The 57,671-nt window shown below is 48.4% G+C and carries 55 protein-coding genes, 1 tRNA gene, 1 other RNA gene and 1 pseudogene (2 of these 58 cut by a window edge); 52 read left to right on the top strand and 6 right to left on the bottom strand.

Annotation, left to right across the window (positions count from 1 at the left end):
* Positions 1-22, bottom strand: the start of a protein-coding gene (locus B3M90_RS08495) for a hypothetical protein (protein ID WP_290783354.1). It extends 1,829 nt beyond the left edge of the window; the window shows 22 of its 1,851 coding nt (coding positions 1-22); its start codon is at positions 20-22; its stop codon lies off the left edge, out of view.
* A gap of 108 nt (positions 23-130) precedes the next feature.
* A complete protein-coding gene (locus tag B3M90_RS08490; RefSeq protein WP_029342501.1) occupies positions 131-637 on the bottom strand; it encodes a competence protein ComK in 507 nt (168 codons plus the stop codon).
* A gap of 251 nt (positions 638-888) precedes the next feature.
* Between B3M90_RS08490 and B3M90_RS08485 the strand changes: the two genes are divergently transcribed.
* The 16 genes from B3M90_RS08485 to B3M90_RS08410 all read left to right on the top strand — a co-directional run bounded on the left by B3M90_RS08485 (position 889) and on the right by B3M90_RS08410 (position 20,760).
* Complete coding sequence (locus B3M90_RS08485; RefSeq protein ID WP_023469248.1) at positions 889-1,089, top strand: cold shock domain-containing protein; 201 nt, start codon at positions 889-891, stop codon at positions 1,087-1,089.
* A gap of 280 nt (positions 1,090-1,369) precedes the next feature.
* Positions 1,370-1,933 (top strand): ribosome hibernation-promoting factor, HPF/YfiA family, encoded by a 564-nt coding sequence (gene hpf / locus B3M90_RS08480; RefSeq protein WP_290783352.1) that lies wholly within the window; start codon positions 1,370-1,372, stop codon positions 1,931-1,933.
* A gap of 216 nt (positions 1,934-2,149) precedes the next feature.
* Positions 2,150-4,669 (top strand): preprotein translocase subunit SecA, encoded by a 2,520-nt coding sequence (gene secA / locus B3M90_RS08475; protein WP_035410032.1) that lies wholly within the window; start codon positions 2,150-2,152, stop codon positions 4,667-4,669.
* 68 nt (positions 4,670-4,737) lie between these two features.
* Positions 4,738-5,838: a peptide chain release factor 2 gene (gene prfB / locus B3M90_RS08470; protein WP_023469245.1), complete on the top strand. Its 1,101-nt coding sequence runs from the start codon at positions 4,738-4,740 to the stop codon at positions 5,836-5,838.
* A 62-nt stretch (positions 5,839-5,900) separates the two neighbouring features.
* Positions 5,901-6,668 (top strand): class I SAM-dependent methyltransferase, encoded by a 768-nt coding sequence (locus tag B3M90_RS08465; RefSeq protein ID WP_290783350.1) that lies wholly within the window; start codon positions 5,901-5,903, stop codon positions 6,666-6,668.
* A complete protein-coding gene (locus tag B3M90_RS08460) occupies positions 6,668-7,171 on the top strand; it encodes a GNAT family N-acetyltransferase (RefSeq protein WP_290783348.1) in 504 nt (167 codons plus the stop codon). Before B3M90_RS08465 ends, B3M90_RS08460 begins: the two co-directional genes overlap by 1 nt.
* 97 nt (positions 7,172-7,268) lie before the next feature.
* Positions 7,269-8,138 carry a YitT family protein gene (locus tag B3M90_RS08455; protein ID WP_023469242.1) on the top strand — a complete coding sequence of 290 codons (870 nt, stop codon included), beginning with the start codon at positions 7,269-7,271 and terminating at the stop codon, positions 8,136-8,138.
* Between the two features lie 115 nt (positions 8,139-8,253).
* Positions 8,254-8,628 carry a cytochrome c551 gene (gene cccB / locus B3M90_RS08450; protein ID WP_290757463.1) on the top strand — a complete coding sequence of 125 codons (375 nt, stop codon included), beginning with the start codon at positions 8,254-8,256 and terminating at the stop codon, positions 8,626-8,628.
* Between the two features lie 194 nt (positions 8,629-8,822).
* Positions 8,823-9,509, top strand: coding sequence for a cell division ATP-binding protein FtsE (gene ftsE / locus B3M90_RS08445; RefSeq protein WP_035410018.1), 687 nt, complete (start codon positions 8,823-8,825; stop codon positions 9,507-9,509).
* The gene (gene ftsX, locus B3M90_RS08440) at positions 9,499-10,398 is read left to right on the top strand and encodes a permease-like cell division protein FtsX (RefSeq protein ID WP_035410014.1); all 900 of its coding nucleotides are present in this window, start codon (positions 9,499-9,501) and stop codon (positions 10,396-10,398) included. Before ftsE ends, ftsX begins: the two co-directional genes overlap by 11 nt.
* A gap of 40 nt (positions 10,399-10,438) precedes the next feature.
* A complete protein-coding gene (locus B3M90_RS08435) occupies positions 10,439-11,815 on the top strand; it encodes a murein hydrolase activator EnvC family protein (protein ID WP_290783346.1) in 1,377 nt (458 codons plus the stop codon).
* 93 nt (positions 11,816-11,908) lie between these two features.
* Positions 11,909-13,333 (top strand): S41 family peptidase, encoded by a 1,425-nt coding sequence (locus B3M90_RS08430; protein WP_290783344.1) that lies wholly within the window; start codon positions 11,909-11,911, stop codon positions 13,331-13,333.
* 22 nt (positions 13,334-13,355) lie between these two features.
* On the top strand, positions 13,356-14,519 hold the full coding sequence (locus tag B3M90_RS08425) for a PDZ domain-containing protein (protein ID WP_290783342.1): 1,164 nt from the start codon (positions 13,356-13,358) through the stop codon (positions 14,517-14,519).
* Between the two features lie 206 nt (positions 14,520-14,725).
* Positions 14,726-16,693: an excinuclease ABC subunit UvrB gene (uvrB, locus tag B3M90_RS08420; protein WP_290757511.1), complete on the top strand. Its 1,968-nt coding sequence runs from the start codon at positions 14,726-14,728 to the stop codon at positions 16,691-16,693.
* Position 16,694: 1 nt separating this feature from the next.
* A complete protein-coding gene (gene uvrA, locus B3M90_RS08415) occupies positions 16,695-19,550 on the top strand; it encodes an excinuclease ABC subunit UvrA (RefSeq protein ID WP_290783340.1) in 2,856 nt (951 codons plus the stop codon).
* A 100-nt stretch (positions 19,551-19,650) separates the two neighbouring features.
* Positions 19,651-20,760 (top strand): DUF4097 family beta strand repeat-containing protein, encoded by a 1,110-nt coding sequence (locus B3M90_RS08410; RefSeq protein WP_149427770.1) that lies wholly within the window; start codon positions 19,651-19,653, stop codon positions 20,758-20,760.
* A gap of 248 nt (positions 20,761-21,008) precedes the next feature.
* Here the strand turns inward: B3M90_RS08410 and B3M90_RS08405 are convergent, their stop codons facing one another.
* Entirely contained in the window at positions 21,009-21,392 is a 384-nt protein-coding gene (locus B3M90_RS08405; RefSeq protein WP_290783337.1) for a hypothetical protein, read from the bottom strand.
* 126 nt (positions 21,393-21,518) lie between these two features.
* Here B3M90_RS08405 and hprK point away from each other — a divergent pair, with 126 nt between their 5' ends.
* The 11 genes from hprK to B3M90_RS08350 all read left to right on the top strand — a co-directional run bounded on the left by hprK (position 21,519) and on the right by B3M90_RS08350 (position 30,677).
* Positions 21,519-22,454, top strand: a complete 936-nt coding sequence (hprK, locus tag B3M90_RS08400) for an HPr(Ser) kinase/phosphatase (protein ID WP_035396292.1) — start codon at positions 21,519-21,521, stop codon at positions 22,452-22,454.
* Positions 22,454-23,284 carry a prolipoprotein diacylglyceryl transferase gene (gene lgt / locus B3M90_RS08395; RefSeq protein ID WP_290757515.1) on the top strand — a complete coding sequence of 277 codons (831 nt, stop codon included), beginning with the start codon at positions 22,454-22,456 and terminating at the stop codon, positions 23,282-23,284. Before hprK ends, lgt begins: the two co-directional genes overlap by 1 nt.
* 3 nt (positions 23,285-23,287) lie before the next feature.
* Positions 23,288-23,944, top strand: a complete 657-nt coding sequence (gene ppaX / locus B3M90_RS08390) for a pyrophosphatase PpaX (protein WP_056062970.1) — start codon at positions 23,288-23,290, stop codon at positions 23,942-23,944.
* Positions 23,928-24,410 (top strand): acyltransferase, encoded by a 483-nt coding sequence (locus B3M90_RS08385; RefSeq protein ID WP_035409993.1) that lies wholly within the window; start codon positions 23,928-23,930, stop codon positions 24,408-24,410. Before ppaX ends, B3M90_RS08385 begins: the two co-directional genes overlap by 17 nt.
* A gap of 30 nt (positions 24,411-24,440) precedes the next feature.
* Positions 24,441-24,821, top strand: a complete 381-nt coding sequence (gene kapB, locus B3M90_RS08380; RefSeq protein ID WP_023469227.1) for a sporulation phosphorelay system protein KapB — start codon at positions 24,441-24,443, stop codon at positions 24,819-24,821.
* 96 nt (positions 24,822-24,917) lie between these two features.
* Complete coding sequence (locus B3M90_RS08375; RefSeq protein WP_290783333.1) at positions 24,918-26,402, top strand: tetratricopeptide repeat protein; 1,485 nt, start codon at positions 24,918-24,920, stop codon at positions 26,400-26,402.
* A 61-nt stretch (positions 26,403-26,463) separates the two neighbouring features.
* Positions 26,464-27,426: a thioredoxin-disulfide reductase gene (trxB, locus tag B3M90_RS08370; RefSeq protein WP_023469225.1), complete on the top strand. Its 963-nt coding sequence runs from the start codon at positions 26,464-26,466 to the stop codon at positions 27,424-27,426.
* Between the two features lie 111 nt (positions 27,427-27,537).
* A complete protein-coding gene (rapZ, locus tag B3M90_RS08365; RefSeq protein ID WP_035409987.1) occupies positions 27,538-28,407 on the top strand; it encodes an RNase adapter RapZ in 870 nt (289 codons plus the stop codon).
* The gene (locus tag B3M90_RS08360; protein WP_290783331.1) at positions 28,407-29,405 is read left to right on the top strand and encodes a gluconeogenesis factor YvcK family protein; all 999 of its coding nucleotides are present in this window, start codon (positions 28,407-28,409) and stop codon (positions 29,403-29,405) included. The genes rapZ and B3M90_RS08360 overlap by 1 nt, the downstream gene beginning before the upstream one ends.
* Positions 29,402-30,358: a DNA-binding protein WhiA gene (gene whiA / locus B3M90_RS08355; RefSeq protein WP_023469222.1), complete on the top strand. Its 957-nt coding sequence runs from the start codon at positions 29,402-29,404 to the stop codon at positions 30,356-30,358. Before B3M90_RS08360 ends, whiA begins: the two co-directional genes overlap by 4 nt.
* A gap of 82 nt (positions 30,359-30,440) precedes the next feature.
* Positions 30,441-30,677, top strand: coding sequence for a hypothetical protein (locus B3M90_RS08350; RefSeq protein WP_035409978.1), 237 nt, complete (start codon positions 30,441-30,443; stop codon positions 30,675-30,677).
* A 119-nt stretch (positions 30,678-30,796) separates the two neighbouring features.
* On the opposite strand, the pseudogene clpP reads toward B3M90_RS08350, so the two are convergent.
* Positions 30,797-31,381 (bottom strand): annotated as a pseudogene (clpP, locus tag B3M90_RS08345) (ATP-dependent Clp endopeptidase proteolytic subunit ClpP); the annotation flags it as partial.
* A gap of 182 nt (positions 31,382-31,563) precedes the next feature.
* A tRNA-Arg gene (locus B3M90_RS08340) sits at positions 31,564-31,639 on the bottom strand.
* Positions 31,640-31,792: 153 nt separating this feature from the next.
* Here B3M90_RS08340 and B3M90_RS08335 point away from each other — a divergent pair.
* The 10 genes from B3M90_RS08335 to B3M90_RS08290 all read left to right on the top strand — a co-directional run bounded on the left by B3M90_RS08335 (position 31,793) and on the right by B3M90_RS08290 (position 41,821).
* The gene (locus B3M90_RS08335) at positions 31,793-32,935 is read left to right on the top strand and encodes an RNA polymerase subunit sigma-54 (RefSeq protein ID WP_290783329.1); all 1,143 of its coding nucleotides are present in this window, start codon (positions 31,793-31,795) and stop codon (positions 32,933-32,935) included.
* The gene (locus tag B3M90_RS08330) at positions 32,926-33,186 is read left to right on the top strand and encodes a glutaredoxin family protein (RefSeq protein ID WP_050678696.1); all 261 of its coding nucleotides are present in this window, start codon (positions 32,926-32,928) and stop codon (positions 33,184-33,186) included. The genes B3M90_RS08335 and B3M90_RS08330 overlap by 10 nt, the downstream gene beginning before the upstream one ends.
* Before the next feature lie 115 nt (positions 33,187-33,301).
* Positions 33,302-34,330: a sugar-binding transcriptional regulator gene (locus B3M90_RS08325; RefSeq protein WP_290783326.1), complete on the top strand. Its 1,029-nt coding sequence runs from the start codon at positions 33,302-33,304 to the stop codon at positions 34,328-34,330.
* A 53-nt stretch (positions 34,331-34,383) separates the two neighbouring features.
* Entirely contained in the window at positions 34,384-35,391 is a 1,008-nt protein-coding gene (gap, locus tag B3M90_RS08320) for a type I glyceraldehyde-3-phosphate dehydrogenase (protein ID WP_023469217.1), read from the top strand.
* A 121-nt stretch (positions 35,392-35,512) separates the two neighbouring features.
* Positions 35,513-36,697: a phosphoglycerate kinase gene (locus tag B3M90_RS08315; protein ID WP_023469216.1), complete on the top strand. Its 1,185-nt coding sequence runs from the start codon at positions 35,513-35,515 to the stop codon at positions 36,695-36,697.
* A gap of 27 nt (positions 36,698-36,724) precedes the next feature.
* Positions 36,725-37,477, top strand: a complete 753-nt coding sequence (tpiA, locus tag B3M90_RS08310) for a triose-phosphate isomerase (protein WP_023469215.1) — start codon at positions 36,725-36,727, stop codon at positions 37,475-37,477.
* Positions 37,478-39,025 (top strand): 2,3-bisphosphoglycerate-independent phosphoglycerate mutase, encoded by a 1,548-nt coding sequence (gpmI, locus tag B3M90_RS08305; RefSeq protein ID WP_214852546.1) that lies wholly within the window; start codon positions 37,478-37,480, stop codon positions 39,023-39,025.
* 59 nt (positions 39,026-39,084) lie between these two features.
* Positions 39,085-40,377: a phosphopyruvate hydratase gene (gene eno / locus B3M90_RS08300; RefSeq protein WP_087681330.1), complete on the top strand. Its 1,293-nt coding sequence runs from the start codon at positions 39,085-39,087 to the stop codon at positions 40,375-40,377.
* A 269-nt stretch (positions 40,378-40,646) separates the two neighbouring features.
* On the top strand, positions 40,647-41,570 hold the full coding sequence (locus B3M90_RS08295) for an acyl-ACP desaturase (protein ID WP_035409958.1): 924 nt from the start codon (positions 40,647-40,649) through the stop codon (positions 41,568-41,570).
* Between the two features lie 2 nt (positions 41,571-41,572).
* Positions 41,573-41,821 carry a hypothetical protein gene (locus B3M90_RS08290; protein WP_230088506.1) on the top strand — a complete coding sequence of 83 codons (249 nt, stop codon included), beginning with the start codon at positions 41,573-41,575 and terminating at the stop codon, positions 41,819-41,821.
* A 137-nt stretch (positions 41,822-41,958) separates the two neighbouring features.
* Here the strand turns inward: B3M90_RS08290 and B3M90_RS08285 are convergent, their stop codons facing one another.
* Positions 41,959-42,279 (bottom strand): hypothetical protein, encoded by a 321-nt coding sequence (locus tag B3M90_RS08285; RefSeq protein WP_290783323.1) that lies wholly within the window; start codon positions 42,277-42,279, stop codon positions 41,959-41,961.
* Between the two features lie 135 nt (positions 42,280-42,414).
* Here B3M90_RS08285 and B3M90_RS08280 point away from each other — a divergent pair, with 135 nt between their 5' ends.
* From B3M90_RS08280 to drmB, 15 genes are all read left to right on the top strand, one after another.
* Positions 42,415-42,759: a hypothetical protein gene (locus tag B3M90_RS08280; RefSeq protein WP_290783321.1), complete on the top strand. Its 345-nt coding sequence runs from the start codon at positions 42,415-42,417 to the stop codon at positions 42,757-42,759.
* 357 nt (positions 42,760-43,116) lie between these two features.
* Positions 43,117-43,356 (top strand): hypothetical protein, encoded by a 240-nt coding sequence (locus tag B3M90_RS08270; RefSeq protein WP_214852552.1) that lies wholly within the window; start codon positions 43,117-43,119, stop codon positions 43,354-43,356.
* A gap of 199 nt (positions 43,357-43,555) precedes the next feature.
* Positions 43,556-44,536 carry a LacI family DNA-binding transcriptional regulator gene (locus B3M90_RS08265; protein WP_050678689.1) on the top strand — a complete coding sequence of 327 codons (981 nt, stop codon included), beginning with the start codon at positions 43,556-43,558 and terminating at the stop codon, positions 44,534-44,536.
* Complete coding sequence (gene rbsK / locus B3M90_RS08260) at positions 44,533-45,411, top strand: ribokinase (RefSeq protein ID WP_290783319.1); 879 nt, start codon at positions 44,533-44,535, stop codon at positions 45,409-45,411. The genes B3M90_RS08265 and rbsK overlap by 4 nt, the downstream gene beginning before the upstream one ends.
* Positions 45,408-45,797: a D-ribose pyranase gene (gene rbsD, locus B3M90_RS08255; protein WP_214807627.1), complete on the top strand. Its 390-nt coding sequence runs from the start codon at positions 45,408-45,410 to the stop codon at positions 45,795-45,797. The genes rbsK and rbsD overlap by 4 nt, the downstream gene beginning before the upstream one ends.
* A gap of 12 nt (positions 45,798-45,809) precedes the next feature.
* Complete coding sequence (locus B3M90_RS08250; protein WP_195864541.1) at positions 45,810-47,288, top strand: sugar ABC transporter ATP-binding protein; 1,479 nt, start codon at positions 45,810-45,812, stop codon at positions 47,286-47,288.
* A 1-nt stretch (position 47,289) separates the two neighbouring features.
* Positions 47,290-48,258 (top strand): ribose ABC transporter permease, encoded by a 969-nt coding sequence (gene rbsC, locus B3M90_RS08245; protein ID WP_050678685.1) that lies wholly within the window; start codon positions 47,290-47,292, stop codon positions 48,256-48,258.
* A 27-nt stretch (positions 48,259-48,285) separates the two neighbouring features.
* The gene (gene rbsB, locus B3M90_RS08240; RefSeq protein WP_290783315.1) at positions 48,286-49,203 is read left to right on the top strand and encodes a ribose ABC transporter substrate-binding protein RbsB; all 918 of its coding nucleotides are present in this window, start codon (positions 48,286-48,288) and stop codon (positions 49,201-49,203) included.
* Positions 49,204-49,349: 146 nt separating this feature from the next.
* A complete protein-coding gene (gene secG, locus B3M90_RS08235) occupies positions 49,350-49,583 on the top strand; it encodes a preprotein translocase subunit SecG (protein ID WP_023469201.1) in 234 nt (77 codons plus the stop codon).
* A gap of 101 nt (positions 49,584-49,684) precedes the next feature.
* Positions 49,685-50,425 (top strand): alpha/beta hydrolase, encoded by a 741-nt coding sequence (locus tag B3M90_RS08230; protein WP_023469200.1) that lies wholly within the window; start codon positions 49,685-49,687, stop codon positions 50,423-50,425.
* Between the two features lie 14 nt (positions 50,426-50,439).
* Entirely contained in the window at positions 50,440-52,794 is a 2,355-nt protein-coding gene (gene rnr / locus B3M90_RS08225; RefSeq protein WP_290757551.1) for a ribonuclease R, read from the top strand.
* A gap of 32 nt (positions 52,795-52,826) precedes the next feature.
* A complete protein-coding gene (gene smpB, locus B3M90_RS08220; protein WP_023469198.1) occupies positions 52,827-53,297 on the top strand; it encodes an SsrA-binding protein SmpB in 471 nt (156 codons plus the stop codon).
* A 58-nt stretch (positions 53,298-53,355) separates the two neighbouring features.
* Positions 53,356-53,714: a transfer-messenger RNA gene (gene ssrA / locus B3M90_RS08215) on the top strand.
* A gap of 145 nt (positions 53,715-53,859) precedes the next feature.
* Positions 53,860-56,970, top strand: a complete 3,111-nt coding sequence (gene drmA, locus B3M90_RS08210; protein WP_290783312.1) for a DISARM system helicase DrmA — start codon at positions 53,860-53,862, stop codon at positions 56,968-56,970.
* Positions 56,967-57,671, top strand: the beginning of a protein-coding gene (gene drmB / locus B3M90_RS08205; protein WP_290783311.1) for a DUF1998 domain-containing protein. The gene runs 1,026 nt beyond the window's last position; only the first 705 of its 1,731 coding nucleotides appear in the window; it begins with the start codon at positions 56,967-56,969; its stop codon lies off the right edge, out of view. The genes drmA and drmB overlap by 4 nt, the downstream gene beginning before the upstream one ends.

The following is a 57,671-nucleotide window of genomic DNA, read 5'->3' as shown; positions in this document are numbered from 1 at the left end:
CCGGATTCAATTGGATGTTCATCGAGAAGCCTCCTTGTTTTTTAAAACTGTCATCTCATTATATATCGGCAGAAACCAAAAAGGATTGAGCGAATTCATCGCCCAACCCTGATTTTTTTACGGTTACTCTTTAAGATTTGATTGCATTAAAGCGTTCCTCTAATGTCATCGCGTTCAATTGTTGATAACGAGCCATCAGCTCGCCAGTTGCTTTCATTTGGTTGCGGACGATGTAAGGAGAGGCGTTTACGGGAAGGATCATGCCATTACGAGTCTTGAGCTTCGTCTGTCCGTCTTCCTCGATGACTTCAGACATGTGGCTCCAAGCATACCACTCGCAATCATCACGTTTCGGTGATTTTGTTGGGAAAAACACGAGGCCGAGTGTCGGTTCAATGACGACTGGTACTTTTCCTTTTACAGATGCGACACGTTTTGCGGTCACGATGCGTTCCTCAATGGAACTGTTGTATTGCCTGCAGGAAAGCTGCAGTAGTTGATACGGTCGAAGCGGGGTCATGATGGTCGAGCCATCCTCGAGTACGATGATGGATTGCTTCATCATGTCGTAGCACGGGAGAATCGCCACCGTCCGTTTCGTGATTCGATACTTTTCGTCATTATGGAATGGTCGCATTCGACTACATCCTCCTTAAGATAGGACAATGGATAAAATAGGTAATTACTAACGATATAATACAATAATACAACTGTAATGACAATGTAATTTTTTTAAATATAGAGCAATAAGTAGGGAATATTATTCATTTTTTAGAATGAATTCAAAGTAATCAGAATTTTTAATTGTCAATAATTCCTTCTTTTGATAGACTAAGCCGTAGAGAGCTTGCTCTCGAACTCTGGTTTGCGAAGGGAACGTGAATTTGAATGGAACAAGGTAAAGTAAAATGGTTTAATGCTGAAAAAGGTTATGGATTCATCGAAACGTCTGACGCGAAAGACGTATTCGTACACTTCTCAGCGATTCAAGTCGATGGTTATAAATCACTTGAAGAAGGCGAAGAAGTGGAATTTGAAATCGTTGAAGGCGATCGTGGTCCACAAGCTGCGAACGTTTCAAAGATCTAATCCAATAGCAGCCGCCACCGTTTTTAGGCTATTCGCCTAAAAGCGGTTTTTTGTTTTGAGTTCGATCAAAACGGGTATATACGTTAACATCAACATGCTTCAATATTATCGTACGCTAAGAACAGTAGTGAACGTTCATGAGAATGTCATTGTTCTCATGGTCTTTCTTCACTTATCGTGCTATAATAAAAACGAACCAAAGAATTTCGAATATTCAGAAGGAAACGACTGGAGCATCTCGAATTCATAGGTTCAACCGGTTACTTAAGGAGGAGTTTACATGATCTACAACATTCGCGGTGAAAACTTGGACGTCACAGATGCTCTCAAGGATTACGTCGAGAAAAAGCTTGAAAAGTTAACTCGTTATTTTACAACTCCTACGGAAGCGCAAACGGCTTATGTCAATCTCAAAGTCAATAATGAGAAACAAAAAGTCGAAGTGACGATTCCAATGCCAAACCTCTTGCTCCGTGCTGAGGATGTCAATGGCGATATGTATGCAGCAATCGACCTCGTCGTCGATAAGCTCGAACGTCAGATCCGGAAACACAAAACGAAATTGAACCGGAGAGGGCGCGCTAAAGAAGGCGGCATCGGAGAGTACTTCAAAACGCTCGAAGGACCGGAAGCGGAAGCGCCAGTCTATGAAGAGGACGAGGCAGAACTCGAACTCGTTCGGACGAAGCGTTTCACACTCAAACCAATGGACACGGAAGAAGCGATTCTTCAGATGGACATGCTCGGACACGCATTCTTCGTCTTCTCAGACGCAGAAACGGGCAACACGAACATCGTCTACCGTCGTAAGGATGGTCGTTACGGTTTGATTGAACCAGAATAATGAATGCAACAGGGACTCGCTCTTACGGGCGAGTTCCTTTTTGATATGATGGAAAACTATTTCTAAACAAGGTACGTTTGCTCTACGACAAAAGAGCGAGACCGCTGCTTGGTCCGCTTGTTGAAATTTGACGTCGTATTCGGTACACTGAATAAAGGAAAAATCTCGGAATTCTGTTCGTTCAAAGAATCGTTCGAAGTAAGGGGACTGTAAGGCATGGCTAATTTTCTAAAAGAATTATTTGCACCAACGAAACGTGTCCTGAAGAAAGCCGAAAAAGCAGCAGACGCTGTGGAAGCGCTCGAGACACAAATCGGTGCGTTATCGGATCAAGAACTGGAAGGGAAAGTCGTTGAATTCCGTGAGCGTCTCGCTAACGGAGAAGACTTAGATGATATTTTACCAGAAGCCTTCGCGGTCTGTCGCGAAGTGTCAACACGCGTTCTCGGCATGCGCCACTACCGCGTTCAGTTGATTGGTGGATATGTCCTGCACAATGGGGATATCGCCGAAATGAAGACCGGGGAAGGTAAGACGCTCGTCGCAACACTCCCTGTCTATTTGAATGCCCTCGCTGGCAACGGCGTCCACGTCGTTACCGTCAACGAATATCTCGCAAAACGTGACCGTGACATCATGGAGCCGCTTTATGCGGCACTTGGTCTCTCGGTCGGCTTGAATCTCTCAAGCATGTCGCGTCAAGAAAAACAAGCAGCATACAGCTGTGACATCACGTACGGAACGAACAACGAGTTCGGTTTCGATTACTTGCGTGACAACATGGTCCTCTATAAAGAAGACCGCGTTCAACGTCCACTCAGTTATGCCGTCGTCGATGAAGTCGACTCGATTCTCGTCGATGAAGCGCGGACTCCGCTCATCATCTCAGGATCGGCCGAAAAATCGACAGCGCTCTATTCGCAAGCCGATGCGTTCGCGAAAATCATGAAGGCAGATGAAGACTACACGGTCGACATCAAGACGAAGAGTGTTCTGTTGACGGAGCAAGGAATCGACCGTGCTGAAAAATACTTCGGTATTGATAACTTGTTTGGTCTCGAACACGTCGCGCTCAACCATCACTTAAGCCTCGCACTGCGGGCGAACGCTGTCATGCATCGCGACGTCGACTATATGGTTCGTGAAGACGAAGTCATGATCATCGACCAATTCACAGGTCGTGTCATGGAAGGTCGTCGTTATTCGGAAGGTCTGCACCAAGCAATCGAAGCGAAGGAAGGCGTCGAGATTCAACGCGAATCCATGACCCTTGCGACGATCACGTACCAAAACTTCTTCCGGATGTATACGAAGCTTGCCGGAATGACCGGTACAGCGAAGACGGAGGAAGAAGAGTTCCGTAACATCTACAACATGCACGTCGTACCGGTTCCGACGAACAAGCCGGTCGTCCGAAACGATATGCCGGACTTGATCTTCAAAACGATGAACGGGAAGTTTGCTGCTGTCGCAGACGAAATCGAACGTGCCCACCGTGAAGGACAACCAGTCCTCGTCGGTACGGTTGCCGTCGAGACGTCGGAGTTGCTGAGTAACATCCTCAAAAAACGTGGCATCCGTCACGAAGTCTTGAACGCGAAGAACCACGCACGTGAAGCGGAAATCATCGAGAACGCGGGTCAAGCGAACTCGGTCACGATCGCAACGAACATGGCCGGTCGTGGTACCGACATCAAGCTCGGTCAAGGTGTCTTAGAAAAAGGTGGTCTCTATATCCTCGGGACAGAACGTCACGAATCACGCCGTATCGATAACCAGCTCCGTGGTCGTGCCGGTCGTCAAGGGGATCCAGGTGCATCACAATTCTATCTCTCACTTGAAGATGAATTGATGCGTCGCTTTGGTTCTGATTCGCTGCAGTCGATGATGGACCGTCTCGGAATGGATGATTCGCAACCGATCGAGAGTCGGATGGTGTCTCGTGCCGTTGAATCAGCTCAAAAACGCGTCGAAGGCAATAACTTTGATGCGCGGAAACAAGTCCTCGGCTACGATAACGTCATGGCGGATCAACGGAAAGTCATGTACGCGGACCGGGCAGCGATTCTCGATGCCGGTTCCGTGTCAGATATCGTCCGTCCGATGATCGAGCAGACAATCGAAGCAGGCGTCCATCAGTACACGCCGGTCGAGTTCGTACCGGAAGAATGGAGCATCGGTGCGCTTGCGGAATGGGCAAACCAGACGCTCGCAATTGAAGAGAAGGTCACGGAAAGCGACCTCTTTGGAAAAGAACGCGAAGAGATCATCGAGTTGCTCAAAGAGCGGACATTCGCACACTACGAGCATAAACGGTCAGAAGTACCAGCCGAAGCATTTGATGAGTTCGAAAAAGTCATCGTTCTTCGTGCCGTTGACCAACACTGGATGAACCACATCGATCAAATGGATCAACTCCGTGAAGGGATTCACCTCCGGGCATACGGTCAAAACGACCCGCTCCGTGAATACCAATCAGAAGGTTCGATGATGTTTGATGCGATGAACGCTGCGATCGCTGAAGAAGTGACGCAATTCGTCCTTCGTGCAGATCTCGACCCGAACCTCAAACGCGAAAAAGTCGTTCAAGACGAAGTCGCGGTTTCTGGTAAGGAAGATAAAGCGGTCAAGAAAAAACCGGTCCGGAAAAATCCAAACGACCAAATCGGACGCAATGATCCGTGCTGGTGTGGATCCGGTAAGAAATATAAGAACTGTCACGGCCGTCAGGCATAAGTGATGAATCGACTGAAAGAGAGGCAGGAGATTCCTGCCTCTTTTCACGGAAAGAGAAGGTGGAACACATGGAATTAGCAGAAATTCGCAACACCGCCGAGTGGATGGAAAAGAAACTCGACGAATATAAGGCATCACTCGACCTCGAGTCGAAGATTGCCCGGATCGAAGAACTTGAAAACGAGATGACGTACCCAGACTTCTGGAACAACCAGGAATCGGCACAAAAAGTCATCGATGAGTCGAACGGCTTAAAAGCGATGGTCGACAAATACAAAGAACTCGAAGCAGGTCACGAAAACGTTGCTTTGACGTACGAATTGATCAAGGAAGAGCCGGATGCGGATCTTCAAGAAGAGCTCGAGTCAGAACTCGGCGACCTTAAGAAGAAGTTCGAAGACTTCGAACTACAAATCCTCTTGAACGGCGAATATGACGCGAACAACGCGATCCTCGAGCTACACCCAGGTGCAGGTGGTACCGAGTCGCAAGACTGGGCATCGATGCTGTTGCGGATGTACCAACGTTTCTGCGACAAGCAAGGCTGGAAAGTCGAAACGATGGACTACCAACCGGGTGATGAAGCAGGTGTCAAATCGGTCACACTCCGTATTCAAGGGCACAATGCTTATGGATACTTAAAAGCCGAAAAAGGGATCCATCGTTTAGTCCGGATCTCACCGTTTGACTCGTCAGGTCGCCGTCATACATCGTTCGTCTCGTGTGACGTCATGCCGGAATTCAACGATGACATCGATATCGAAGTCCGTACAGAAGACTTACGGATCGATACGTACCGTGCTTCTGGTGCCGGTGGTCAGCACATCAATACGACGGACTCCGCTGTCCGGATCACCCACGTTCCGACAGGCGTCGTCGTCTCTTGTCAACAAGAACGGTCGCAGATCAAAAACCGTGAAGCGGCGATGAAGATGTTGAAAGCGAAACTTTACCAACGCGAAATCGAAGAGCAACAAAAGAAACTCGACGAAATCCGTGGTGAAAAATCGGATATCGCGTGGGGTAGCCAAATCCGTTCGTACGTCTTCCACCCATACAGCATGGTCAAGGATCACCGGACGAACTATGAAGTCGGGAACACGCAAGGGGCAATGGATGGTGACATCATGGGCTTCATCGATGCGTACCTCCGTCTCATGAATATGTAAGAGACAACCAACCAGTCGGACGATGTTCGACTGGTTTTTTGATCGTCAAAGGGGGAAAGGTGATGCAGGAGCAAAGTCGGATCAACAAACAGGCATGGGAGTACCGGGCGTATGAATTTTGGGAGAAACGTGACGGAACACCGGCGGAATATGCAGCGATCATCAAACAAGATCCAGCCGCATGTTTGAAGAAACATCGTCGTCATTTCGAAGACGTCGCCGGGAAGACAATCGCGAACATCTGTGGTTCGAACGGACGCAAGGCGGTGCCGTTAGCGTTACTCGGGGCAGACGTCACGGTGTTTGATATCTCGGAGGAGAATGCGCGGTACGCGCTAGAACTGGCGCATGCTTCTGGAACATCGATTGAGTATGTCGTTGGGGATCTCTATACGATCGACCTTGAACGATATTGCGATACGTTTGATCTTCTCTACTTAGAAGGCGGGATTTTGCATTACTTTGCGGACCTCGAGCGTTTCTTACGAATTCTCTTTACGATCTTAAAACCAGGTGGACAGCTGATCCTCAGTGACTTTCATCCGGTCGGTCGCTGGATCAACGCGGATTTGACGTATCGACCGCGTTACTTCGATCAAGCCTTGCAAGCGGGTGACTTGGCGTATAAAACGCACTTTACGAATGAGGAACAAGTCGATTTTCCAGACGTTTCTGTTCGCTATTTTACATTGAGTGAGATCTTAAACGGGATTCTTCAAACACGTTTCATATTAGACCGATTCGACGAGCATCGTGGCTGGAACGGTGAAAACATCCCGACCGAGTTCACGCTTCTCGCAACCAAACCACTTGAAGGGAGCAATAACTAATGATCATCCGTAAAGAAGGCTTCAAGGACGCAACGGGAATCCGGCTCGTCCATGAAGCGGCATTCGAACAACCAAACGAAGCGAATCTCGTTGTTGCGTTACGCGAGGAAGAAGCCGCGCAACCAGTCTTCGGTCGCGTCGCCGTGACTGATAAAGGAGAAATCGTTGGTCATGTCCTGTTGAGCCGGATCCATATCGATGACATCCCGTCGCTTGCCTTAGCGCCGGTCGGTGTCCTGCCCGCTTGGCAGCGAAAGGGTATCGGCTCTGAATTGATCCGTCAAGTGATCGAGGATGCGCGGGACGCCGGGGAATCCCACATCGTCGTCCTCGGTCACGACAGCTATTATCCACAGTTCGGCTTTGAACGGGCGATTGACTACGGTATCAAGCCGCCGTTCCCCGTTCCGCCGGAGGTCTTTCTCGTTCTTGCACTCGAACGGAATGGATTACGTGGCGTTAGCGGTATCGTTCGCTACAGTCCACCCTTTAGTACGGTATAAAGGGAACACTGTGAGTTGTTCCCCCTGTCTAGTCGTTGTCTGACTTTTCCGCTAAAATGAAACACGAGAATCAATTGATAAGGGGAAATGAAATGTCATGACATCGACACGTCAGGAAGTCGTGCGCGATTATGCGTATTTGTTAATCGGGTCCTTGTTCGTCGCAAGTGCCTTTAGTTTATTTTTAGCACCGAACCAACTCGCCTCAGGGGGCGTCAGTGGCTTATCGATCGTCTTGAACGATTTGTTCGGAATTTCGCCAGGATTGTTCCAACTCGTCGCGAACGTCGTCTTGCTTGCGATCGGTTGGATGATCCTCGGGATGGGCTTTGGTGTCAAATCACTCGTCGGGTCGATCTTCTTACCGGTCGTCATTCTCGTATATGAGCGGTTCGATGTTCCGGCTGCGACAATGAATCCGATGCTTGCTGCAATCTTCGGTGGTGCCGGGGTCGGGATTGGACTCGGTCTGATCTTCCGGGGGCGAGCGTCGACCGGAGGAATGGATTTGATTGCGCAAATCCTGCATCGTTTCACGAAATTGCCACTTCATCTGTGTATCGCCTTGCTTGACGGAACAATCGTCATCAGTGCGGCGACGATCTTCTCGCTTGAGATTGGGCTGTATGCACTCGTCGCTTTGTTCATTACGATCAAGATGATCGACGTCGTCCAGCTTGGGATCACGAACGACAAACTCGCTTATATCATCTCTGATCAACGGGAAGCGTTAGTGAAGGAAATCTTCGAGACGCTCGATCGCGGGGCGACGGAAATCGAGGCGGCAGGTGCGTTCACACGGACACGGAAACCGATGCTAATGGTCGTCGTTCGTCAAGGGGAAATCACGACGCTCAAAGAAATCGTCAAACACATCGATCCATCGGCATTCCTCGTCGTCAGTGAAGCCCATGAGGTGCTCGGACTCGGGTTTACAGACGATAAACGCTACCGTAATGTGCCATAATCGTTCTTGAAACGTGAAGTTTTTGTGAAATCACGCTTAACTCCTCCGGATAACGGTTATACTCTAACTAGGTCAGTAGCGTTTATGTAGATACTTACAAGAGGGGGATATCCGGATGAAGCTGAAAAACTTGTTACTCGCGTTAGGCTTAGGAACGACACTTGCGCTCGCGGCATGTGGTGGTAGTGACGATTCGAGTTCTGATGATTCATCGTCAGGCACGAAGGAAGAGTCAACGATGAACGATGATTCGTCGAAGACACAATCAGGTGTAGATGCTGAGAAAATCTTCGCAACAAACTGTGCGACGTGTCATGGTAAAAACCTTGAAGGAAACGTCGGACCGAATTTGACGAAGGTTGGCTCGAAATATTCTTCAGAAGAGATTCAAAAAATCATCAAGAACGGGAAAGGGCAAATGCCTGCAGGTATCCTGAAAGATGATAAAGAAATCATGGCTGTTTCCGACTGGCTCGCTGCTAAAAAATGATTATGGGATATGATGGGGTACGAGATGACACACACGACATGTGTTCGTCATTCGTGCCTCTTTTTTATGGTATAATCGTCTGAAATGACATTTGATTGTAATGTGCGTTCAATTTTGTCCCTGTTATAATGGTGGTCGGTAGGTTTTTGGACCTATTCATTCAGCATCAGTAAATAAGTAAGGATGTGAAGTACGTGATCAAGATGCAACGAATCAGTAAGATTTATCCGAACGGCGTCACGGCACTCCGTGAGGTCGATTTGACGATCAATCAAGGCGAATTCGTCTATATCGTCGGTCCGTCGGGTGCGGGTAAATCAACATTCATGAAAATGATGTACCGCGAAGAGAAACCAACGAGCGGTTCATTTTTGTTTAAAGGAATCGAAGTCGGTAAGTTGAAGAACCGTCAAATCCCCGAACTTCGTCGCCAAATCGGCGTCATCTTCCAAGATTTTAAATTACTCCCGTCACTGACGGTTTATGAAAATGTCGCCTTTGCGCTAGAAGTCGTAGGGGAAGACAAAGCACAAATCCGGAAGAAAGTACTCGAAGTACTCGATCTCGTTAAGCTCAAGCATAAAGAGCGCAACTATCCGGACGAATTATCTGGGGGCGAACAACAACGGATCTCGATCGCGAGAGCCATCGTCAACCGTCCGTCACTCGTCATCGCCGATGAGCCGACTGGAAACCTGGACCCGGATACAGCCTGGGAGATCATGGAAGTATTCGAAGAAATCTATCGCCGTGGGACAACGGTCGTAATGGCGACACACAACCGGGACATCGTGAACAAGATGCGTCATCGTGTCTTAGCGATTGATGGAGGAAAAATCGTCCGAGACGAAGAGAAAGGAATGTACGGCTATGAAGTTTAATGGATTCCGTCATTTACGGGAAGGGGCAAAAGGTCTCGTCCGGAACGGCTGGATGACATTCGCTTCTGTCAGTGCCGTTACCGTCACGTTACTTCTCGTAGGAATATTCGCGATGCTCATGTTCAACGTCAACAAGATTTCCGATAACGTCGAAAAAGACGTCGAAATCCAAGTGTTCGTCGAACGAGAAGCTGACCAGTCGAAGATCGATGCAGTCGGTGAAGCACTCAAGCAGATGCCGGGTGTCGACTCCGTTCGTTACAGTTCGAAAGAAGAAGAACTGGACCGCTTCAAGGAGCAACTTGGCGAAGGTTCCCAAGCCTACCAGTCGGTTGAAAAGGATAATCCGCTTCATGACCGGTACATCGTCAAAGCTACCTCACCAAAAGAGACAGAAACACTTGCAAATTCCGTCAAAAAAATGGAAAATGTAGATAGTGTCGAATACGGTAAGGACTATGTTAAAAAGATGTTTAGCTTCCTTGAAGGAGTTCGGATCGGTGGAATCATCCTGATCGTCGGATTGACGTTCATGGCGATGTTCCTCATTTCGAACACGATTAAAGTCACGATCTTCTCCCGTCGCCGGGAAATCGAGATCATGCGCCTCGTCGGAGCGAAAAACGGATTCATCCGTGCACCGTTCTTCGTCGAAGGATTATTGATGGGCATATTAGGTGCCATCATCCCGATCGTCGTCGTCTACTTCGGTTACGAAGTCTCCTACAATGCGATCCAACCCCAACTTTCTACCGTGAATGCGGGAATATTCTCGTTGATTCCACCAGGTGAATTGTCGGCACAAGTCGTCTTAATCCTGCTCGGACTCGGTGCATTCATCGGTGTATGGGGATCAACGACATCACTCGGTCGTTTCTTGAAGATTTAAATCAGTTACTCAAAAATAAAATAGAGGAGAGATGCTTCTCATGAAAGTCCGATTCTATTCTGCCGTCCTGAGCTTAGCTTTGATTGGAACTAGTGTGTCCGTTGATGCCACGTCTAAAGAAGATTTGCTGAAGGAACAACAGGAGGTCGAAAGCCGTCTGAAAGAGACGGAACGATTACAGAATCAGACATCAGAGAAGTTGATCTTGACGAAACAGGAGCGTAAGGAAGCCCGTGCGCAACTGAATGAAGTCAACAGCCGTTTGGATGATTTAGCGCTTAAGATAGCCGATCAACAAGCGGCTGTTGCTGCATCTAAAGAACAATTGCGTCTGACGGAAGCAGCGATTTCCGAGACGCTCAAGGAACTGCATCAGCAAGAAGAGTTGCTTGGAAGCCGATTGCGTGCCGTCCAGCAAAAAGGAGACGTCAAATACATCGAGGTCTTGCTCGACGCAAAAGACTTTGGTGATTTGATTTCGCGCTTCAGTACGGTCAGTGAGATCATCAAACAAGATGATCATGTCTTACAAGCTTACAAGGGGAACGTCAAACAACTGAGCGAACAACGGTCGGAACAAGCACTATTGCTTGAAAGCATGAAACGGGAACAACGCAAGCTCCTTGTGCTCCAGACGCGGATCATCGCGGAGTCCGAACTGAAGCGTAAGCTCGTCGTCCAGTTGAACACGAAGGTCAAGGAACTGCAACAAGAGCAGTTCTCTAAAGCCGAGGAGGCAGAAATTCTCGCGGATCAGCGCCGTCTGATTCAAAATGAATTGATTGCCCTGCAAGAAGCCGAACGGAAAGCTAAAGAAGAAGCGAAACGGAAAGCGGAAGAAGCGGCGCGGGCAGCAGAAGCAAAACGTCAAGCGGAAGCGGCAGAAGCGGCACGTGCGGCAGAGGCGAAAAAGAAAAGATCCGATGCTCCAAGTGAGGAACCGATCATTCCTGAAGTCGAGTCACCGACTGCGACACCGGAGCAACCGGCAGATGCCGTGACGAGTCGTCCGTTCCATTTACCGGTTCAAGGATATGTCTCGTCGCCGTTCGGTCCCCGGAACAATCCGTTGACAGGAAAGCCGGAGATTCATAAAGGGATTGATCTCGTAAATGCAAAAGGAACACCGATCCATGCGGCGGCAGGTGGTATCGTTCTACGAGCCGGTAGTGCAACAGGTTACGGGAACGTCGTCATGGTGACGCATTTGATCGATGGACAGGTCTACACGACCGTCTATGCACATCTCGATTCGATCAGCGTCTCCGCCGGTCAAACAGTCATGCCGGGTAAGACGGTCGGTACATTAGGTACAACGGGCTGGTCGACAGGTCCGCATTTGCATTTCGAATTGCATAAGGGAGAGTGGGCAGTCGGACAACCGAATGCAGTTGACCCAGCACCGTACATCTTTTGACATCCCACAGAATACTGAAAAGATAGGGTAACCTATCTTTTTTTGCTATACTGAAAAAAATAATGCGTTTTTAATGGAAGTGGGGAATCAAGCGTGAAAAAATCTACAACAGCAGTGATTGCGGTCAGTACCTTCGGGCTTGGTTTAGGGGCAGGTGCCGTCGGTATGTTAGCGGCTGGCGGAACAGATTCCGTTGCAACGCAGTCATCATCTTCGAATGCGACTGGTGATTGGAAAAAAATCGACCAGGTCCGGCAGATGATCGAACAAAATTATCTAAAAGACGTGACAGATAAAGAGTTACTCGATGGTGCGTTATCTGGCATGACAGAAGTGCTTAACGATCCATATTCCGTTTATATGGATGAGTCGGAAACGACCTCGTTCAACACGAATCTGTCGTCTTCGTTCGAAGGGATCGGTGCGACGCTTGAACAAAAAGGTGAGTCGATCGTCATCGTCTCGCCGATCAAAGGATCACCTGCTGAAAAAGCTGGTATCAAACCAGGCGACGTCATCCTAGAAATCGATGGTAAGTCGACAAAAGGTCAAAAGACGGATCAAGCCGTTAAAAAAATCCGTGGTGAAAAAGGAACGAATGTCGTCCTGACGATTCAGCGTAGCGGACAAGACGCGATGGAGATCACGATTAAACGCGATACGATTCCAATCGAGACGGTCTATACGTCAACGGAGAATGTCAACGGCAAGAAGATTGGTGTCTTACAAGTAACACAGTTCTCGGAACCGACAGCAGAAGAGTTCGAGAAGGGGTTGACGAAACTCGAGAGTCAGAACATTGATGGACTCGTCATCGATGTACGCGGAAATCCGGGTGGTCTTTTGACGGCTGTCTCGAAAATGATCGCTCCGTTCATTCCGAAAGACGTGCCGATTTATCAGGTCGAGAACAATAAAGGCGAGCGCCAGCAGGAATTCGGGAAGGCAGACGAGAAGAAACCATATAACATCGTCGTCTTAGAAGACGGCGGATCGGCCTCAGCGTCCGAGATCCTTGCAGCCGGACTGAAGGAAGGAGCTGGCGCCGAAGTCGTCGGTACGAAGTCGTTCGGGAAAGGGATCGTCCAAAGTGCGTATGATTTGAAGGACGGTAGCGACCTGAAGTTAACGACGAACAAATGGCTGACACCAGACGGGAACTGGATCCACAAAAAAGGGGTCAAGCCGACGGTCGAAGTCAAACAACCGGCGTACTTCAACGTCACGAAGATTCTGACTGATCAAAAGTCACTCGCTGTCGGCGATTACGGAAAATCAGTCGAGAATGCCCACCTTGTCCTCGAAGCGATCGGTTATAAGCCAAAAGGACAGGACGGCTATTTCGGTGACACGATGAAACAAGCTGTCGAGGCTTTGCAAAAGGACGCGAAACTTGACGTCACTGGAAAAATCGATCAGCAGACAGCGGGTGAGATGGAGACGCGTCTCCTGAAGAAACTCCAGGACGATAAGAATGACGTCCAGCGGAAAAAAGCACTCGAGGTCGCTGCACAATAATAAGGAATGGAAAGAGGTCTGAATGCGCGTGGAATTACTCGATGAAATTGGTTGGACCGCGATTAGTCTCATCGCCAGTCCGACCTTGTGGTTAGCACTCCTTGTCAGTTGGGTCATCGGCATCCGGCGTGTCAAACGGGAACGCGGATTGTTTCGCTCCCGGACACACGGCAAACGAAGCGATGTCCTCGAAACACTTTTACCAGGTCTACTCGTCGGTCTCGTCTTGTCCATCGTCAGCAGATGGCTCGGATTGACGCTGACGCCGCAATACGCTCTATTGTTACTCGGACTTTCGAGCGTCCTGCTGTTGATTGGTATCGTACGTTTGAACGTACCGCTCTGGCCGATCGTCTTGCTTGGACTGACCGGCTGGTTCGTGATGGATTCACGTCTTGACTCGATCCGAGCGGTCGAGCCGAAGATGGTTTTATTGCTTGCGGCGTTGACGCTCGTCGCGGAATGTCTCCTCGTCTGGTGGCGCGGGCAGCGGCGTCTGTCACCGTCACTCGTCGTCTCGAAGCGCGGTCGCTTCATCGGTGGGCTGTCGGCAAATAAGCTTTGGCTATTGCCTTTGCTCGTCTTTGTTCCGGGTGACGTGCTTGAAGCCTGGTGGCCACGTTACAGCTTCCCAGAGCTTGTTCCGATCGTGCTTTGGTTACCGATCGGTTTCAGCTTCCTCTTTACGGGTAAGTTGCCGAAAGAATTGATGCGTCCGCTCGTTCAAGGACGTTTGATCACGAGCCTCGTCGCGATTCTATTGACGGTTCTTGCGTACGTGACTGGTCAAGCTGAATGGCTCTACGGAATCGTCTTGTTGCTCGTCCTGCACATTTTGTTGCACCAGCGGGTCAAACGCTTGAACCGGGCACAGACACCGTTGTTCCTCAATGGAACGCGTGGTGCCGTCATTCTTGGAACGCTACCTGATAAACCGGCTGCTGAGATGGGCTTGATTCCAGGTGAAGCGATCTATAAGGTCAATGGTGAGAAGGTCGATTCGGAAGCATCGTTCTACGAAGCCATCCAAAAACACAAACCGTATCTGCGTCTTGAAGTCATGAACCATAACGGTGACATCCGGTTTGCGCAACGTGCCTTTTATGAACAAGATCATCATGAACTTGGTATCCTGTTCGTCAACGAGCCGGTCCATGGTCGCACTAAAGTGCGGTCCTTACATTAACGAGTACATCCCTGTCACGGAACAGCCGTGACGGGGATTTTTTTGTTGGCAGAAAAATCGAGGATCAACACTCGAAGCAAAAAGAAACTTTTGCATTTTCGAAAAAAAGGGTAACTTCCTAAAAGGAGCACTTCATAATCGAATGTTTGTTCGTAAAGTGGTACAATAAAAATAGATTTTTTAACGTGATGAGGGGGAAGCAAACGATGGATTTTGAACTCGTTTCACCATTTGAACCAGGCGGTGATCAACCGACGGCAATCGAAAAATTGGTGACTGGGCTAAAACAAGGCGAACGACATCAGACGTTGCTTGGGGCGACCGGTACCGGGAAGACGTTCACGGTCTCGAACGTCATCAAGGAAATCAAGAAACCGACGCTCGTCCTTGCCCACAACAAAACACTAGCGGGACAACTCTACTCGGAGTTCAAGGAATTCTTCCCGAACAATGCGGTCGAATACTTCGTTAGTTTTTATGATTATTACCAACCGGAAGCGTACGTCCCATCGACGGATACGTTCATTGAGAAGGACTCTTCGATCAACGACGAGATTGATAAACTACGTCACTCGGCAACGTCCGCCTTGTTCGAACGGGAGGACGTCTTGATCGTCGCGTCCGTTTCGTGTATCTATGGTCTCGGTAACCCGGAAGAGTACAACAACCACGTTTTGTCACTGCGTGTCGGCAATGAGATGGGGCGAAACGAGATGCTCCGTCGTCTAATCGACATTCAGTATGAGCGTAACGACATCGACTTCCAGCGTGGACGGTTCCGCGTCCGCGGAGACGTCGTCGAAATCTTCCCGGCGTCACGCGACGAACAGTGTGTCCGGGTCGAGTTCTTCGGTGACGAGATTGAACGGATCCGTGACATGGATCCGCTGACAGGTGAGATCGTCGCGGACCGCGAGCACATCTCGATCTTCCCGGCGTCCCACTTCGTGACGGGGGATACCCGTCTACAGAAAGCGATCGCGAACATCGAGAAGGAACTTGAAGTGCAGCTTGCGAAGTTACGCGAAGACAATCAGTTGCTTGAAGCGCAACGGCTCGAACAACGGACGAACTACGATCTTGAGATGATGCGTGAGATGGGCTATTGTTCCGGAATCGAGAACTACTCGCGTCACTTGAACTTGATGCCGGAAGGGGCAACACCGTATACGTTGCTTGATTACTTCCCGAAGGACTTCTTACTCGTTGCCGATGAGTCACACGTCACACTGCCGCAAATTCGCGGGATGTATAACGGAGATCAGGCGCGGAAACAAGTCCTCGTCGATCACGGTTTCCGTCTTCCGTCGGCAAAAGATAACCGTCCGTTACGGTTCGAGGAGTTCGAGGAAAAAATCAGTCAGGCGATCTATATCTCGGCGACACCAGGACCGTATGAACTCGAACATTCGAAAGAGATGGTCGAGCAAATCATCCGTCCGACCGGTCTCGTCGATCCGACGATCGAGATTCATCCGATCACGGGACAAATCGATTACTTGATGGATAACATCCGTGACCGGGTCGCGAAGAACGAACGTGTTCTCGTGACGACACTGACGAAGAAGATGGCAGAAGACTTGACCGATTACTTGAAAGAGAATGGTGTCAAGGTCAACTATATGCACTCGGAGATCAAGACACTCGAACGGATTGAAATCATCCGTGACTTACGACTCGGAAAATATGATGTCCTCGTCGGGATCAACTTATTACGAGAAGGACTCGATATTCCGGAAGTCTCACTCGTGACGATTCTTGATGCCGATAAGGAAGGCTTCCTCCGGTCGGACCGTTCGCTGATTCAAACGATTGGTCGGGCGGCGCGGAACGCGGAAGGACACGTCATCTTGTTTGCCGATAAAGTCACCGATTCGATGCAACGGGCGATCGATGAGACGGAACGCCGTCGCGCGATCCAGATGGCGTTCAACGAAGAACATGGCATTACGCCGCAGACGATCAAAAAAGACGTGCGTGGTGTCATTAGTACGACAATCGAGAACGACGATACCGTCGAAAAACTCGAGAAGTTCAACAAACTCAAAAAACCGGAGCGTGAAACGTTGCTTGAACAGCTTGACCAAGAGATGCGTCAAGCGGCGAAAGACATGCAGTTCGAGCGAGCTGCTGAGCTCCGCGACCTCATATTAGAATTGAAAGCAGGTGCCTAAGTTGGGAGAAAAGAAGAATCAGATTATCATCAAAGGCGCTCGCGTCAATAATCTACAAAACATCGATGTCGAAATCCCCCGCGATCAGCTCGTCGTCTTGACGGGCTTGTCCGGGTCAGGGAAATCGTCGCTTGCCTTCGACACGATTTACGCTGAAGGACAACGGCGTTATGTCGAAAGTCTGTCTGCCTATGCCCGTCAGTTCCTCGGACAGATGGATAAACCGGATGTCGACACGATCGAAGGACTGAGTCCAGCAATTTCAATCGACCAGAAGACGACGAGTAAAAACCCACGTTCGACGGTCGGAACGGTCACAGAAATCTATGATTATTTGCGTCTATTGTATGCACGAATTGGTAAACCGATTTGTCCGAATCACGGAATCGAGATTTCGAGCCAGACGATCAGCCAGATGGTCGACCAAGTGATGGAGTTACCGGAGCGGACGCGTCTGCAAATCCTCGCGCCAATCGTTTCCGGACGAAAAGGAACGCACGTCAAGGTGCTCGACGATTTGAAGAAGGAAGGCTTCGTCCGCGTCCGTGTCAACGGAGAGACGATGGATCTCGCTGAAGAGATCACGCTTGAGAAAAACAAGAAACACTCGATCGAAGTCGTCGTCGACCGTGTCGTCGTGCGACCAGACGTCGAAGCACGTCTTGCGGACTCACTTGAGACTGCACTTCGCCTCGCGGATGGTCGGGTCATCGTCGATACAATGGACGGCAACGAATTGTTGTTCAGTGAACATCACGCTTGTCCGATCTGTGGTTTCTCGATCGGCGAACTCGAACCACGAATGTTCTCGTTCAACTCACCGTTCGGTGCTTGTACGTCATGTGACGGACTCGGAACGAAGCTTGAGGTCGATGTTGATCTCGTCGTACCGCATCCCGATAAGTCTTTGAACGAAGGAGCGATCGTGGCGTGGGAACCGACGAGCTCGCAGTATTATCCACAATTGCTCAAAGCGGTCTGTGACCACTTCAAAATCGATATGGATACACCATTCGAACAGTTACCGGAAGAGCAGCGCGAGATAATTTTAAACGGAAACACGAAGGAAGAGATTCATTTCCGTTATGAGAATGACTTCGGGATGGTCCGAAATACAAACCTCTACTTCGAAGGGGTCCTCAATAACTTACAGCGTCGCTTCAAGGAGACATCGTCTGATTATATCCGGGAACAGATGGAAGGCTACATGGCGAAGAAAGCCTGTCCGACGTGTAAAGGACACCGCTTGAAACGGGAATCACTCGCCGTCAAAGTATCCGATCACCATATCGGTGAAGTGACGAAGATGTCTGTTAAACAAGCAGTCATGTTCTTCGACGAACTACCGGAGAAGTTGAGTGAGAAGGATCAGACGATTTCGCGGATGATCGTTCGTGAGATTCACGAACGGGCGTCGTTCCTTGAGAACGTCGGTCTCGATTACCTGACGATCTCACGCGCAGCGGGGACATTATCCGGTGGGGAAGCGCAACGGATTCGTCTTGCGACACAAATCGGTTCGCGTCTGACGGGCGTCCTCTACGTTCTGGATGAACCATCGATCGGCTTACACCAACGCGATAATGATCGCTTGATCAATACGCTGAAGGCGATGCGTGATCTCGGCAATACGCTGATCGTCGTCGAACACGATGAAGATACGATGATGGCAGCCGACTACTTGATCGATATCGGACCTGGTGCCGGCGATCACGGTGGATTCGTTACGGCAGCCGGAAAACCGGAAGAGTTGATGCAGGATGCGAACTCGTTGACTGGTCAATACTTGTCCGGGAAGAAGTTCATTCCTGTTCCGTCGACACGAAAAGAGCCGGACGGTCGGATGCTCCATATCCACAAAGCATCGGAAAACAACTTGAAGAACGTCGATGTCGATATTCCACTTGGTCTGTTCGTCGCTGTCACCGGTGTCTCGGGATCCGGAAAATCGACGTTGATCAATGAAATTCTCTATAAGACGATCGCGCACGAGATGAACCGGGCGAAAGAAAAGCCGGGTGCTCATAAAGGAATCACCGGTCTGGATCAAATCGATAAGGTCATCGATATCGATCAGTCACCAATCGGTCGGACACCGCGTTCGAACCCTGCAACGTATACGGGTGTCTTCGATGATATTCGGGACGTCTTTGCTTCGACGAACGAAGCGAAACTCCGTGGTTACAAAAAAGGACGTTTCAGTTTCAACATCAAGGGTGGACGCTGTGAAGCGTGTCGTGGCGACGGGATCATCAAGATCGAGATGCACTTCTTACCGGACGTCTATGTCCCGTGTGAAGTCTGTCACGGTAAACGTTATAACCGCGAAACACTGGAAGTGAAATATAAAGGCAAAACGATTGCCGACGTGCTTGAGATGACGGTTGAAGATGCACTCGCCTTCTTCGAGAACATTCCGAAAATCACGCGGAAACTGCAGACGATCGCTGACGTCGGTCTGACGTACATGCGTCTCGGTCAACCCGCGACAGAACTGTCCGGTGGGGAAGCGCAGCGTGTTAAACTGGCGTCCGAGTTGCATAAACGCTCGACTGGGAAGACGATCTATATTCTCGATGAGCCGACGACGGGACTCCACGTCCATGATATCGCGCGTCTGTTGAAAGTCTTACAACGTCTCGTCGACAATGGTGATACGGTGCTCGTCATCGAACACAACTTGGATGTCATCAAGACGGCCGACTACTTGATTGATCTCGGACCTGAAGGGGGCGACGGTGGCGGAACGATCGTTGCTGCCGGGACACCGGAACAGATTGCTGAAGTTGAAGCATCTTATACGGGACGATACCTCGCACCTGTCCTTGAACGCGATGCGGCACGAATTGAATCGTGAAACTTTTGTGGATGAGGATTCGTAGGAAGGAACTAAGGGAACTTAAACGAAAGTATCATGTAACACACGTTTGAGGTTCAAGAATAGGAGGGAACGGTTCATGAAGCAAGATATGCGTCAATTGATATTGGAGCAAGTCAAAGAAGGAAAGTTAACGATTGATGAGGCACTCGATAAACTCGAGCGGCTCGAAGCGATCGACGAACGTGCAACTTCTGCCAGTGAACATAAGTACGTCGATGAACCAGAACAATATGATCGGGTCGACCAGTATTCTGTCGATTCACTGACAACGAAAGTCATGTCAGCGTTCGATAATCTCGTCAGCCGGATCAAGGACAGTGATCTTTCGCTTAATCAGGCGTCCGGTCCGAACGTCACCTACGTCAAACAATTCCCGTTCAGCGGTGAGACGGTTCACGTCGATCTGTTCAATGCGAACTTGGTCGTCGAACCGAGTGATCTTGAAGAATGCGAATTGACGGTGACAGGACGTCCGCTCCGCCGCCAACAGGTGACGGAAGAACAGGCGCTTGAGCAACTTCAAGCCGCTGTGCAACACGCGGTATCGGCGAACACACTCTCGATCCGTTTGAAGGATAAGAGTGTCCGTGCGACAGTCCATCTGAAAGTACCACGCCGTCATTACGAATCATTCGTCTTACAGACGTTGAACGGGGAAATTTCGTTGACGTCACTTGATACGACATCCGCTCAACTGATGACAGCGAACGGTCGAGTCAATGTCCGTGACCTCTTCAGTGAAGATGTCAAAGTATCGACAGCGAACGGCTCGATCGAAATCGAAGAGTCGGAGTTGAAAGTCTTAAAAGCGAAGACAGCCAACGGTCAAATCATCACGACGGGTGTCTTCGAACGTTCAGAATTGAAAACAGCGAACGGAAACGTCCGTTGCGAGCTGAAGACAGCGCAAAATGCGAAAGTCAAAGCCTCGTCACTTGCTGGAAGCATCGCCTTGATGTTGCCGCATGGCGCTGAAGTCTACGGGGAACTTGAGACGAACTTCGGTGGTCTCAACTGCAACTTGGACGACATGGAATTGATTCGGGATCAAAAAGAAATCGTCAACCGGAAACTCCATTTCGTATCAGGACGCGGCCGTTCACCAAAAATCGAAGTCGAAGCGGATACGAAGACAGGTACGATTTCGGTCACACACGGCGTTCACCTCAGTCCACAAGCGTTATAAGTATACTCGGCGCAACTTCTTGAAAAAGAGGTTGCGCTTTTCTTATGACGTCGTATCCGCTGTGCATGCTTTCCTCAGGCGAGACACAAGCCGCGGCTACGTCGTTCTAGGAACGAGTAGCCGGGTCTCGTTTGTCTCTGACAGCGCGGATGTCCGCGCTTTTTCCTGTAGAAGTCGCGCGAGCGGGGCTTCGTCAGCTACATAAAAAAACCACCCATCCTCACTGAAAAGGATGGGTGTAGCCTACATCAATAATCGTAATCCTGATCCATCATCGGCTCGTCGAAGTTCATGTTCTCGATATTATTCATATCGTAACCGAACGAGAGTAAGGCAATGACACCGATGATTGCAAGGACGATCGAAACGAGAATCAGACCGATTCCGAGCCAACTCTTTCCGCGTGCGCGATTCCAATAGAAGATGATCGCGAGAACGTAGGAAATGAACGAACCACTGATGAAGATTCCGATGATCGAGATGATGAAGAATAAGAGGGCAGTTTGATCCTGATTACGCGAATACGCTTTCCACATATCAATCAGTGAGATGATGAGATAGACGAAACCAGCAATTGCTAGAACCGCAAATATGATAATGACTAAAATCAATCCGATACCACCGCCTGACATCACGGCAAAACCTCCTTCAAAATATTAACTCTTTATTCCATTCCCAAGAAATCATGCTTCTAATCCAATTCCATGAACCGAATAAAAATATGGTACAATACTTCAAGTGAAAGGGGCTGACGAAGCGTGCAACCAAAAGTGCGAACAGCTGAAATCGTAAAACAATTCAATCTCCACATCGTCACGGGAGAAGAAGGCTTACATCGCCCGATTCTAACGGCTGATTTGTGCCGACCTGGCCTTGTGCTTGCCGGTTATTATGCCTATTACCCGGCAGAACGTCTTCAAATTCTCGGAAAAACAGAATTGACGTTCTTCAATAATTTAACGTACGAGGAACAACGTGAACGAGCGAACGTCCTTTGTACAGATGAAACACCTGGTATTTTGATCACACGTGGATTTGAAGTGCCGGAAGCGATCATCCAAGCTGCGGACGAGACGAACGTGCCACTTTTGACGACAAAAGGGCATACGACATCGGTCGAGTCACAGATCACGAACTTCCTCGAAGCGGAACTCGCGCCAACGACGGCGATGCATGGTGTCCTTGTCGATATCTATGGTGTCGGCGTCTTCATTAAAGGAGCAAGTGGCGTCGGTAAATCGGAAACAGCACTCGAACTCGTCAAGCGGGGTCATCGTCTGGTCGCAGATGACTCGGTCGAGATTCGTCAAACGGGTGACGGGATTCTCGTCGGAACGGCACCGAAGTTGATTCAACATCTGCTTGAGATTCGTGGAATCGGGATCATCGACGTGATGACGTTGTTCGGTGCAGGTGCTGTTCGCTCGCACAAGAAGATCAGCCTCGTCTGTAACCTCGAGATTTGGGATCAATCGAAAGTCTATGACCGCGTTGGTCTGGATCAAGAGACGCTTCAAATCATCGATACGGAAATCCCGTTCTTGACGATTCCGGTTCGTCCCGGACGAAACCTCGCCGTCATTATTGAGGTGGCAGCGATGAACTATCGCCTGAAAAACATGGGCATTAATACAGCAGAAGAATTCGCGGGACGTCTCGCACAAGCAATTGAAGATGGGAATGGTGGTCTTTGATGGGAACTCTAGCCTCTGTACAACCAACGTTTGATCGCGTCGCAATCAATCTCGGACCGGTACCGATTTACTGGTACGGGATCGTCATCGCACTCGGTGCGGTCGTCGGTCTGTTGATCGCGATCTTCGAATCGAAGCGGATCGGCTTCAATGAAGAGTATGCGGTCGATGTCGTCATCTGGTCAATTCCGATTAGTATCATCTGTGCCCGGATTTACTACGTCGCGTTCGAGTGGGACTACTACAGTCAGCATCTCGATCAGATCATCAACATCCGCCAAGGTGGAATCGCAATCCACGGCGCAATCATCGGCGCGATTTTGACGGTCATCATCTATACACGTAAGAAAAAGATCTCGTTCTGGCAGATCGCTGATATCCTGGCACCGTCGCTCTTGTTCGGTCAAGCCGTCGGACGCTGGGGCAACTTCTTCAACCAAGAAGCACACGGCGGCGAGACGACGTGGTCGTACTTACAAGATACGTTGCACTTACCACACTGGATCGTCAATCAGATGTACATCGACGGGACGTACTACTTACCGACATTCCTCTATGAAAGCATCTGGAACATCATTGGTGTCATTCTATTAATCGTCTGGCGGATGAAGTTCAACCCACGTCGTGGATATGTCTTCCTCGGTTATTTGATTTGGTATTCGATCGGACGCTACTTTATCGAAGGACTCCGGACGGATAGTCTGATGGCTGACGGACTGCGGACGGCGCAAGTCGTCTCGATCTGTTTAGTCATCTTCGGTGTGATCATGCTCGTCATTCGTCGCAATGCCGTTCGTTACTTGGACGGTTCAAAAAAGGAGGCGAAGTAATCGATGATTCGCACACTTTTGTTTGACTTAGATGGAACGTTGATTGATACGAATCCATTGATCTTAAAAAGCTTTGAGCATACGCTCAGTTACTATTACCCCGACCGGACGTTCACGGAAGCGGAACTGCTTCCGTTCATCGGTCCGACGCTTGAAAAGTCATTCTCAGCGATGAATACGGAACAGTGGAAAGAGATGGTTGCTTTTTATCGGAGCTACAACATCGCCATGCATGACGCGCTTGTACTCGAGTATCCAGGTGTGCTTGACGGATTACGTCGTCTGCATGAAGCAGGCTACAAGATGGCGGTCGTCACGTCGAAAAGTCGTCGTGTCGCTCTCCGCGGCATCGAGTTATTCGGATTGACATCACTCTTTGACGCTGTCATCGCAGCGGACGACGTAACGGAAGAAAAACCAGCCGTCGAGCCGTTTGAGAAAGCGATGCAGTTACTTGGATCAACACCAGACGAGACGATCATGGTCGGTGACAACGATACGGACATCCTTGGGGGCAAGAACGCAGGAGTGAAGACAGTCGCAGTCGGTTGGGCGATCAAAGGACGCGCGTACTTAGAAGCTCTCGAGCCGGACATCATCATTGATTCGATGGACCATCTTGCTGCTTGGCTGGAGGAACAAAATGGCACGGCGAACTGATCGGTTTCAGGTCGGAACGACGAATCCACTCTGGCATATGTACCGGACGGTGTCGTTCTTTAAAGTGATGTGGTGCTTTACGATCGTCACGATTGGCCGGTTTGCCCCGTCGTTACGCTTTAAGAACGCGCTCTACCGGACGTGCCTCCGAATGAAGATCGGGGAGAAGACGGCACTTGCCTTGATGGTGATGCCAGACACGATGTTCCCGGAGCGAATCACGATTGGTGACAATACGATCATCGGCTTCAATACGACAATCCTCTGTCATGAATATTTGACGACGGAGTATCGTTTAGGTGACGTCGTCATCGGAAGCAACGTCTTGATCGGTGCGAACGTGACGATCCTACCGGGTGTGACGATCGGAGATGGTGCCGTTGTCGGTGCCGGATCAGTCGTTCACCGAGACATCGCTCCGAACGAACGCGTCTCGAGTCAGCCGCTTCGCCGGCACGAAATGTGACAAAACTGTGAGAAGGAAGAAGGAAAAAAGATGACGCACATCCGCTTTACGTATAAGACAGGAAAGTATTTCGGAAGATTATTCGCCGAACGTCCACAAGGTCTCGTCGTGGAGGTGCTGGCTGTCGAGAAGCATCCGGTTCAAGGAGATCTTCATCAACCGAACCAAGTCGATGTCCCGCTCTTTCATATCCGGACCGCCTTGCATAAGCACGAAAAGATCACGGTTTCGCCCGCAGTCGTTTATGCATATGACGGAGAGATTCCCGATTATGCGACGAGCTTACGGCAGGCATATGACAAGGACGTGGCACGTCTTGAAGGACTGAATCCAGAGACGGATGCTTTTGTACGAAAATGCTTAGAGAATTACAAAGAACTGGAATCGATTTATGCGAAACGCTGGGGATGAACTCCGGCGTTTTTTTCTGTTGCATGCCTTCTAGAGATAGGGTATTCTTGTGTCTGCAACTACGAAACCAGTTTACTATTTATGGGGGCTTGAATCATGATGGAATTAACCAAATACAAAGCAGACCCCTTTGCGATAACAGCGCGCCAAGCGGAACTTTTTTATTTCCGCGGACGGAAGGCGCACCGGGAAGGGCGACTGGATGAAGCCGTCTATCATTTAGATGAGGCGACGACACTTCAGCCAGCGGACATCCGTTATTTGCTCCGTTATGCCCGTGTCTTATTCGAGACAGGAGAAATCAATCATGCGAATGATGTCTTGAAACAAGTACGCGCACTCGACGCATCAAATACGGAAGCACTCTTTTATTTAGCGAATAACTACGCACACGTCTCACTTTATGAAGAAGCGCGACAGCATGCGATGGAATATTTAGAGCAAGCACCAAACGGTAAACACGCGGAGGCATCGGCCGCACTCGTGGAACTGATTGATCTCGAACAAGAGATGGAAGACGATGAAGAGGACGAATTGATTCGTCTGCACGGTCAAGCACAACGCCAGATCGATAAAGGGATGCTGTTCGCGGCACAGGAGACGTTGACTGGACTGATTGCCCAGTACCCGACGTTCTGGCCTGCCTACAACAACCTCGCGATCGTCGAGTTCTATTTAGGAGAGAATGATCAGGCATTCGCTTCCCTCGAACGGGTCCTTGAAGGAAACCCGGGGAATTTGCATGCCCTCTGTAACACGCTCGTCTTACTACACGAGATGGGACAGGACGAAGAGGCGCATCGTCTCTCTCGTCAGCTCGAACACGTCCGTTCCGTGCATCTTGAGACACGTTATAAGGTCGCATCAACACTTGCGATCATCGGACGATACGATATCGCCTATGAAGAGTTGAAGTTGCTCGAGCGTCGCGGGTACCGAGGAGATCCCCTCTTTGGGCACTGGTTATCGATCTCTGCTTATAAGACAGGACATGTCGAAGAGGCAGCCGCTTTCTTAAAGTCAGACGAAGCACAAGCGTTAAAGGAAGAAACGGATACGTATGACATCCGCCACAACCTACAGTTTCGCTCGGCACTCATCCAAGCGTTGAAGACGGAAGATGACGTCTCGCGAATCTTCACGGCACTTCTTCTTGGCAAGCTGAACGATGCCGAAGCACGGCTTGCATTGTCGATGATGCCAGAAGTGACGGACCGAGAAGACGTCCTGTTACTGACGGAACAGATTGTCATCGAGATGGAAGGACGGACCGATGTCGTGGATGAACGCATTCACCGGGCATTGCAGACGATCCGTCTTGCAGAACGATTCGTTTCAGACGAAGAACGGATGAGTCTTGAAGGGGACTTTTATGAGCGCTTCGCACAGCTCGTCTTAAGTGGAGAATCGTTCGATTCAATTGAAGCATCCGCGGCATCACTGCTTTACCTGTTCCATGATTTACGAGACGGAATATTGATCGAGGAATGCGCATCGCTCGTCGATTGTTCGTTCGATCATGTCGCGTCAATGATCCGGACACATGAACGGATGCTCGCACCGCTGCAAGCAAAGTGTTAGACGTTTAGGGGATTCTCACCTATACTCAAACTACAACGATTACGATAAATGGGGTGGAATCATGGCGGAAACAGAACAAAAAATTTATGACGTCATCATCATCGGGGCAGGTCCTGCTGGGATGACAGCCGCACTTTATGCATCACGTGCGAACCTTTCGACATTGATGATCGAACGCGGGATTCCGGGCGGTCAGATGGCGAACACAGAAGATATCGAGAACTACCCAGGATACGATAGCATCCTCGGACCAGATCTCTCACAAAAAATGTTCGACCACTCGAAAGCATTCGGCGCAGAATATGCGTACGGAGATGTTCGAAGCATCGAAGACGGTAAAGCATACAAAACGATTCATGCACACAACAAAGATTACTACGCACGGGCAATCATCATCGCGTCTGGTGCACAATATAAAAAAATCGGTGTACCGGGAGAAGAAGAGCTCGGCGGTCGCGGTGTCTCGTATTGTGCGGTCTGTGATGGGGCGTTCTTCAAAGAAAAAGAACTCTTCGTCATCGGTGGCGGGGATTCTGCGGTAGAAGAAGGTGTCTACTTGACACGTTTCGCGAAAAAAGTCACGATCGTTCACCGCCGTGATGAGCTCCGCGCTCAAAAAATCCTTCAAAAACGTGCGTTCGACAACCCGAAAATCGACTTCATCTGGAACCATACGGTTAAACAGATCAACGAACAAGACGGGAAAGTCGGCGGTATCGAGCTGATTAATACAAAAACAGCTGACGTGACGACGCATCCGATCGATGGGGTCTTCATCTACATCGGAATGAACCCAATCACAGGTTACGTCCAAGATCTCGGTATTTTGAACGACCAAGGTTACGTCGTGACGAACGAAGCGATGGAAACGAACATCAAAGGTATCTTTGCTGCTGGTGACGTTCGTGAAAAAACATTGCGCCAAGTCGTTACAGCAACGAACGATGGTTCGATTGCAGCGCAAAATGCACAGCATTTCATCGAAGCGTTGCTTGAAGAATTACAAGAATCCTCACACGCATAATATCGAACCAGTTTCATTGAAGGAGACTTCAGTGAAGCTGGCTCTTTTTTTATGATATACTGAGAAAGAAGTGAAAAATACACACGGAACTGTTGTCTGGAGGGCGAAAAGATGGAACAGAATCAACCGCAACTTGTCATCATCACGGGTATGAGTGGGGCTGGGAAGACTGTCGCAATGAACAGCTTTGAGGACTTAGGCTATTTTTGTGTCGACAATCTACCCCCGACGTTACTGCCGCATCTCATCGAAGTCATTGGACAAGTGCGTCCTAAAATCGCCGTTGCCATCGATACCCGCGCGCGTGATTTCATCGACAGCTTTTTTGTCGTCTATGAGGATTTAAAGAAAACGGACTTACAAATCCGGATGTTGTACCTTGATGCACGAAACGATGTCCTCGTACGTCGTTACAAAGAATCGCGCCGTTCGCATCCGCTCGCACCGACGGATTCCCCATTGATCGGGATCGAACGGGAGCGGACGTTGCTCGAAGGATTCCGTGATAAGGCACAGATGCTGATTGATACGAGTGACATCAAGCCGCTTGCACTGAAAGAACGTCTCTTAAAGGAGTTCACGGAAGGCACACGGATTCCGTTCACGGTCAACGTCATGTCGTTCGGCTTTAAACATGGCTTACCGCTTGATGCGGATCTTGTCTTTGACCTGCGCTTCTTACCGAACCCGTTCTACATTCCAGAGTTGCGTCCAAAAACTGGACTTGACGAGGAAGTGGCATCGTACGTCATGCAATGGCCGGAAGCAAAGCTGTTCTATAAAAAACTCGTCGACCTGCTCGAATTCCTGATTCCGCAATACGAGCGGGAAGGGAAGTCGCAACTCGTCATCGCCCTCGGTTGTACAGGTGGGAAACATCGCTCAATCACGTTTGCAGAAGCGATCAGTAAAGAATTTGCGACGCAGTATCATATTGAGACGAATCACCGGGATTATGTGTATGCGAAGGGGGAGAAGTGATGAAATGGGAACGTAAAGTCGTCGCTGTCGGTGGTGGAACAGGACTCTCGACGCTTCTTCGTGGACTGAAACATTACCCGCTTGACATCACAGCCATCGTCACCGTTGCTGATGACGGGGGCAGTTCTGGTCGTTTGCGGACGGAATTCAATATGTTGCCGCCGGGCGATATCCGAAACGTCATCGTCTCCTTATCGAAGTCAGAGACATTGATGGACCGGATCATGCAGTACCGGTTTGAGACCGGGGAAGGACTACATGGTCATTCACTCGGAAATCTGATGTTGACGGCAGCAACCCAACTTTGTAACGGTTCGTTCGTCGAAGCGATCGGTGTCATGGGGCAACTGTTGAATGCGGAAGGAAAAGTCTATCCGGCGACGGAACGGACGATCACGCTCTGTGCCGAGTTCGAGGACGGAACGATCGTTAAAGGCGAGTCGTTGATTCCGAAGGTCGGTAAGAAGATTGAACGGATATTCCTTGAAGAACAAGACGTCCGTCCGGTACCGGAAGCGATTCAGGCGATTCTTGATGCCGATGTCATCGTCCTTGGTCCGGGCAGCCTCTATACGAGTGTCATCCCGAACGTTCTGATCGACGAAATCCGGGAAGCAATCCAGCAATCGCTAGCTCCAGTCGTCTACATCTGTAATGTCATGACGCAGCCCGGTGAGACGACGGCGTTCACAGCCAATGAACATTTAGCGGCACTCGAACGCTTCCTCGGACAAGGCGTCGTCGATACGATCATCGTCAATAATGAATCGATTGATGCGAGTTACCTGAAGAAATACCAAAAGGATCACGCTGACATCGTCACCTATAATGAAAAACAATTCGAGTTAGCAGGCGTTGAAGTGCTTGCGGACGACATCGTCGATTACAATCATCACTTCATCCGTCATGACTCAGATGCCGTCGCAAGCCTCGTCATGCGAAAAGTGTTGTCGATTCGACGGATGCGTCAACTCGAAGGAAAGGAGGAGCTGACATGAGCTTTGCCTCAGAAGTCAAAAAAGAATTAACGCAGATTCCGATCACCGATCACGAGATGAAGGCGGAACTCGCGGCGCTTGCCCGGATGAATGGTGCGATCTCGTTCGGTCTCGGACGTGGTCTGACACTCGATATCTCGACCGAGAATGCCTCGATTGCCCGTCGGATCTACTCGCTTTTGAAAAAAGCATACGGGGTTCATCTCGATCTGCTCGTGCGGAAGAAAATGCGTCTGAAAAAGAATAATGTCTACATCGTCCGCGTCAAACAACAGGCGGATAAGATTTTGCAAGACCTCGGGATTTTAGGGGAAGGGTTCACGATGATTCGCTCCATCAGTGACACGATTCTAAACGATGAACGAAAAGCACGCGCATATTTACGAGGGGCGTTCCTCGCCGGGGGTTCGCTCAACAATCCGGCGACATCGTCGTATCACTTGGAGATCTTTAGCTTATATGAAGAACACAATGCGGCGCTCCGCGGTCTATCGAACGTCTTTGATTTGAACGCGAAGGCGATCGAACGGAAAAAGGGACATATCCTCTACATTAAAGAGAGCGAGAAGATTTCCGATTTCCTCAAGCTCGTTGATGCGACACAATCGATGCTGCGGTTCGAGGATGTCCGGATCTTAAAAGATATGCGTAACTCGGTCAACCGTCTCGTCAACTGTGAGACGGCGAACCTCAACAAAACGGTCGGTGCGGCATTACGCCAAGTCGAGAACATCAAGTTCCTTGAGCGGACGGTCGGGCTCGATGTCTTACCGGATAAGCTGAAGGAGATCGCGATCTTGCGTGTGACCCATCAAGACGTCACGTTACAAGAGCTCGGGGAGATGGTCGAAAGCGGCTCCATCTCAAAATCAGGGATCAATCACCGGTTGCGGAAAATTGATCAAATCGCTGAAAAAGTAAGAAACGGAGAGTCGATGACAGGGGCCTTATAAGAGGGTCGCTTGCGGGATGAACCATAGTCTACTATAATATATAGTCGATGCAACTAAATGTTCGAATTAAGGAGTTTTTGAAATGGCTAACGAAAAGAAACGTATTTCGCTGACAGTCGATGCGAAGTTTGATGAAGTGTTAACAAAAAAAGCAAAAGCAATCGGTGTACCGAAAAGCACACTCGTTGCATTCGCAACATCTTTGTTCCTGAAACAATTACAAGCAGAAGAAGAGCTTTCGCCACATGCGAACGCGATCTACTCGCTGATTCGTGAAAACCACGATATCGTTTCAGACATCACAGACTTGATCGACTGATCATCGCCCTCTCGTTCTATAAGGAACGGGAGGTTTTTTGTATGTAACGATAACCGACAAGGCTTCACTTTTCTATGGATACAAAAAAAGTGCCTCCCGAAGGAGACACTCTGGATGACTTATGCACGTTCCATGACGCGGTCGATAAGACCGTAATCAGCAGCAGCTTGTGCTGACATGAAGTTGTCACGCTCTGTATCGCGTTCGATGACTTCAAGTGGTTGTCCTGTGTTTTCAGCCATGATTTTGTTGAGGTGCTCACGCATTTTGATGATACGCTCCGCATGGATTTTGATATCCGATGCTTGACCTTGTGTACCACCGAGTGGTTGGTGGATCATGATTTCAGCGTTTGGTAACGCGAAACGTTTTCCTTTTGCGCCTGCTTGTAGCAAGAACGCACCCATCGATGCTGCCATACCGATACAAATTGTTGAAACTTGTGGTTTGATGAAGTTCATTGTATCGTAAATCGCCATACCGGCAGTGATCGAACCACCTGGGCTGTTGATGTAAAGCGAGATTTCTTTATCTGGATCTTCTGCTGCTAAGAACAGAAGTTGGGCAACGACTGAGTTGGCGACGTTGTCGTCAATCGCGCTCCCGAGAAGAATGATGCGGTCTTTTAGCAAACGTGAGTAGATATCGTAAGCACGTTCCCCGCGGTTTGTTTGTTCGATGACTGTTGGAATTAACATAGTCTTTGCCTCCTTATAGTTGGTATGTAGCTTCCTATTCGACTTATCCTTATCATAATCCTTTGGTCAATATTGGTCAAAAGATACGATGCGACTTTTAGGTATTTTTCCATTACAAGGGCAAATGAAACATATCAATATAGAAAAAAGGCAACGCCATTGCTGGCATTGCCTTGTAGTTGAATAAATGGTACACCCGGAGAGATTCGAACTCCCGACACCTGGTACCGGAAACCAGTGCTCTATCCCCTGAGCTACGGGTGCATCTGATGTACTGAACAATTAATAGTATAGCGACATTTTTTCAGAAAAGCAATAGGGAAGGATGACTTTTCTTTTCTCTAGCGACTCAAAAGGGGTTCAGAGCACGTTTTTCAAAACGTTTCTTCTATAATAAGAAGTGAGGGAGGGAAATCGATGGATCAACGCCAGGAACAAACGCAACAGCTGACGTTATCGGCGTCACAACAGTATCAGTTACATGTACTTGAGCAACCGGCGGCAGAACTCGAGGAGGAATGGCGACGGTTGAAACGACGGTTACATCGTCATTACCCGAATCAGGTTTCGCTAGAGGTCGAGCAGATGGCAGGACATTTGGCATCCTATGAAGACGAGCTTCTTGCACAAATACGTTTAGAATCAGTCAGACAGGAAATAGGATATATGGCGGAACAACTCATCGTGTATTTAGAAGCGGACGGTTTATTGCGGACATCGGACAAGGAGCTCGCTGCATCCTTCTCGACCGATGTCGCAACGATTACAGAAGCACGGACACTCTTACAACAATGTGAACCAGTCGGCATTGCTGCCCGCTCGGAGCGCGAGTGCCAATGGTTACAGGCGATCGAGCTAGACGACGCAGAATTGATCGGACTGACGGATCGGTTACGACATGAACCGGCGAGTCAAGTGTTCGCGCAGTTCAGTAAACAGGATCGAGCACGGTTGCGAAAACGATTGACGCGGCTGAGCCGGACACCGGATCTTCCTAAAGAAGAACGACCGGTCATGGCAGAAGCACGGATTCACCTGTTAGATGGAAAACTTCAGATTGACTGGATGACACTCGACATGGATCAGAAGTGGCTCGGATTAAAAGAGGCAACGCCTTTTTTACGCGCGTACGAACGACGTCGCGTTACGATGCATGCCATCCTCTCGGTCTTGCTTGAGCGACAAGAACGCTGGTTCAAGGGAGAACTGCATCTTGAGCCACTGACGAAAAAACAAGTCGCTGAGGCGACGGGGCATCATCCGTCAACGATTGGTCGAGCGATTGCTGCGAAGTATGTCGAGACGGTTCATGGTCTCGTTGCTTTAGAAGACTTGTTCGTCTCACGGACGACAACCGGAGATTCGAGTTTTTTAATTAAACGGCGGATCGCCGAATACATTCAACATAGCGATCGTCCGTTAAGTGATCAGCAATTGACGGATCGTCTGCAAGCAGACGGTCTGACAGTCGCGCGACGGACGGTTGCAAAATATCGGGCAGCGCTTGGTTTAACGAAAAAAACGATGCAGCAAAGGAAGGCGCAATCAGAATGGGATTAAAACGACACAGACACTTAACACTCTATTCACGTCCGGGATGTACGCTATGTGAAGAGGCCGCCATCTTACTCGACTTCGTACTCGATGAGTTTCCGGAATGGACGTTCGAGGAAGTCAACATCGATCAGGATGAAGCGCTCAGTCTACGGTTCTTATATGAAATTCCGGTCGTCATGCATGACGGCGAAATTTGGAGTTATGGCAAATTCGAGACGGAAATGATAAGAAACCGCTTACTTCAAAAAACTTGAGAAACGAGACTTGCAAGGCGAGAAATGGACTGTTATGATAACGGTGTACCAAGTGGGACACGTTATGACATGCGGGACAGAAAGCGTCCAGCTACTTGAGAGGAGAGGGAAATACATGATTCGGCAGTTAGTCCAGATCCAAAAACGAATCGTGCCTGATCTGATCGAAGAAATGCAGACACGCTACGACATCCTTCATTATGTTCGACTGATGCAACCGATCGGACGACGTACGCTTGCGACAAGCCTTGGCTTGACGGAACGCGTCTTACGGCGGGAAGTCGACTTCTTGAAGCAGCAAGACCTCCTAGAGGTCGCGACGCAAGGGATGTCCTTGACGGATGAAGGACGAAACGTTCTTCGCAGCATGCACAGCATCATGGGAGAACTCGCAGGGATCTCAGACATGGCGAAAGCCTTAAAAGAGAGACTCGGAGTACGGGACGTCGTCATCGTACCGGGTGATTCCGATGAAACCTTCTGGGTACAACGAGACATGGGGCGGGCGACCGTCGCACGACTCAAACGAGAGCTTTCTTCAGACCATCACAATACGATCGCTGTCACAGGCGGTACGACGATGGCTTCCGTCGCGGCGATGATGTCGCCAGACAAGGAACACCGTCCGATGACGTTCGTTCCGGCACGCGGAGGACTGGGAGAAACGCTCGAACTACAAGCGAACACAGTATGCTCACGGATGGCGTCACGCGCTCAAAGTGATTATCATCTGCTTCACATCCCCGACATGGTCAGTACAGAGACGTTCGTCAAGATGATTGAAGAGCCGAGCATAAAAAATGTGCTTCAAATGATTAAAGATGCTTCAATCGTGGTACATGGAATTGGTGAGGCGAAAACGATGGCAAAACGTCGTCGCGCGTCTGAGGATCTCCTGACCCGACTGGAACATGAACAGGCAGTAGCGGAAGCATTCGGATATTACTTCGACCGAGACGGGAACATCGTGCACCGGGTCAAGACGGTTGGTCTCCAATTGGCTGACTTGAAGCAAGTCGAACACGTCATCGTCGTCGCAGGTGGTCATTCGAAGGCAGAAGCGATCAACGCCTATGTCAAACAGTCGCCTGACATCATCCTGATTACGGATGAAGGCGCAGCAGCTTCGATTTTGAAAGGGTAACCCCCTTTTGAATAATAGATAACTCGCTTTACATTAAAAGGAGGAAAATTATCATGGCAGTAAAAGTTGGTATTAACGGATTTGGACGTATCGGACGTTTGGCACTTCGTCAAATTCTTCAATTCGATGGAATCGAAGTAGTCGCGATCAACGACCTTACAGACACTAAAATGCTTGCACACCTTCTCAAATATGATACGACTCAAGGTCGTTTCGACGGCGAAGTTGAAGTACACGACGGTTACTTCCTCGTCAACGGTAAAGAAATCAAAACACTTGCTAACCGCAACCCAGAAGAACTCCCATGGGGCGAGCTCGGTGTTGACATCGTTCTCGAATGTACTGGTTTCTTCACAGACAAAGAAAAAGCTGAGCTTCACTTGAAAGCTGGCGCTAAAAAAGTCGTTATCTCTGCACCTGCAACTGGCGACATGAAAACAGTCGTCTTCAACACGAACCACGAAATCCTTGACGGAACTGAAACAGTTATCTCTGGTGCTTCTTGTACTACAAACTGTCTCGCGCCAATGGCTAAAGTTCTCCAAGATCAGTTCGGAATCGTTGAAGGTCTCATGACTACGATCCACGCTTACACTGGTGACCAAAACACACTCGACGCTCCACACCCTAAAGGTGACTTCCGTCGTGCACGTGCGGCAGCAGCAAACATCGTTCCAAACTCAACTGGTGCTGCAAAAGCAATCGGTCTCGTTCTTCCAGAACTTCAAGGTAAACTTGACGGATCTGCACAACGTGTACCAGTCGCTACAGGTTCACTCACTGAGCTCGTAACTGTACTCGACAAAAAAGTTTCTGTAGAAGAAGTTAACGCAGCAATGAAAGCAGCTGCTAACGAGTCTTACGGTTACACTGAAGACGAAATCGTTTCTTCTGACATCGTTGGTATCTCTTACGGATCACTCTTCGATGCAACTCAAACTAAAGTCATGACAGTCGGCGACAAACAACTCGTTAAAACAGTTGCTTGGTATGACAACGAAATGTCTTACACTAGCCAACTCGTTCGTACACTCAAACACTTCGCAGAAATCGCTAAGTAATTCGAGCAATTAAATAGCAATTGAATAAGAGCGGAAACGATATCAGTCTCCGCTCTTATTGCGGAAAAAAGCGGGAGGGGCATTCGCCCCTCACTATACGTAAGAGACGGAGGACGAATGTATGAATAAGAAATCGATTCGCGACATCGATGTACAAGGAAAACGCGTATTTACACGCGTGGATTTCAACGTACCGTTGGAAGACGGTAAAATCACGGATGACACACGGATCCGTGCTGCACTCCCAACGATCAAACACTTGATCGAAGGCGGAGCAAAAGTCATTCTTGCTAGCCACATGGGTCGTCCAAAAGGCGAAAAGAACCCTGAGTTCTCACTTGCACCTGTCGTAGCACGCCTCAGCGAATTGCTTGGTAAAGACATCAAGCTCGTTGAAGAAGCATACGGTCCAGTTGCAGAAGAAGCAGTCAGCAAACTCGAAAACGGCGATGTCGTCGTCTTAGAGAACGTTCGCTTCTACCCTGGTGAAACGAAAAATGACGAAGAGCTCGCTAAAGGATTCGCGAAACTCGCTGACGTCTTCGTCAACGACGCGTTCGGCGCAGCACACCGTGCACACGCATCGACAGAAGGTATCGCACACCATGTCGACACTGCAGTTGCCGGTCTTCTCATCGAAAAAGAACTTCAAGTTCTCGGTAAAGCTCTTTCTAACCCAGATCGCCCGTTCACGGCAATCATCGGTGGTTCGAAAGTAGCGGACAAAATCGGTGTCATCGATCACTTACTCGACATCGTCGATACGTTGATCATCGGTGGCGGCTTATCGTACACGTTCCTCACAGCTCGTGGTATCGAAGTCGGTACTTCACTTCTTGAGGTCGACAAAATCGACCAAGCGAAGGAATTCATGAAGAAAGCAGAAGAAAAAGGCGTTAAGTTCCTCATGCCAATCGACTGCGTCATCACGAAGGAATTCGGAGAAGAAACATATGTCGGACCACGTGACATCACAGAGATCCCAGCAGATCACATGTCACTTGATATCGGTCCAAAAACGGTTGAACTCTATGCAGAGGCAATCAAGAACTCGAAACTCGTCGTCTGGAACGGACCGATGGGCGTATTCGAACTCGATAAATACGCAAACGGTACAAAAGGTGTCGCGCAAGCTCTTGCGGACAGCGATGCGTACTCAATCATCGGCGGTGGCGACTCAGCTGCTGCGGCAGAGAAATTCGGTCTTGCTGACAAAATGAGCCACATCTCTACAGGTGGTGGAGCAAGTCTCGAATTCATGGAAGGGAAAGCTCTTCCTGGTGTCGAAGCGCTAAACGACAAGTAATCTAAGTTCACAAGGGAGTGTTTCTCAATGCGTAAACCAATTATCGCAGGTAACTGGAAGATGAATCTGACACTCAAGGATGCAGTCGCATTCGTTGAGGAAGTCAAAGGAGCTGTACCTGCTTCGACGACAGTCGACGCAGCTGTCTGTGCGCCAGCAGTATTCTTGGCACACTTGACAGAAGCAGCAGCTGGTACGGATCTTAAAATCGGTGCTCAAAACATGTACGACAAAGAGAGCGGCGCGTTCACTGGTGAAATCAGCCCGCTCATGCTCAAAGAACTCGACGTGACATACGTCATCCTCGGTCACTCTGAGCGTCGTGAGTACTTCGGCGAAACAGATGCGTTCATCAACAGCAAAGCGAAAAAAGCGTTCGAGCACGGTCTCGTTCCAATCGTTTGTGTAGGTGAAACACTGGAAGAGCGTGAAGGCGGCAAGTTCGAAGACGTCATCCGCGAACAGACAGCAAACAGCCTTAAAGGTCTTACTGTCGACCAAGTGAAAAATCTTGTCGTCGCTTACGAGCCTGTCTGGGCAATCGGAACAGGTAAATCAGCGACAGAACAAGATGCACAAGATTCTTGTAAATTCGTCCGCGACGTCGTTGCAGCTGAATTCGGTGCTGAAGCAGCAGAAGCTGTCCGCATCCAATACGGTGGTAGCGTCAAACCGGAAAACATCAAAGAATATATGGCTCAACCAGACATCGACGGCGCGCTCGTCGGCGGTGCAAGTCTTGAGACAGGATCGTTCCTCAAACTGTTGGAGGCGATTTAAATGAAAAAACGTCCAGTCGCACTGATCATCCTTGATGGTTTTGGTATGCGTGACGAGGAGTTCGGAAATGCCGTTACAGCGGCAAACAAACCGAACTTCGACCGTTACTGGGGTCAATACCCGCATACGTTGTTGAATGCGAAAGGTGAATACGTCGGTTTGCCTGAAGGTCAAATGGGGAACTCAGAAGTGGGTCACCTGAACATCGGTGCAGGTCGCGTCGTCTATCAATCGCTATCCCGAATCAACAACGCGATCAAGGATCGCTCGTTCTTCTCGCGTCAAGCGATGAACGATGCGGCAGGTCACGTGAAGAAATACGGTTCAGCGCTTCATATCTTCGGTTTGGTCTCTGACGGTGGAATCCACAGTCACATCAACCACTTATATGCGGTGCTCGAATTCGCGAAACTTCACGAAATCGAAAAAGTCTACCTCCATGCTTTCACGGACGGTCGTGACTGCGACCCACAATCGGGCGCTGGTTTCCTCCGTGACGCGCAAGCGAAGATGGATGAATTGAATGTTGGACAATTCGCGAGTATCTCTGGTCGCTACTATGCGATGGACCGCGATAACCGTTGGGAACGCGTCAAGAAAGTCTATGACGCCATCACGTTCGGTGAAGGTCCAACGACGAAGGATCCAATCGGCATGGTTGAAGCTTCGTACAAACAAGACGTAACGGATGAGTTCATCGAACCAACTGTTGTCGTGCAGGAAGACGGTACGCCAGTCGCACCGATCCACGATAACGATGCGATCGTGTTCTTCAACTATCGTCCTGACCGTGCGATTCAGCTTTCGAAAGTCTACAAAGAAAAAGGTGGCTTCGACGGTTTCGAAATTCCGGACAACGCACCGAAGAACCTGCTACTCGTCTCGATGACGAAGTACTCGGATGCGATTGATACGGACATCGTCTTCCCGCCTGAAGACATCAAGAACACGCTTGGGGAGACATTGTCAAAACAAGGTCTCAAACAGCTACGCATCGCGGAAACGGAAAAGTATCCGCACGTCACGTTCTTCTTCAACGGACAACGTGAAGAACCATACGAAGGGGAAGATCGGATCTTAATCCCTTCACCAAAAGTCGCGACATACGACTTGAAACCGGAGATGAGCGTCTATGAAGTCACAGACGCCCTCGTCGACGCAATCAACTCGGACAAACACGACGCGATCATCCTCAACTTCGCAAACCCGGATATGGTCGGTCACTCGGGTATGCTCGAGCCGACGAAAAAGGCGATCGAAGCTGTCGATGAGTGTCTTGGGAAAGTCGTTGACTTGATTCTCAGCAAAGGCGGCGCGGCAGTCATCACGGCTGACCACGGGAACGCGGATAAAGTCCTCAATGCGGACGGCAGTAAGATGACGGCGCATACGACAGAACCGGTTCCATGTATCGTGACGGTCGAGGACGTTGAACTCCTTGAACCACTCACAGGTGCACTCGCTGACCTCGCACCAACGGTCCTTGATCTCCTCGGAGCGGACCAGCCAGCAGAGATGACTGGTAAATCGATCGTATTGAAGAAATAATCCCGTCGATCGAAAGAATTACAGCACATATTTCTTACACACAAAAGGAGCGAATTTAAATGTCAATGATTACAGAGATTTACGCACGCGAGATTCTTGATTCACGCGGTAACCCAACAGTAGAAGTAGAAGTTTATACAGAAGATGGCGGTTTCGGTCGCGCACTCGTACCATCAGGTGCATCAACTGGTGAGCACGAAGCAGTCGAACTCCGTGATGGCGACAAAGCTCGTTACCTCGGAAAAGGTGTTTTGAAAGCTGTTGACAACGTCAACGAAAAAATCGCACCAGAAATCATCGGTTACGATGTCTTCGACCAAGCTGGAATCGACAAAAAGATGATCGATCTCGACGGTACGAAAAACAAAGGTAACTTCGGCGCTAACGCAATCCTTGGTGTTTCTATGGCTGCTGCACGTGCTGCTGCAGATGAGCTTGGTCTTCCACTTTACACATACCTCGGTGGATTCAACGCGAAAACATTACCAACACCAATGATGAACATCATCAACGGTGGATCACACGCAGACAACAACGTGGACTTCCAAGAATTCATGATCATGCCTGTCGGTGCTCCAACATTCAAAGAAGCACTTCGTATGGGTGCTGAAATCTTCCACGCGTTGAAATCAGTTCTTAGCGGAATGGGGCTTAACACAGCAGTTGGTGACGAGGGTGGATTCGCTCCAAACTTGAAATCAAACGAAGAAGCAATCACAGTTATCCTTGAAGCAATCGAAAAAGCTGGCTACAAAGCAGGCGAAGATGTTTACCTTGCAATGGACGTCGCTTCTTCTGAGTTCTACGATAAAGCAGCTGGAAAATACAACCTCGCTGGCGAAGGCAAAGTCCTCTCAACAGAAGAGCTTGTTGAATTCTACGCACAACTCGTTGACAAATACCCAATTATCTCAATCGAAGATGGCTGTGACGAAAACGACTGGGATGGTCACAAACTTCTTACAGATCGTATCGGACACAAAGTCCAACTCGTTGGGGATGACTTGTTCGTAACAAACACTGAGAAACTTGCTGAAGGTATCGAAAAAGGCATCGCTAACTCGATCCTCATCAAAGTTAACCAAATCGGTACGTTGACTGAAACATTCGACGCAATCGAAATGGCTAAAAAAGCTGGTTACACAGCTGTCGTTTCTCACCGTTCTGGTGAAACTGAAGATTCAACGATCGCTGACATCGCTGTTGCGACAAACGCTGGTCAAATCAAAACTGGTTCACTTTCACGTACAGACCGTATCGCGAAATACAACCAACTTCTCCGCATCGAAGACATGCTTTCAGACGTTGCTGTCTACGACGGAATTAAATCATTCTACAACCTCAAAAAGTAATTTCAGGTTGATCGTTTGAACAAGCTATAAGGAAAACCTCCTATTCGTGTGATACGTACACACGGATAGGAGGTTTTTTGTATACCAAGCGATGTCAAACATGAAAAGCACTTTTGTCATTAAAACTATACTGAACTGTCAAAAAATTGATTCATCCTAGTAGATGACTAAAATGTTATACTCATAAATAAGTGCAAATTAAATAGTTATAGGCATTAATTACATCTTACTCGATACAGATGACAAATACGTCTAAAGGAGATACGATCATGCTAAATTCAGATTTAGATATCCGTTTAGAACCACGCATTCAAGAGTTATATCGACTACACAAGGAGCGTTCAGCCAACATCGACTGGAGCTACCACGAATTCATTCCGTGGGATAAGGCGATGTCGTTCAAGCGCGTTCCCTGGGATGAAAGCCAAGTCACACTTCCGGAAGGTGTCATCGTCGCAATCGAGACGGCATTACTGACAGAGGTCAACTTACCGTGGTATACGTCGCACTTAGACTATACGTTCAAGAACTCGATGGAAGTCATCAATGACTTCGTCCGGACATGGACAGCAGAAGAAGATCAGCACTCGAACTTACTCGAGACATATTTACTCGTCACGCGAAACGTCAATCCAACGCGACTTCATCAATTAAGAAGACGCGTCGTTGAAAATGGCTGGTTCCCGGACTTCACGAACCCGCTAGCGACAATGGCGTATACGTCACTGCAAGAGTTAGCGACACTCGTCTTCTATAACAATGTTGCGAAAATCGCAGGGGCACACGACAAAGACTTAGCAACGCTACTCCGTCGTCTAGCGAAAGACGAAGCGCTCCATTATGCGTTCTATCGTGACACGGTCAAAGCACACCTAGAGCTTGACCCGAACTTCATCGTCTTCTTCGAAGACGTCATCATCAACTTCTCGATGCCAGGTGCTGTCATGCCGGACTTCACAGAACGGATGAAGACGATTGCTGTTGATACGAACTATGGACCCCTCCAATACTTCGACCAAGTATTAGACGTCGTCGTCAAATACTGGGGCATCGCTGATTTGGAGCCGACAAGCGAAGAAGCGAAGCAATCACAAGCGAACATCATGAAGTATCATGGACGTTTGAAACGCATTAAGGAACGTCAAGAACGTCAACTCGAAAAAGCGAAAATCGACGTCTCAGGAGGCAATTGAACATGAAGTGTGAAATCTGTGGAACTGAAACGAATAACCAAGTCAGTTACTTGGAACTCGATACATGGGAATTCAATTCATTGAACAAAGAAGCAAAAGACTTCTATCCGATTTGTTTTGATTGCTTCGACAAGCATACGAATCAGTTCATTGATCAGGAGATGGATCTTGAATTACGTAAAAAACGTTCGCAAATGGTCAACAAAGAAGTAGAAGCTGAAATCGAAGCGATTCTTGAGGTTGAGAATTAAGTCGTCTTTACCATACGTGAAGGGAAGCAAAACCGGTAGTGCTTTGGCGCTATCGGTTTTTTTTATCCCTAAAAAAAGCAGTTATCTCTTGCTTCACATGTTTTGTGAAAGAAGAAATAGCTGCTTTTAACATGAAGTCAGTCTTCGATGAATGTAACGAGATAATGATGGGCAGAATGAAGCGGTGCACGGGTCACGAAAAAGTCCGGGAGATTGACATCGATTCCCAATTCGCGCAGTGTATCGGGATCCAAACATTCCTGAATCAAACGTTTGATGTCTTGTAACAGTTCATCGTGCAAGTTCGCTTCCTTCAGGAAAGCGCGTTTCGCGTCATCGCGCAACAATAGCACGATCGGTGGTAGACCTCGTAAGAGATCGACCTGAAGGGGCTGCTGATGACGTTCGAAATAATCATTCAGACAACTGACGACCTTCATCGAGTGTTCTTCTTTCATCCGATCCCAACTCTCTGTATGTGACTGTAACTCTCTAGCTATTCCCTAATTGAAGCGAGGATATGCAGAGAAACTGGAAATCAAGCATTACAAGGACGCTGTTCGGGGTAGAACTAGAGGGAAGGGGGAATCGACATGCTATTTCGGTTTTTGGTTTTAGGGCTTGATACGTCGATTGGTGACATCCCGTTGCGCCTCATCTATTTTACGGAACTCATACTATTCATCGGTTTGTATCAAATCACGAGCCAGTTTTCGCGTCAGAGTCTGATTTTTGGAACGGCACTCGGAATTGGTGGACTGATTGCCATCTTACCCGGTGCGCTCTATATCATCCGTTATAATCCGGAGGATGCCGTCATCGATGTCACGTTCCTATTGATTTATTTGTTTGAGCCGCTGGCAATCGTTGCGTTCGTTGTTGCTTTGATTCGGCGTTTGTTCGTGGAGCGAAAAAGAGCCGGGAAAGCAAAAAGATGAAAGACTTGTCAGCTAGACTCCGATTGTTCATTGATTTCCGTCCAAGACGTCGCTTTCCGCGGGCGGAAGGCAAGCCTCCTCGTCGCGTGTGCTCCTGCGGGGTCTTGCCTATTCCGCTCTTCCCGCAGGAGTCTCCGTCTTTTCCGAAAATCAACAATCTAACGTGCTACTGAGAGGATAAGAAATACACCGTAAGATGGCGTGACGCTGTCTTGCGGTGTATTTGCGTATGCATCCAAATACTTTCTTTCAATAGTGTAAGGAAGAGTAACTGGAAGAATATTCTATAATAGAGGGAGAGTGAAATTAGATCTTAGTTAATTTCGTAAGATCCCGTTGATTATAGGAGTGAGTTTCATGCATAAAATGTTGTTTGGTTTATCTGTCTTAAATAGTCTCTACATTACGAACAACTTATTTACGTATTCCGATAGTTTTTTGAATGCACCTCTGGGCATCACGACTGTTATTGCCGTGACATTGATGTATCTAAACGATAGCGCAAAAAAAGATAAACCGTCGTTGTACACGAAAGCGACGGATGGATTAGGATTCATTAATATTCTGATTGGTCTCTCGCTGATCGTCTTTATTTAAGGATGATTCAGAACGTTCAAATGCATGATTATACGGAATTACCGTAAGTCTGACGCCGTGTCAGGCTTCTTTTTTATGTTTCAATTCAAGAGCTCGAAAAAAAAATAAAATATATTTTAGATAAAAAAGATTGATGTGTAACCGGTTACACAATATGATGATTCTTGTAAGCGTTATCAAAAGAAAGAGGTGGCGAAACATGTCGACCATCCGGGAAGTAGCGAAAGCGGCACATGTCTCCGTCGCGACGGTCTCACGCGTCATGAATGAAAAGGGTTATGTCAGTGAGAAATCGCGTAAGGCGGTGCTTCAGGCAATCAAACAATTGGATTATCGACCGAACCGGGTCGCGCGATCGTTGTTCCAAAAACGGTCCGGACTGATCGGATTGATCGTTCCAGACATCACGAACCCGTTCTTCCCACAACTCGCACGAGCTGTGGAAGATATGGCACATCAACATGGTTTTCAGGTCATTTTGTGTAACACAGACGAACAGTTTCAGAAAGAACGCGAATATATCAAGTCACTCGAGGCGATGCATGTCGACGGATTGATCATCACGACGAACTACTCAAACAATCCGAACTATGAAGAACTTGAAGTGCCGGTCGTAGCATTAGACCGTGTGTTGCAAGGCGCGATTCCGACGGTGACGTCAAACGGATACGAAGGCGGGAAAAAGGCAGCTTCGTTCTTACTTGCTTCTGGTGCGACGGAGCTCGCTGTCATCAGCGGTCCTTCGAAACTCCCGACGATCAAGAAACGACGAGATGGTTTTGAGGAAGTCGCCGGAACGCATCTCGTTGCAAGCATCGAGTCACCGTTCCATTTTCAAGGAGCACTTGATGCCGCAAACTATCTCTTTGATCACTATCATTGCAACGGGATCTTTGCTGCGAGTGATGTCATTGCCGCAGCAACGGTGCAAGTCGCTGCGGAACGCGGGATCACGATTCCGGACGAGCTACAAGTGATCGGCTATGACGGCATCGAACTCGGACAAATGATTTCACCACCGTTGACGACGATTGCGCAGCCGATCTATCAAATGGGAGAACTGGCGGCGAAACTTTTGATTCAGCGGATTGAAGGCACACCGATTGCCGCCGTTCATCATGAGTTGACAGTTGAGATCATCGAACGGGAAACGACGAAACGGAAGGATGAGGAAGCATGAAACAAATCAGTGTCATCGGCAGTATCTCGATGGATCTCGTCGTCGAAAGTAAACGCCGCCCAGGCGCAGGCGAAACGGTCATCGGGGATGCCTTTCATACCGTACCGGGCGGAAAAGGGGCGAACCAAGCAGTCGCGGTCGCGCGTCTCGGCAGTACCGTCGAAATGATCGGTTGCGTCGGCAGTGACGCAAACGGTGAAGCGATTCGCGAAAACTTCAAAACGCAAGGAGTACAGACGACACACTTGCAAACGATTGAAGGCGAACGGACGGGAACGGCACATATCACGCTCGCTGAAGGCGACAACTCGATCGTCGTCGTTCAGTCTGCTAATCAACATGTGAAATTTGCGGATGATACACTCGCGCCGGTTCTCGCAGACAGTGAAATCATCTTACTCCAGCTCGAGATTCCAATCGAAACGGTCGAGACCGTTGCTCGCGAAGCACATGCGGCTGGCATTCCAGTCGTCTTGAATCCAGCACCGGCGATGTCACTCAGTCCGGAATTGATTGAACACGTCACATACTTAACGCCAAACGAACATGAATGTGGCTTGATCTTCGGACAAGACCAGCCAATCGAACATTGGCTGATGGAATATCCGAATAAATTGATCGTGACCGAAGGCAGTCGCGGGGCACGCTTCTACGACGGTGAGTCGATCGTGACGATTCCAGCGATCGAGACGACCGTCGTCGATACGACAGGAGCAGGGGATACGTTCAACGGTGCCTTAGCCGTTGCGTTAACGGAAGGACAACCGCTCGTCGAGGCAATTCGTTTCGCGAACCGGGCAGCCGGCTTATCGATTCGCGCGCTTGGCGCTCAAGGCGGAATGCCGACACGGGAACAGATGGAGGGAGACGCATGAAGAAACACGGTATCTTAAACAGTCATATCAGCAAGGTCCTGACCGATCTCGGTCATACCGATACGATCGTCATCGCCGATTGCGGCTTACCGATTCCAGACGGAGTCGCCCGAATCGATTTAGCACTGGAACTCGGCACACCGTCATTCCTCGACGTCGTCCGTGTCGTCGCCGGTGACATGGCGATTGAACAGCTGACACTGGCGACAGAGATCAAAGAAGCGAATCCGGATGTCCTCGAGCAACTCGAAGCCATGCAGATCGAGACGACGTTCGTTTCGCATGAGGAGTTCAAGAAACAGACACAGCAGGCGAAGGTCATCATCCGGACCGGAGAAGCGACACCGTACGCAAATGTCATCTTCCATTCCGGCGTAATCTTTTAAGGGGGTCATGCGATGCGTATCGAGATGACAGGTATCAAAAAAGCATTCGGTCCCGTTCCCGTCCTGAAAGGTGTCGACTTCGAACTCGCTGCGGGTGAGATCCACGCCTTGATGGGAGAGAACGGTGCCGGGAAATCGACACTGATGAAGATTTTGACCGGTGTTCATAAAGCGGACGCAGGGACGATCCGCGTCGATGGACAGGACGTCGAATATAAGAATCCGAAGCTTGCCGAAGAAGCGGGAATTGCCTTCATCCACCAGGAACTGAACATCCTCCCGGATTTAACGGTGACGGAAAACTTGTTCCTCGGACGGGAGTTAAAGTCACGCTTCGGGATTCTCAAGCAAGGAGAGATGAAACGCCAGGCAGAACGTGAACTCGCCGAATTGAATGTCTTCATGGATGTCGATCAACTCGCTCGGACGTTGTCGGTCGGTCAGCAACAGATGATTGAGATCGCAAAAGCTTTGATGACGGACGCGAAGGTCATCATCATGGATGAACCGACAGCCGCACTGACGGAGCGGGAAATTCGGGCCTTGTTCAGCGTCGCGACGGCATTGCGCAACCAAGGTGTCTCCATCGTCTATATCTCGCACCGGATGGAGGAAATCTTCGAGCTCTGTGACCGGATCACGGTCTTACGGGACGGGATCTCCGTCTCGACGCACGCGATTCCCGAGACATCGTTCGAACAGATCGTCCGGGAGATGGTCGGTCGTGAGATGGGCGAACGATACCCGGACCGTGACGTGTCGATCGGTGCGACCGTTCTCGAAGTCAAACAGGCGAGTGGGAAACGGTTCGACGATGTCTCGTTCTCTGTCAAAGCAGGCGAAATCATCGGCTTCTCGGGTTTGATGGGCGCCGGGCGGACGGAAGTCATGCGAGGATTGTTCGGAGTCGATCGCCTGAAAGAGGGAACGATCGAACTGAACGGACAGTCGCTGAAGATTAAGACACCGTATGATGCGATCCGCCAGGGCATCGGCTTTTTGACCGAGGATCGCAAAGGCGAAGGATTGTTCCTCGACTTTTCATTGCGTGAGAACATCTCACTGCCGACGATTCGTTCGTTATCGAGATCCGGTGTCATCAAGGATCAGGCAGAACGCGATTTCGCAGAAGGATACTTGAAGTCACTCTCGGTCCGCCACAGCTCGATGGACCAACCGGCGAAGTCACTCTCCGGGGGGAACCAACAGAAGGTCGTCCTCGCGAAGTGGCTCGGGACACAACCGAAAGTCTTGATCCTCGACGAACCGACACGTGGTGTCGACGTCGGGGCGAAGAAAGAGATTTACCTCATCATGAACGAACTCGCTGCGGCGGGTGTCGCGATCATCATGGTCAGCTCGGATCTCCCGGAGATTCTCGGAATGAGCGACCGGGTCTACGTCATGCGCGAAGGCAAGATGAGCGGCATGTTGACACGACAGGAAGCGACGCAAGAAAGCATCATGACACTTGCGACAGGAGGACAATGATATGGAATTGATGCAAGGCAAGGTAACGGAAGCAAAACCGAGACGTCTTGGGATCGGACAAAAGCTTGGACCACTCGCAGGATTATTCGCGATCGTCCTCGTCGTCTCGATCATGGAACCGGACTTTTTAACACTGAATAATTTATTTAACATCTTACGGCAAGTCTCGATCAATGCCTTGATTGCCTTCGGGATGACGTTCGTCATTCTGACGGGTGGGATTGATTTATCGGTTGGCTCGATTCTCGCTCTCTCGTCCGCCTTCGTCGCGGGTCTGATGACGGATGGAACGTCAGCGTTGATCGCTGTTCTGGCTGGTCTGATCGTCGGAGCTGTCATGGGTGCCTTGAACGGAATGGTCATCTCACTCGGAAAAGTTGCACCGTTCATCGCGACACTTGCGACGATGACGATTTTCCGCGGATTGACGCTCGTCTATACGGACGGGAAACCGATCACTGGTCTAAGCCAAGGTGGCTGGTTCGAATTGTTCGGACGCGGTTACTTCTGGATCTTCCCGGTACCGGTCCTAACGATGTTGATCGCCTTCGCGGTTCTCTACTTCATCTTGAAGAAGACGACGTTCGGTCGCTATACGTATGCGATTGGTGGCAACGAAGAAGCAGCGAAGTTGATGGGGATTCAAGTCAATAAAGTCAAAATCATGATCTACTCACTCTCAGGCTTGATGGCAGCACTTGCCGGCATCATCCTGACGTCCCGTCTGAACTCGGCGCAGCCGACGGCGGGGACATCGTACGAACTCGACGCCATCGCAGCGGTCGTCCTTGGTGGGACGAGCCTGTCAGGTGGTCGTGGCTGGATTGTCGGTACCTTGATCGGTGCCTTAATCATCGGAACACTGAACAACGGTCTCAACTTGCTCGGTGTCTCCTCGTTCTTCCAACTCGTCGTCAAAGGTTTAGTCATTTTGTTCGCGGTACTCGCGGACCGGAAACAAGCAGCGTAACCCACACTCAAAAAGGAGGATTTACAGATGAAAAAATTACTTGCAGTCGTCATGATGGCATTAATGGTCTTCGCAGCCGCCTGTTCGACGGAACAGCCGGGCAGCAGCAACGGTGATACGAAAAAGAAGACGAAGGACTTCAAGATCGGTCTTTCGATTTCAACCCTCAACAACCCATTCTTCGTCTCGTTAAAAGAAGGGGCAGAACAAGAAGCCAAAGCAGAAGGTGCAACGCTTCAAGTCGCAGATGCACAAGATGATGCGGCAAAACAAGCAAGCGACATCGAAGACATGGTTCAAAAGAAAGTCGATCTCATCTTGATCAACCCAACAGATTCAGCAGCAGTTGGTGCAGCCGTCCAAACAGCGAACGATGCGAACATCCCCGTCATCACAGTTGACCGGAATGCAGAAGCAGGCGACGTCGTCGCACACATCGCGTCAGATAACGTCGCGGGTGGGAAACAAGCAGGTGAGTACATGATCGAACTCGTTGGCGACAAAGCAAAAGTCGTGGAACTCGAAGGAATTCCAGGAGCATCCGCAACTCGTGACCGTGGTAAAGGGTTCCATGAAGCAGTCGACGGTAAACTTGACGTCGTCGCAAAACAAGCAGCAAACTTTGACCGGGCAAAAGGCTTGTCGGTCATGGAAAACATCCTCCAAAATAACAAAGACATCAAAGCCGTCTTCGCTCACAATGATGAGATGGCACTCGGTGCGGTCGAAGCGTTAAAAGCAGCGGGTCTCAACGATGTCAAAGTCATCGGCTTCGATGCGACGGATGATGCCGTCAAAGCCGTCAAAGACGGAAAAATGGCAGGAACGATCGCTCAAAAACCGACTGAGATCGGGAAGATGGGTGTCGAGACAGCAATCAAGCACTTAAAAGGTGAAACAGTCGAGAAGAACATCCCAGTCGATCTCGAATTGATCAAACAATAAGAAGACAGGACACCTGAGTCGACGATTCAGGTGTCTCTTTTCGTCAGGTGGAACAGGCAGGAAAAAGTTCCTAAATCTATTCCTTGTTCCCGTACTTGTTTTTCTCTATAATGAAAGAAGCGTATATTACTGAAGGAGGATCATCGATGATCATTCATAACGTGGCTCTTGTCGGCCTCATCGTCGTTTCCGTTCTTCTCATCATCGTCGTTCTATTGATGTCAGGTCGTACGACCGGACTCGGAGCATTGACGGGTGGAGCAGAACAATTATTTGGTCGCCAAAAAGCTCGTGGCTTGGATGCGGTCCTAAATCGTGTGGCGTCTATCTTAGGAGCATTACTCTTCATCTTGGCGTTACTCGTCGCTTTTTATAAGTGAGCATTGAAACGACAGCCGTATGATCGCGCTGTCGTTTTTTGTATTTCTCGATATTCATTTTTTCCGGATATGGGGTATAGAGTTAGAGGGGGAATCATTTTATGAAAATCACTTTACCGAAACCATTCTTTTTCGAAGCCGGCCCACGTGCCGTTTTACTATTACATGGATTCACGGGATCGAGCGCGGATGTCCGCATCCTCGGTCGCTACTTGCAAAAACAAGGCTATACGTCCCTTGCACCACAATATAAAGGGCACGCTGCCCCACCCGAAGAGCTGACGAAGACCGGGCCAGCCGACTGGTGGCAGGATGTCCTTGCCGGATATCAGGAACTCGTCGATAAAGGTTATGACGAAATCGCCGTTTGTGGACTGTCGCTCGGTGGCGTCATGTCGCTGAAGTTATCGATGAACCGTCCGGTCAAAGCGGTCATCCCGATGTGTGCACCCGCCTACATCAAAAGTGAAGAAGTCATGTATGCAGGAGTCACCGAGTACGCACGAGAATTCAAGAAGCGAGAAGGCAAATCACAAGAAGAGATCGACCACGAGATGGCGTCCTTCGAACCGATGCCGACCTTGAAGGACTTACAGGAACTGTTGCGCGAGACACGCGATTCGCTTGAGGACGTCTACGCACCGACGCTCGTCGTCCAAGCGCGCAATGATCACATGATCAACACCGACTCTGCAAACATCATCCATGATGGAGTCAGTGCCTTCCAAAAAGAGCTGATCTGGTATGAGAACTCAGGTCACGTCATTACGCTCGACAAAGAAAAAGACCAGCTCCACTCTGACATCTTGGACTTCCTGGAGTCATTGAACTGGAGCAAGTAACTGGAGGTGTCACGTTGGAATTACGTGAACGAATACTAACGGTCATCACGACGGAAGAACGTCCGTTGTCGATTGATCAATTAACGAAAAAACTAGAACTAGCGGATACGGAAGCATTCAAGGAATTGATCCGGACGCTGAACGCGATGGAAGACGAAGCATTGATCGCCCGGACACGCTCGAACAAGTACGGAACGCTTGCGCAGATCGGTCAAGTCGCAGGGAAGATTTCCGTCCACCAGCGCGGGTTCGGTTTCGTCTCACCGGAAGACGGCTCAGAAGGCGACATCTTCTTGCCGGCACCGGAACTGAAGAACGTCTATAACGGCGACCGTGTCCTCGTCAAAGTGTTTGCCGAGTCAAACGGTGGCGACCGTCGTGAAGGGAAGCTGCTCAAGATTCTCTCACGCGGACCAGCTGATTTCGTGGGAACGTTCGTCAGTCCAAAAGGACGAATTGAATCGATCGCTTACATCGAACCGGATGATACGAAGCTGACGTTTTTACCGGTCGTCGCGAACGACGATACACTTGGTGCCGTCGATGGTCATAAAGTCCTCGCCCGGATCACGAAGTATCCTGACGGTCGCTACGCCGGAACGGCAAAAGTCTTGAAAATCATCGGTCACAAGAATGACCCAGGCGTCGACATCTTGTCGATCGTCCATAAGCACGGCATCAATGTCGACTTCTCACCGGAAGCGATTGCTGAGGCGAATGCTGTACCGGATCAGATCGATGAGAAAGACTTAGTCGGACGCGTTGATCTACGGAACGAATTGACGGTGACGATTGACGGGGCAGATGCAAAAGACCTCGATGATGCGGTTCACGTCAAAAAGTTAGCGAACGGTAACTTCGAGCTTGGTGTCCACATCGCCGACGTCTCGCATTACGTCAAAGAAGATTCAGCACTCGACGAAGAAGCGCGTGAGCGCGGAACGAGTGTTTATCTCGTCGACCGCGTCATCCCGATGATTCCGCACCGTCTATCGAACGGGATCTGCTCGCTCAACCCGCACGTCGATCGTCTGACGCTCAGCTGTATCATGGAAATCGATGCGAACGGTGCTGTCGTCAACCATGAAATCTTCCAGAGTGTCATCAAGACGACGGAACGGATGACGTATACGGATGTCCGGAAAATCATCGAACGTGAAGACGAAGAAGTGATCGCGAAGTACCAAGATCTCGTCGAGTACTTCGACAAGATGGCAGAACTCGCAGCAATCCTGCGCGAACGCCGCTCACGTCGTGGGGCGATCAACTTCGACTTCCCAGAAGCGAAGGTTCTCGTCAACGAAGAAGGTAAGACGAGTGAGATCATCCTTCGGGAACGGTCAGTTGCTGAGAAGCTGATCGAAGAGTTCATGCTCGCAGCGAACGAAACGGTCGCGGAGCACATCCAGCGTCAAAAACTACCGTTCATGTACCGGATTCACGATGAGCCAAAAGCAGAACGTCTCGATACGTTCTTCAAGTTCATTGGTAACTTCGGGATCAACGTCGAACGCAAGGGCGAGTCAGTCGCACCGAAAACGTTGCAATCGATTCTCAATGCTGTTGAAGGTGAGCCAGAAGAAGCCGTCGTCAGTACGGTCATGCTCCGTTCGCTCCAACAAGCGAAATACGACATCGAACCGATTGGCCACTTCGGTCTGTCGACGGACTACTACACGCACTTCACGTCACCGATTCGTCGTTACCCAGACTTAATGGTTCACCGTCTGTTGCGTGAATATGTCATCTACAACGATAAGTCACAGAAGACGCAAGACCGTTACTCGGAAATCTTACCTGAGATCGCTGATCACTCGTCGAAACGCGAGCGTCGCGCCGTTGATGCGGAGCGGGAAACGAACGCGTTGAAGAAAGCCGAGTATATGGAGCAACACATTGGCGAGACGTTCGAAGGTGTCGTCAGTGGTGTGACGAACTTCGGGATGTTCGTCGAATTGCCGAACACGATCGAAGGACTCGTCCACATCCAAGCGATGACGGATGACTTCTACCGTTACGATGAAGCGAACTATCAGCTGATCGGTGAGCGGACGAAGCAACAGTTCCGGATTGGCGATGTCGTCGAGATCAAGGTCACGAACGTCAACATCGATGAACGGACGATTGACTTCAGCGTCGTTGGGATGCCAGAGCGACAACCGAAGAAACGGTTCGAGTCGAAGACGATCCGCTCAAGCGGTGGACGTCCGGGACAAAAACGCAACGATAAGAAGAAGGACGATCGTCGTGGCAAAAAACGGTCAGGTAAGAGCGAACAAAGCAAAGGAAAAGGATTCTCGTTAAAGAATAAGAAAGATAAACCGCCGTTCCATAAGGCGGTCTCGAATAAGAAACGGAAGCGCAAATAAGCGCTTCCGCATCGGAAATGTGGTGAACGAACATGCCAAAGGGAACAGATTCGAAAGTCTTAGCGAACAACAAACGGGCCTCGTTCGATTATGCGATCGAGGATACGATTGAAGCCGGTCTCGTCTTGACGGGAACGGAAATCAAATCGGTCCGTAAAGGGAAAATCAGCATCGGGGACGCGTTCGTCCGGTTCGACGGGGGAGAAGCGATTCTCTGGAACTCAAACATCGCCCACTTCGAACAGGGGAACCGGTACAACCATGAACAACTCCGTCCGCGGAAACTGTTGTTGCACAAGAAACAGATCGCGAACTTGATCGGGGCGGTCTCACGGGACGGTTATACGATCGTACCGCTGAAGGTCTACATCAAGAACGGGTACGCAAAATGCTTGATTGGGCTCGGACGCGGGAAGAAGAAATTCGATAAACGCGACGACCTGAAGAAGAAGGATGCGAAGCGTGATATCGAACGAGCACTACGTGATAAGCAAAAGTATTGAACCCGTAACACTTTTCTGCTAGAATATTAGTATTCGGAAAGCCCCAATTTTATATCTTGGGGACGTTACGGATTCGACGGGGGTAGTTCGGTCTTCTGTGGCGTGTCGAGGGGTCGGCCTCGTTAAAACGCACCAGCCATAACTGGCAAAACTAACACACAACTCGCAGCAGCGTAATAGCAACTGCGGATCCTAGCAGCTGTCGCCTGGTCGGCTGATTTCTAGGGTCTCACTTTAAACAGGCTACGCTTGGACCCTTCCGTCTGGAGGGAAAGAGAAGAGATGGAATCAGACTGGTCGGACGGACGCCTGTCAATTGGCAGCCTGACGACGAGATCCTAATAAATTGACTACACACGTAGAAGCTTAAGTATACGATGCCTTCGGACGTGGGTTCGACTCCCACCGTCTCCATACCCTGAAATCTTAGGATTTCAAAGCCTTGTTGCCTAATTGGTAACAAGGCTTTTTTATATAATTTATTATGGTAGATATTACCTAAGTGTAATCGGTAGATGTATAATAAAAGAAACTAATAAAAGGGAAAGGGTGTGCTATTAATTTGGAACAATATTCAATTTTACGTAAAGAATTAATTGACGAGTTAGAAACATATTTAGTTGGTCCACGTACTGTTGACGAGATTTTAGGAAAAGATATTCGACCAATGCAGCTTTATCTAACTGGAAAATTAGTACCTTTCGGTTCCACATCAGATGTAGTGAATGAACGTGATCTTGCAATTGAAACACATGTTGAAGTTAGTGAAGAAGAAATAGATGAACAGCTGACGATGAGAAAAATGTTTCGACCTTCGACTATGGGTTTGAGCTTCAAGTTAAAAGAGTTAACAACAATAGAAATAGAAGCATCTTGGGCAATTTATGAAGAGAAAGAACATAAACGCATCTCACAATTTGAGAAATGGAAGGTTAATCTTTTACCTAATAATACAAATACACTAGAAAACTTGAACGATTCAAAATATGGAAAAGTACGTTTTACGGTAACTCATCGAAATGATTTATATCATGTAAATATTTTTTTAATGAATAGTTTAAAAAGAGAAAATCAGTATCCGGAACAAGATGAAGTAATGTTCCAAAGTTCTTTAAAAGTAAATATACCTAAGTCTAAAATCGCTAAGTTTACATCTAAAGCCGACAAATATCATGTTCAAAATGAACTTCTATATCGAGATAAAGAAGAGCTTGCAATCGGTCATGGTGTTGGAGTGGATTGGGAAACAATCCAAAATTCAACGATTATTTATTCAACGTGGATGCCGCGGTATGAATTACCGACTGTCGAACATTTTAAAGACAATAATCAATTATTAAAGATGAAAGATTTAAGTGAACAGCCAGTTGATAAATTAAATAAGTCATTAAGTGCATTACCAACTGCCTATAAATTATGGAGGGATAAAGAAATAGAGATAGTAAAGGACCTTCCAGATTATTTAAAGGCTGAAGCAGAAAAAAATATTCAAAAAGTAAATACTATTATTAAACGTTTAGAAGAAGGAATTTCTTTAGTAACAGAAAGTAACGATTCTTTATGTTACTTAGCATTTCAATTTGCAAACCGAGCAATGTTATTACAAAGAGCGCAGTCCGAAGTAGCTCAAAAATATCGTACGACGGGCGAGAGAATTAAATCTACATTAGATGGCGAATGGCGACTATTTCAGCTGATATTTTTATTAATGAATATTGCAGGTGCTTCGGATGAAGAGCATGCAGATAGAGAAATAGTTGACTTGATTTGGTTCCCTACAGGTGGTGGTAAAACAGAAGCCTATTTGGGTGTTGCAGCCTATGTCATGGCTTACCGTAGACTGCTAGCACCAAATCAAATTGAAAAATATGCTGGTATAACTGTTTTTATGAGGTATACATTACGTTTATTAACTACACAACAATTTCAAAGAGCTGCTGCATTAATTTGTGCGGCAGAAATATTACGTAAACCAAATACTAAGTTATTTGGCGAAGAGTCTTTTAGTATAGGACTATGGATCGGAAAAGACTCGTCTCCAAATAGATTCGATGAAGCAACGGAAAAGCTAGAACAATTACTTGAAGGTAAAGAAGTAAAATCAGGTAATCCTATTCAGTTAATGAATTGTCCATGGTGTGGATCCGAATTAGGTCCAGAACAATATAAAATTGATAAGAATTCACAGAACATTTTTTGTTCGAATCAAGAGTGTACATTTAGACACGGTATTCCTGTATATACAATTGATGAAGCAATTTATAAAAAATTACCAACATTACTTATTGGGACGGTAGATAAAATTGCTCAGCTACCATGGAAACAGGATATGCACGAATTATTTGGAAATAAAAATGCATATCATCGAGATTTTGGGTTTGAATATAAAGATTCGATACCAAGAGGTTATAGCCGAATCAATCGTCTAAAGCCACCTGAGTTAATCATTCAAGACGAGCTTCATCTAATTTCTGGACCATTAGGTTCATTAACAGGTTTGTATGAGGTGGCAATTGATTTATTAACTAGAAATAATGGAAAGCCAGCCAAAGTGATTGCTTCTACAGCTACAATTAGCGGTGCAGATCAGCAAATTCGAGCACTTTATGGTCGAAGCATGCAACAGTTTCCATTATCTATACAAAAGGCGAATGATAATTTTGTATCAAAAGAAGTTTCAACTGCCAAAAAATCAGGACGATATTATGTAGGAATTTGTGCTCCGGGCGTGAGTAATAAAATTCAGGCCATTCAAACATACAGTGCCTATGCAACGATAACGAGAAGTAAAACGAAATTTAAAGTAGACCCATATCATACGATGTTAGGTTATTTTAATACAGTTAAAGAATTAGCTGGGATGGTGACAACATTTAAGGATGAAATAAATTCACGCTTAAATATGCTAGACCCGACTAACAAATTTGATCATGATTTAATTGTTGAAGAATTAACAAGTCGTAAAAAAGCACAAGAGATTCCACAACTATTAACACAAATGGAAAAAATGTTAGATGAAGAAGGTGTACTTGATGCTGTCCTTGCAACTAACATGATTTCTGTAGGTGTCGATGTGGATCGCCTAGGAACAATGTTTGTACAGGGTCAACCAAAAACAACTTCCGAATATATACAAGCAACTAGTCGTATTGGTCGTAAATTTCCTGGTATAGTATTTGTTTTATTAAACTCAATGCGTTCAAGAGATTTATCACACTTTGAGCGCTTTAAAGCATACCACCAAGCATTATATCGTCATGTAGAAATGATGAGTGTGACACCATTTGCTAAAGGCGCTTTATATAAAGGATTAACGGGGACCTACATTGGTTATATTCGCCAAACAGTTATGGAAATAAATGCTGAGCAAAGTCCTAAAAAAATACTACAATTACAACAAGAAATAGATACAGCGACTGTACAATTTTTAGAGAGAATTCAAGATTCCCATGGTGAAACCATCGAAATAGAAGTTAAAGAATTATTAAATTGGTGGCTGGAAATGGCAGCTAAATATTCCGAAAGCAAACTAGGTTATAAGGAATCGAAGTATGTAAAATCGTATTTATTAAAGAACTTTAGCGAAGAAGTAAAAGCACAAGATGCTCGACCAGCAATGATGTCATTGAGGAATGTCGAAGCGACAATAGAAATTGAGGTGTTAAAATCTTGAGTGAACAAAATGAAACGATTCGTCCTTCTCAGTTAATATATCAATCTGGACCAGGCGCGATTGTCGAATTATTAAATCAAAGCGTAATTATAAAATCAGCTGATCAGTGGCAGACACACAGGGCACCGAAAGAGAAAGACTTTCGTATTACGTCATTTCTTGATGTCGATCATGTGCGTATTTTGAATGAAAATCCGGATAAACAAAAAATAAAAGCAGTTGAATTTCCTAAGTGGAAAATCTGTCCTAAATGCCATAATATGACGAATTACGATAATACCACATGTTATTATTGTGCTCAGAAAAAAGAAGATGACGTACAGGAGCTATATGCAAGTCGTTTTGTTTTGGCTTGTGAGAATGGTCATATTTCAGATTTTCCATATGATAAATGGGTCCATCGAAATAAGATATGTGTAGATCAAGGTAAAGAGCCGAGATTAGTACTGAGGACTCTCGGTTCGAGTGGATCTTTATCTGATTTGCACGTGATTTGTTTACATTGTAAACAAAAAGAAAGTTTAGGTAGTATTATGAAAGCTGAAGAAAGAGACACACACAGTTTATTTCTATGTAATGGGGAAAGACCATGGATTAGTCCGAAAGGCAACAAGCCATGCGGATGTAAAATGAAAACAATATTGCGTGGTGCTTCGAATGTTTATTCGCCATCAATTGTTGGTTTTTTACAAGTGCCTTTA

This window comes from Exiguobacterium sp. UBA6309, assembly GCF_002439205.1.
GTDB lineage: Bacteria > Bacillota > Bacilli > Exiguobacteriales > Exiguobacteriaceae > Exiguobacterium_A.
Note: the sequence above shows the minus strand (reverse complement) of the source record. Positions and strands in the feature narration are given on the sequence as shown.

Coding starts and splice junctions, on each gene's coding strand:
- B3M90_RS08280 (WP_290783321.1), top strand. CDS start 42,415: ATGCTATTTCGGTTTTTGGTTTTAGGGCTTGATACGTCGATTGGTGAC.
- smpB (WP_023469198.1), top strand. CDS start 52,827: ATGCCAAAGGGAACAGATTCGAAAGTCTTAGCGAACAACAAACGGGCC.
- B3M90_RS08350 (WP_035409978.1), top strand. CDS start 30,441: ATGGCTAACGAAAAGAAACGTATTTCGCTGACAGTCGATGCGAAGTTT.
- whiA (WP_023469222.1), top strand. CDS start 29,402: ATGAGCTTTGCCTCAGAAGTCAAAAAAGAATTAACGCAGATTCCGATC.
- rbsD (WP_214807627.1), top strand. CDS start 45,408: ATGAAGAAACACGGTATCTTAAACAGTCATATCAGCAAGGTCCTGACC.
- gpmI (WP_214852546.1), top strand. CDS start 37,478: ATGAAAAAACGTCCAGTCGCACTGATCATCCTTGATGGTTTTGGTATG.
- B3M90_RS08405 (WP_290783337.1), bottom strand. CDS start 21,392: ATGTCAGGCGGTGGTATCGGATTGATTTTAGTCATTATCATATTTGCG.
- ftsX (WP_035410014.1), top strand. CDS start 9,499: ATGAAGTTTAATGGATTCCGTCATTTACGGGAAGGGGCAAAAGGTCTC.
- trxB (WP_023469225.1), top strand. CDS start 26,464: ATGGCGGAAACAGAACAAAAAATTTATGACGTCATCATCATCGGGGCA.
- cccB (WP_290757463.1), top strand. CDS start 8,254: ATGAAGCTGAAAAACTTGTTACTCGCGTTAGGCTTAGGAACGACACTT.
- secA (WP_035410032.1), top strand. CDS start 2,150: ATGGCTAATTTTCTAAAAGAATTATTTGCACCAACGAAACGTGTCCTG.
- B3M90_RS08325 (WP_290783326.1), top strand. CDS start 33,302: ATGATTCGGCAGTTAGTCCAGATCCAAAAACGAATCGTGCCTGATCTG.
- gap (WP_023469217.1), top strand. CDS start 34,384: ATGGCAGTAAAAGTTGGTATTAACGGATTTGGACGTATCGGACGTTTG.
- tpiA (WP_023469215.1), top strand. CDS start 36,725: ATGCGTAAACCAATTATCGCAGGTAACTGGAAGATGAATCTGACACTC.
- B3M90_RS08315 (WP_023469216.1), top strand. CDS start 35,513: ATGAATAAGAAATCGATTCGCGACATCGATGTACAAGGAAAACGCGTA.
- B3M90_RS08285 (WP_290783323.1), bottom strand. CDS start 42,279: ATGAAAGAAGAACACTCGATGAAGGTCGTCAGTTGTCTGAATGATTAT.
- B3M90_RS08490 (WP_029342501.1), bottom strand. CDS start 637: ATGCGACCATTCCATAATGACGAAAAGTATCGAATCACGAAACGGACG.
- B3M90_RS08425 (WP_290783342.1), top strand. CDS start 13,356: ATGCGCGTGGAATTACTCGATGAAATTGGTTGGACCGCGATTAGTCTC.
- kapB (WP_023469227.1), top strand. CDS start 24,441: ATGACGCACATCCGCTTTACGTATAAGACAGGAAAGTATTTCGGAAGA.
- B3M90_RS08485 (WP_023469248.1), top strand. CDS start 889: ATGGAACAAGGTAAAGTAAAATGGTTTAATGCTGAAAAAGGTTATGGA.
- B3M90_RS08290 (WP_230088506.1), top strand. CDS start 41,573: ATGAAGTGTGAAATCTGTGGAACTGAAACGAATAACCAAGTCAGTTAC.
- rbsK (WP_290783319.1), top strand. CDS start 44,533: ATGAAACAAATCAGTGTCATCGGCAGTATCTCGATGGATCTCGTCGTC.
- B3M90_RS08270 (WP_214852552.1), top strand. CDS start 43,117: ATGCATAAAATGTTGTTTGGTTTATCTGTCTTAAATAGTCTCTACATT.
- B3M90_RS08460 (WP_290783348.1), top strand. CDS start 6,668: ATGATCATCCGTAAAGAAGGCTTCAAGGACGCAACGGGAATCCGGCTC.
- B3M90_RS08295 (WP_035409958.1), top strand. CDS start 40,647: ATGCTAAATTCAGATTTAGATATCCGTTTAGAACCACGCATTCAAGAG.
- rbsB (WP_290783315.1), top strand. CDS start 48,286: ATGAAAAAATTACTTGCAGTCGTCATGATGGCATTAATGGTCTTCGCA.
- B3M90_RS08330 (WP_050678696.1), top strand. CDS start 32,926: ATGGGATTAAAACGACACAGACACTTAACACTCTATTCACGTCCGGGA.
- eno (WP_087681330.1), top strand. CDS start 39,085: ATGTCAATGATTACAGAGATTTACGCACGCGAGATTCTTGATTCACGC.
- hpf (WP_290783352.1), top strand. CDS start 1,370: ATGATCTACAACATTCGCGGTGAAAACTTGGACGTCACAGATGCTCTC.
- secG (WP_023469201.1), top strand. CDS start 49,350: ATGATCATTCATAACGTGGCTCTTGTCGGCCTCATCGTCGTTTCCGTT.
- B3M90_RS08410 (WP_149427770.1), top strand. CDS start 19,651: ATGAAGCAAGATATGCGTCAATTGATATTGGAGCAAGTCAAAGAAGGA.
- B3M90_RS08465 (WP_290783350.1), top strand. CDS start 5,901: ATGCAGGAGCAAAGTCGGATCAACAAACAGGCATGGGAGTACCGGGCG.
- B3M90_RS08455 (WP_023469242.1), top strand. CDS start 7,269: ATGACATCGACACGTCAGGAAGTCGTGCGCGATTATGCGTATTTGTTA.
- B3M90_RS08230 (WP_023469200.1), top strand. CDS start 49,685: ATGAAAATCACTTTACCGAAACCATTCTTTTTCGAAGCCGGCCCACGT.
- B3M90_RS08360 (WP_290783331.1), top strand. CDS start 28,407: ATGAAATGGGAACGTAAAGTCGTCGCTGTCGGTGGTGGAACAGGACTC.
- rapZ (WP_035409987.1), top strand. CDS start 27,538: ATGGAACAGAATCAACCGCAACTTGTCATCATCACGGGTATGAGTGGG.
- B3M90_RS08385 (WP_035409993.1), top strand. CDS start 23,928: ATGGCACGGCGAACTGATCGGTTTCAGGTCGGAACGACGAATCCACTC.
- ppaX (WP_056062970.1), top strand. CDS start 23,288: ATGATTCGCACACTTTTGTTTGACTTAGATGGAACGTTGATTGATACG.
- uvrB (WP_290757511.1), top strand. CDS start 14,726: ATGGATTTTGAACTCGTTTCACCATTTGAACCAGGCGGTGATCAACCG.
- B3M90_RS08375 (WP_290783333.1), top strand. CDS start 24,918: ATGATGGAATTAACCAAATACAAAGCAGACCCCTTTGCGATAACAGCG.
- lgt (WP_290757515.1), top strand. CDS start 22,454: ATGGGAACTCTAGCCTCTGTACAACCAACGTTTGATCGCGTCGCAATC.
- B3M90_RS08250 (WP_195864541.1), top strand. CDS start 45,810: ATGCGTATCGAGATGACAGGTATCAAAAAAGCATTCGGTCCCGTTCCC.
- B3M90_RS08265 (WP_050678689.1), top strand. CDS start 43,556: ATGTCGACCATCCGGGAAGTAGCGAAAGCGGCACATGTCTCCGTCGCG.
- rbsC (WP_050678685.1), top strand. CDS start 47,290: ATGGAATTGATGCAAGGCAAGGTAACGGAAGCAAAACCGAGACGTCTT.
- B3M90_RS08335 (WP_290783329.1), top strand. CDS start 31,793: ATGGATCAACGCCAGGAACAAACGCAACAGCTGACGTTATCGGCGTCA.
- B3M90_RS08435 (WP_290783346.1), top strand. CDS start 10,439: ATGAAAGTCCGATTCTATTCTGCCGTCCTGAGCTTAGCTTTGATTGGA.
- prfB (WP_023469245.1), top strand. CDS start 4,738: ATGGAATTAGCAGAAATTCGCAACACCGCCGAGTGGATGGAAAAGAAA.